At 37.4% G+C, this 57,671-nt stretch carries 45 protein-coding genes and 5 tRNA genes (2 of these 50 running past the window's edge); 44 read left to right on the forward strand and 6 right to left on the reverse strand.

What is annotated here, in order from left to right; all coding sequences use genetic code 11:
• The 7 genes from JN11_RS01420 to JN11_RS01450 form a co-directional block, all read left to right on the forward strand.
• Nucleotides 1-157 carry the 3' portion of a hypothetical protein gene (locus tag JN11_RS01420; protein ID WP_144908907.1) on the forward strand. 71 nt of this gene lie to the left of the window's left edge, so only the last 157 of its 228 coding nucleotides appear in the window; the start codon falls outside the window, past its left edge; the stop codon is at nucleotides 155-157.
• Between the two features lie 379 nt (nucleotides 158-536).
• A complete protein-coding gene (gene pheT / locus JN11_RS01425) occupies nucleotides 537-2,936 on the forward strand; it encodes a phenylalanine--tRNA ligase subunit beta (RefSeq protein ID WP_144908909.1) in 2,400 nt (799 codons plus the stop codon).
• 141 nt (nucleotides 2,937-3,077) lie between these two features.
• Nucleotides 3,078-3,365 (forward strand): hypothetical protein, encoded by a 288-nt coding sequence (locus tag JN11_RS01430; RefSeq protein ID WP_144908911.1) that lies wholly within the window; start codon nucleotides 3,078-3,080, stop codon nucleotides 3,363-3,365.
• A gap of 21 nt (nucleotides 3,366-3,386) precedes the next feature.
• Nucleotides 3,387-3,680 (forward strand): cell division protein ZapA, encoded by a 294-nt coding sequence (locus JN11_RS01435; RefSeq protein ID WP_144908913.1) that lies wholly within the window; start codon nucleotides 3,387-3,389, stop codon nucleotides 3,678-3,680.
• 220 nt (nucleotides 3,681-3,900) lie between these two features.
• Entirely contained in the window at nucleotides 3,901-5,466 is a 1,566-nt protein-coding gene (gene rny, locus JN11_RS01440; RefSeq protein ID WP_144908915.1) for a ribonuclease Y, read from the forward strand.
• A gap of 112 nt (nucleotides 5,467-5,578) precedes the next feature.
• The gene (locus JN11_RS01445; protein WP_144908917.1) at nucleotides 5,579-6,094 is read left to right on the forward strand and encodes an Mpo1 family 2-hydroxy fatty acid dioxygenase; all 516 of its coding nucleotides are present in this window, start codon (nucleotides 5,579-5,581) and stop codon (nucleotides 6,092-6,094) included.
• 107 nt (nucleotides 6,095-6,201) lie between these two features.
• Nucleotides 6,202-6,702, forward strand: coding sequence for a hypothetical protein (locus JN11_RS01450; RefSeq protein ID WP_144908919.1), 501 nt, complete (start codon nucleotides 6,202-6,204; stop codon nucleotides 6,700-6,702).
• On the opposite strand, the gene JN11_RS01455 is transcribed toward JN11_RS01450, so the two are convergent.
• A complete protein-coding gene (locus JN11_RS01455; RefSeq protein WP_144908920.1) occupies nucleotides 6,697-8,451 on the reverse strand; it encodes a lysophospholipid acyltransferase family protein in 1,755 nt (584 codons plus the stop codon). The two genes, JN11_RS01450 and JN11_RS01455, sit on opposite strands and share 6 nt — an antisense overlap.
• Nucleotides 8,452-8,534: 83 nt before the next feature.
• Between JN11_RS01455 and JN11_RS01460 the strand changes: the two genes are divergently transcribed.
• The 5 genes from JN11_RS01460 (at nucleotide 8,535) to JN11_RS01480 (ending at nucleotide 16,410) form a co-directional block, all read left to right on the forward strand.
• Entirely contained in the window at nucleotides 8,535-9,407 is an 873-nt protein-coding gene (locus JN11_RS01460) for a helix-hairpin-helix domain-containing protein (RefSeq protein WP_144908922.1), read from the forward strand.
• A complete protein-coding gene (locus tag JN11_RS01465) occupies nucleotides 9,404-9,931 on the forward strand; it encodes an adenine phosphoribosyltransferase (protein WP_144908924.1) in 528 nt (175 codons plus the stop codon). Before JN11_RS01460 ends, JN11_RS01465 begins: the two co-directional genes overlap by 4 nt.
• 58 nt (nucleotides 9,932-9,989) lie before the next feature.
• Entirely contained in the window at nucleotides 9,990-11,234 is a 1,245-nt protein-coding gene (locus JN11_RS01470) for a YdcF family protein (RefSeq protein WP_144908926.1), read from the forward strand.
• A 445-nt stretch (nucleotides 11,235-11,679) separates the two neighbouring features.
• Nucleotides 11,680-14,922, forward strand: coding sequence for a SusC/RagA family TonB-linked outer membrane protein (locus JN11_RS01475; RefSeq protein WP_144908929.1), 3,243 nt, complete (start codon nucleotides 11,680-11,682; stop codon nucleotides 14,920-14,922).
• A gap of 12 nt (nucleotides 14,923-14,934) precedes the next feature.
• Complete coding sequence (locus JN11_RS01480; RefSeq protein ID WP_144908931.1) at nucleotides 14,935-16,410, forward strand: SusD/RagB family nutrient-binding outer membrane lipoprotein; 1,476 nt, start codon at nucleotides 14,935-14,937, stop codon at nucleotides 16,408-16,410.
• Between the two features lie 84 nt (nucleotides 16,411-16,494).
• Here JN11_RS01480 and JN11_RS01485 read toward each other — a convergent pair whose 3' ends face one another.
• Nucleotides 16,495-16,959: a hypothetical protein gene (locus tag JN11_RS01485; RefSeq protein ID WP_144908933.1), complete on the reverse strand. Its 465-nt coding sequence runs from the start codon at nucleotides 16,957-16,959 to the stop codon at nucleotides 16,495-16,497.
• A gap of 143 nt (nucleotides 16,960-17,102) precedes the next feature.
• On the opposite strand from JN11_RS01485, the gene JN11_RS01490 reads away from it, so the two are divergent.
• Nucleotides 17,103-19,625, forward strand: a complete 2,523-nt coding sequence (locus tag JN11_RS01490; RefSeq protein ID WP_144908935.1) for a glucosidase family protein — start codon at nucleotides 17,103-17,105, stop codon at nucleotides 19,623-19,625.
• A gap of 134 nt (nucleotides 19,626-19,759) precedes the next feature.
• Here JN11_RS01490 and JN11_RS01495 read toward each other — a convergent pair whose 3' ends face one another.
• The 3 genes from JN11_RS01495 to JN11_RS01505 form a co-directional block, all read right to left on the reverse strand.
• A complete protein-coding gene (locus JN11_RS01495) occupies nucleotides 19,760-21,628 on the reverse strand; it encodes a sensor histidine kinase (protein WP_144908937.1) in 1,869 nt (622 codons plus the stop codon).
• Nucleotides 21,629-22,066: 438 nt separating this feature from the next.
• Nucleotides 22,067-22,606 carry a hypothetical protein gene (locus tag JN11_RS01500; RefSeq protein WP_144908939.1) on the reverse strand — a complete coding sequence of 180 codons (540 nt, stop codon included), beginning with the start codon at nucleotides 22,604-22,606 and terminating at the stop codon, nucleotides 22,067-22,069.
• Between the two features lie 288 nt (nucleotides 22,607-22,894).
• Nucleotides 22,895-24,145 carry a DUF2130 domain-containing protein gene (locus JN11_RS01505; RefSeq protein WP_170227671.1) on the reverse strand — a complete coding sequence of 417 codons (1,251 nt, stop codon included), beginning with the start codon at nucleotides 24,143-24,145 and terminating at the stop codon, nucleotides 22,895-22,897.
• A 295-nt stretch (nucleotides 24,146-24,440) separates the two neighbouring features.
• Here JN11_RS01505 and JN11_RS01510 point away from each other — a divergent pair, with 295 nt between their 5' ends.
• Nucleotides 24,441-25,613 carry an acyl-CoA dehydrogenase gene (locus JN11_RS01510; protein ID WP_144908941.1) on the forward strand — a complete coding sequence of 391 codons (1,173 nt, stop codon included), beginning with the start codon at nucleotides 24,441-24,443 and terminating at the stop codon, nucleotides 25,611-25,613.
• A 1-nt stretch (nucleotide 25,614) separates the two neighbouring features.
• Here the strand turns inward: JN11_RS01510 and JN11_RS01515 are convergent, their stop codons facing one another.
• Nucleotides 25,615-27,186, reverse strand: coding sequence for a PAS domain-containing sensor histidine kinase (locus JN11_RS01515; RefSeq protein WP_144908943.1), 1,572 nt, complete (start codon nucleotides 27,184-27,186; stop codon nucleotides 25,615-25,617).
• Nucleotides 27,187-27,398: 212 nt separating this feature from the next.
• Between JN11_RS01515 and rpsU the strand changes: the two genes are divergently transcribed.
• The 30 genes from rpsU to JN11_RS01665 all read left to right on the forward strand — a co-directional run.
• A complete protein-coding gene (gene rpsU / locus JN11_RS01520; protein WP_090642938.1) occupies nucleotides 27,399-27,593 on the forward strand; it encodes a 30S ribosomal protein S21 in 195 nt (64 codons plus the stop codon).
• A gap of 69 nt (nucleotides 27,594-27,662) precedes the next feature.
• On the forward strand, nucleotides 27,663-28,589 hold the full coding sequence (locus JN11_RS01525; protein WP_317131261.1) for a tyrosine-type recombinase/integrase: 927 nt from the start codon (nucleotides 27,663-27,665) through the stop codon (nucleotides 28,587-28,589).
• A 12-nt stretch (nucleotides 28,590-28,601) separates the two neighbouring features.
• The gene (gene hpf, locus JN11_RS01530) at nucleotides 28,602-28,949 is read left to right on the forward strand and encodes a ribosome hibernation-promoting factor, HPF/YfiA family (RefSeq protein WP_144908945.1); all 348 of its coding nucleotides are present in this window, start codon (nucleotides 28,602-28,604) and stop codon (nucleotides 28,947-28,949) included.
• Between the two features lie 236 nt (nucleotides 28,950-29,185).
• Nucleotides 29,186-29,258, forward strand: a tRNA-Thr gene (locus JN11_RS01535).
• Between the two features lie 66 nt (nucleotides 29,259-29,324).
• Nucleotides 29,325-29,408, forward strand: a tRNA-Tyr gene (locus tag JN11_RS01540).
• A 78-nt stretch (nucleotides 29,409-29,486) separates the two neighbouring features.
• Nucleotides 29,487-29,559: transfer RNA gene (locus JN11_RS01545), tRNA-Gly, on the forward strand.
• A gap of 84 nt (nucleotides 29,560-29,643) precedes the next feature.
• Nucleotides 29,644-29,715, forward strand: a tRNA-Thr gene (locus tag JN11_RS01550).
• A 59-nt stretch (nucleotides 29,716-29,774) separates the two neighbouring features.
• Complete coding sequence (gene tuf, locus JN11_RS01555; protein ID WP_144908947.1) at nucleotides 29,775-30,962, forward strand: elongation factor Tu; 1,188 nt, start codon at nucleotides 29,775-29,777, stop codon at nucleotides 30,960-30,962.
• A gap of 74 nt (nucleotides 30,963-31,036) precedes the next feature.
• Nucleotides 31,037-31,107, forward strand: a tRNA-Trp gene (locus JN11_RS01560).
• An 18-nt stretch (nucleotides 31,108-31,125) separates the two neighbouring features.
• Nucleotides 31,126-31,320: a preprotein translocase subunit SecE gene (secE, locus tag JN11_RS01565; protein WP_144908948.1), complete on the forward strand. Its 195-nt coding sequence runs from the start codon at nucleotides 31,126-31,128 to the stop codon at nucleotides 31,318-31,320.
• A 15-nt stretch (nucleotides 31,321-31,335) separates the two neighbouring features.
• Nucleotides 31,336-31,878, forward strand: coding sequence for a transcription termination/antitermination protein NusG (nusG, locus tag JN11_RS01570; RefSeq protein ID WP_144908950.1), 543 nt, complete (start codon nucleotides 31,336-31,338; stop codon nucleotides 31,876-31,878).
• 167 nt (nucleotides 31,879-32,045) lie between these two features.
• Entirely contained in the window at nucleotides 32,046-32,486 is a 441-nt protein-coding gene (gene rplK, locus JN11_RS01575) for a 50S ribosomal protein L11 (RefSeq protein ID WP_144908952.1), read from the forward strand.
• A gap of 27 nt (nucleotides 32,487-32,513) precedes the next feature.
• Nucleotides 32,514-33,212, forward strand: coding sequence for a 50S ribosomal protein L1 (gene rplA, locus JN11_RS01580; protein ID WP_144908954.1), 699 nt, complete (start codon nucleotides 32,514-32,516; stop codon nucleotides 33,210-33,212).
• Nucleotides 33,213-33,215: 3 nt separating this feature from the next.
• Nucleotides 33,216-33,734 carry a 50S ribosomal protein L10 gene (gene rplJ, locus JN11_RS01585; RefSeq protein ID WP_144908955.1) on the forward strand — a complete coding sequence of 173 codons (519 nt, stop codon included), beginning with the start codon at nucleotides 33,216-33,218 and terminating at the stop codon, nucleotides 33,732-33,734.
• Between the two features lie 59 nt (nucleotides 33,735-33,793).
• Complete coding sequence (gene rplL / locus JN11_RS01590; RefSeq protein WP_144908957.1) at nucleotides 33,794-34,177, forward strand: 50S ribosomal protein L7/L12; 384 nt, start codon at nucleotides 33,794-33,796, stop codon at nucleotides 34,175-34,177.
• Nucleotides 34,178-34,390: 213 nt separating this feature from the next.
• A complete protein-coding gene (rpoB, locus tag JN11_RS01595) occupies nucleotides 34,391-38,194 on the forward strand; it encodes a DNA-directed RNA polymerase subunit beta (RefSeq protein ID WP_144908959.1) in 3,804 nt (1,267 codons plus the stop codon).
• A 111-nt stretch (nucleotides 38,195-38,305) separates the two neighbouring features.
• A complete protein-coding gene (rpoC, locus tag JN11_RS01600) occupies nucleotides 38,306-42,592 on the forward strand; it encodes a DNA-directed RNA polymerase subunit beta' (protein WP_144908961.1) in 4,287 nt (1,428 codons plus the stop codon).
• 123 nt (nucleotides 42,593-42,715) lie between these two features.
• Nucleotides 42,716-44,029: a nucleotide sugar dehydrogenase gene (locus tag JN11_RS01605; RefSeq protein WP_144908963.1), complete on the forward strand. Its 1,314-nt coding sequence runs from the start codon at nucleotides 42,716-42,718 to the stop codon at nucleotides 44,027-44,029.
• 72 nt (nucleotides 44,030-44,101) lie between these two features.
• Nucleotides 44,102-44,413: a DUF3467 domain-containing protein gene (locus JN11_RS01610; protein WP_144908965.1), complete on the forward strand. Its 312-nt coding sequence runs from the start codon at nucleotides 44,102-44,104 to the stop codon at nucleotides 44,411-44,413.
• A 158-nt stretch (nucleotides 44,414-44,571) separates the two neighbouring features.
• The gene (locus JN11_RS01615; protein ID WP_144908966.1) at nucleotides 44,572-45,405 is read left to right on the forward strand and encodes a polysaccharide biosynthesis/export family protein; all 834 of its coding nucleotides are present in this window, start codon (nucleotides 44,572-44,574) and stop codon (nucleotides 45,403-45,405) included.
• 12 nt (nucleotides 45,406-45,417) lie between these two features.
• Complete coding sequence (locus JN11_RS01620; protein WP_144908968.1) at nucleotides 45,418-47,811, forward strand: GumC family protein; 2,394 nt, start codon at nucleotides 45,418-45,420, stop codon at nucleotides 47,809-47,811.
• A 52-nt stretch (nucleotides 47,812-47,863) separates the two neighbouring features.
• Nucleotides 47,864-49,372 (forward strand): lipopolysaccharide biosynthesis protein, encoded by a 1,509-nt coding sequence (locus JN11_RS01625; protein WP_144908970.1) that lies wholly within the window; start codon nucleotides 47,864-47,866, stop codon nucleotides 49,370-49,372.
• 183 nt (nucleotides 49,373-49,555) lie between these two features.
• Complete coding sequence (locus JN11_RS01630; RefSeq protein WP_144908972.1) at nucleotides 49,556-50,398, forward strand: hypothetical protein; 843 nt, start codon at nucleotides 49,556-49,558, stop codon at nucleotides 50,396-50,398.
• Between the two features lie 5 nt (nucleotides 50,399-50,403).
• Nucleotides 50,404-51,459, forward strand: coding sequence for a hypothetical protein (locus tag JN11_RS01635; protein ID WP_144908974.1), 1,056 nt, complete (start codon nucleotides 50,404-50,406; stop codon nucleotides 51,457-51,459).
• A gap of 22 nt (nucleotides 51,460-51,481) precedes the next feature.
• Nucleotides 51,482-52,744 carry a protoporphyrinogen/coproporphyrinogen oxidase gene (locus tag JN11_RS01640; protein WP_144908976.1) on the forward strand — a complete coding sequence of 421 codons (1,263 nt, stop codon included), beginning with the start codon at nucleotides 51,482-51,484 and terminating at the stop codon, nucleotides 52,742-52,744.
• A 7-nt stretch (nucleotides 52,745-52,751) separates the two neighbouring features.
• Nucleotides 52,752-53,831, forward strand: coding sequence for an acyltransferase family protein (locus JN11_RS01645; protein WP_144908978.1), 1,080 nt, complete (start codon nucleotides 52,752-52,754; stop codon nucleotides 53,829-53,831).
• Nucleotides 53,832-53,874: 43 nt separating this feature from the next.
• On the forward strand, nucleotides 53,875-54,843 hold the full coding sequence (locus JN11_RS01650; protein WP_144908980.1) for a GT-D fold domain-containing protein: 969 nt from the start codon (nucleotides 53,875-53,877) through the stop codon (nucleotides 54,841-54,843).
• Between the two features lie 20 nt (nucleotides 54,844-54,863).
• Nucleotides 54,864-55,538 carry an acyltransferase gene (locus JN11_RS01655; RefSeq protein ID WP_144908982.1) on the forward strand — a complete coding sequence of 225 codons (675 nt, stop codon included), beginning with the start codon at nucleotides 54,864-54,866 and terminating at the stop codon, nucleotides 55,536-55,538.
• A gap of 45 nt (nucleotides 55,539-55,583) precedes the next feature.
• Entirely contained in the window at nucleotides 55,584-56,702 is a 1,119-nt protein-coding gene (locus JN11_RS01660) for a glycosyltransferase (protein ID WP_144908984.1), read from the forward strand.
• Nucleotides 56,703-57,671, forward strand: partial view of a hypothetical protein gene (locus JN11_RS01665; protein ID WP_144908986.1) — the 5' portion only. The gene runs 261 nt beyond the window's last position; 969 of the gene's 1,230 nt are visible here — the first part of the coding sequence; it begins with the start codon at nucleotides 56,703-56,705; its stop codon lies beyond the right edge, outside the window. It begins immediately after the preceding gene.

Genomic DNA, 57,671 nt, shown 5'->3' on the forward strand with positions numbered 1-57,671 from the left:
GAAAGATATCCATGCCAGCGGATTGGAGGATGCTCCCGAAGCTGGGGACACGGTTGATTACGCTGATCCTGATAAATTGAAACAGGCCTATGATGCCTCAGAATCATCATATACCCTGAACTTAGATAATATCAGCAAGAAAAAAACTGACGAATAAAGATAAGCAGATGTCACCCTGAAAAGCCCCACCTAAATCCTCCCCGGTAGAGAGGACTTAAAAAATAAGCGCGGGTGAAGCTAAAGTCTCCCTTACCGGGGGAGATTTAGAGGGGGCTATTATGCGCTTTAAACTTAATGACATTGCATGCTTCGAGTGCCTCAGCATGACACCTCACTTTTATTGGTTACCAAAATATTGTCCGTTCGTCCGGATGGCAACGCATCAGGAAGCGGACGGACATTTAACAGGAGTGCTTTCTAATTCCGAAATCGAACTTCCGACTTCCGAAATCTTCGTAATAGCACCTGCTAAATCCGAAATCCAACTTACCACTTCCGAAATCTTTATATCTTTGCCGGATTATCGTACTGCAATAATGAAGATATCTTATAATTGGCTCAAAGAATTTATTGAAACTGATAAAACTCCCGAAGAAATTTCCAAAATATTAACCGGTACCGGTTTGGAAGTGGAAAGTCTGGAAAAAGTTCAAACCATACCCGGCGGATTAGAGGGCCTGGTAATTGGTTATGTTAAAGAATGCATTGATCACCCTAACTCTGATCATTTACATATCACCAAAGTTGATGTAGGTACCGGTACAGATTTGCAGGTAGTATGCGGTGCAACAAACGTAGCTGCCGGTCAAAAAGTAGTGGTGGCAACTGTGGGCACAACCGTGCATCCGCTAACCGGCGAACCTTTTAAAATCAACAAATCAAAAATTCGTGGTGAAGCATCTGAAGGGATGATTTGTGCCGAAGATGAAATTGGTTTAGGAAGCAGTCACGAAGGGATTATGGTGCTTGCTGAAGATGCCCTTGTAGGCACACCAGCCAAAGAATATTTTAAAGTAAACGACGATTATCTTTACGAAATAGGCCTAACCCCTAACCGTGCCGATGCGGCTTCGCACCTGGGTACTGCCAGAGATATTGCTGCTTTCCTGAAAATTGCAGTTAAAAGACCGGATGTATCTGCTTTTAAGGTTGATGATGCCAGCCGTACCATTAAGGTAGTGGTTGAGAACGAACAGGCAAGCCCAAGATACTCCGGGTTAACCATATCAGGTATTGAAGTTAAAGAGTCTCCTAAATGGCTTAAAGAGCGTTTGGCGGTAATAGGTATCCGCAGCATTAATAATATTGTGGATGTTACCAATTATGTGCTGCATGATTTGGGTCAGCCCCTGCATGCTTTTGATGCCGATGCTATAAAAGGTGGTACCGTAATAGTAAAAAACGTTGCAGAAGGCACTTTATTTAAAACTTTGGATGATGTAGAGCGCAAACTCTCTGCCGATGATCTGATGATTTGTGATGCCGAAGAACCGATGTGTATAGCAGGCGTTTTTGGCGGAGCAAAATCAGGCGTTAAAGAAAGTACTCAAGCTATCTTTTTGGAGAGTGCTTATTTCAACGCGGTTGCGGTGCGTAAAACATCCAAGCGTCATGGCTTAAAAACGGATGCCTCTTTCAGGTTTGAGCGTGGTACCGATCCGGATATGACTGTTTTTGCCTTAAAACGTGCAGCTTTACTAATTCAGGAGGTAGCAGGTGGTAAAATAACATCTGAAATTTTTGACCATTACCCTGCACCGGTAGCACCTTTCGAGATAGAGGTTACCTACAAAAACATCCACAGGTTAATAGGCAAAGAGATTCCTCACGGCGAAATGAAAGGCATTATTGAGGCCCTGGATATTGAGGTAGTTGGCGAAACAGGCGAAGGTTTATCGTTAAAAGTACCTCCATACCGTGTTGACATTACCCGCGAGGTAGATATTGTGGAAGAGATATTGCGTATTTACGGTTACAACAACATCGAGATCCCTACACAGGTAAGGGCATCGTTAAATAACTCCAACAGACCGGAGAAAGATAACGTGCAGAACCTGATCTCTGACTTGCTTACCGCGAATGGTTTTAACGAAATCATGTCGAACTCGCTAACCAAATCGGCTTACTCTTCCGATCTGGATAAGGCAGTGAAAATATTGAACCCGCTAAGCGGCGATCTGGATGTAATGCGTCAAACTTTATTGTATTCAGGCCTGGAAGCTGTTGCCTACAATCAAAACCGCAGAAATGCCGATTTGAAGATGTACGAGTTTGGCAAGGTGTATGAGCTAGACGAAGAGAAGTATAAGGAAACACAACGCTTTGCTATCTTTTTATCAGGAGCAGATAAAGCCGAGCAATGGAATCAAAAGGCTAAACAGGTTTCTTTTTATACCCTGAAAGCTATTGTCGACGGCTTGCTAAGCAAACTAAACATTACTGATGCAGTACTGGAAGATGCCACCTGTAAAAAGCTTGCTTACGGCTTACAATACAAAAAGAATAACAAGCAGCTGGTTAAATTTGGTGCGGTTGCCAAAGAGGCCCTGAAACTGGCAGATGTTGACAAAGAGGTTTTTTATGCCGATTTTAATTTCGACCTGATTTTAACTTTGGTGAGGAAGAATAAAATTGTTTACGAAGAGATTTCAAAATATCCGGCAGTGCGCAGAGATTTGTCAATGCTGATTGATCAGTCGGTTACTTTTGCACAGTTAAAGCAGATAGCACTTAGAACAGAAAGAAAGCTGTTACAGGATGTGAATGTGTTTGATGTTTACCAGGGTGATAAACTTCCGGCAGGTAAAAAATCATACGCCTTAAGCTTTATTTTGCAGGACAGTGAAAAAACGCTGACAGACAAAGCCATTGACAGCATTGTGCAAAAGCTGATTTATAATTTAAGTAAAGAAGCAGGAGCGGAGATAAGGAAGTAGTTGATTTAAGGCGATGATGAAGTGCTTGATTGAGTTTTAATATTAATTTAATATATTTCAGCTCAAAAAAGATTAAAAAAATAACACAAAAAGCAGTCGGGCTTAATACAAAAAATCCGGCAAAAATCAATTAAAATAAAAATGTCCTTAGCAGAGCAGTTAGATAAGATTGTAGACAGAACAGAGCGCCTAATAGAGCTCTGTGCGGCTTTGCAGGAGGAAAATGACCTTTTAAAATTAGAGAGCGAAGCACTGACGGTGGCTCTTGATGCGAGTAAAAACAAGACCAAAGAACTGGAAGAAAAGCTGCGCGCCTTGAAAATGGCGAAATCTTTTTCAGAAACAAGTGAAAAAAGTTTTGATATAAAGCAAAAAATTAACGAATTTGTGCAAGAAATTGATAAGTGCATTGTATTATTAAAAAAATAGTACAGAAAGTGAAAAGCTCAAATGGGAGAAATCTCTATAAAAATAAATATTGCTGACAGAGTTTACCCCTTAAAGGTGAACATGGAAGAGGAAGAAATAATACGCAGGGCAGCCAAACTAATTAATGACCGGATAAAAGAATATCAGGAAAATTATGCGGTAAGGGATAAGCAGGATTTGCTTTCGATGTGTGTGTTGCATTACGCAACGTCATCATTAAAGGCTGATATGAAAGTTACAACTGAGGATACGGAAGTAGCTGAAAAGGTTTACCAACTGGATTATTTATTGACAGATTTTTTTTCAAAGCAATAACGTTCTTTACATATAACAAGAGCAATTAAGATTTAACCGCAGTTAAATTTTAAGTTTCACTATTAAAAACTTAACGCTTCAATATTAGCGGATCAAAGCGGCGTGGCGTTATCCTGCAGGGTAATGGTAAACCGTGATTCCATATCCGAAATGAAGTTTTTAAATACATGAGACTTAGAAGTTTAGTTGCGGTTTTTTTATTTATACCAAATTATAAACGATGAATTCAATATTATATTTAATTATAGGCGTGCTTATAGGCGGCCTCCCGGGAGTGCTCGTAGGGCGCTTTTTACTCCGGAAACTATTTAAAGACCAGGAAGTATCTGCTCAAAATAAAGTGAAAAAGATTTTAAAGGATGCTGAGGTAAATGCCGAGATCCTTAAAAAGAATAAGCTGCTGGAAGCAAAAGAGAAGTTTTTGCAAATGAAGGCTGAGCATGAGCAGGAAATAAATACCAAAAACAATGCCATCAATCAGCGTGAAAACGGTGTTAAGCAAAAAGAGCAATCGCTTAACTCTCGTTTGGAAAACATGAACCGTAAGGAGAGTGAGATCGACAATGTTCGCAAGAACCTGGAACGCCAAACCGAGATTGTGGTTAAGAAACAAGAAGAAGTTGAGATACTGAAAAACTCACACGTACAGCAATTGGAAACCATTGCAGGCTTATCAGCCGAGGATGCAAAGAACCAATTGGTAGATACCTTACGTGAGGAAGCCCGCAGCAAGGCAATGATACAAATTAAGGATATTGTTGACGAAGCCAAGCTTACAGCAACCAAAGAGGCTAAGAAAATAGTTATCCAAACCATTCAGCGTACTGCTACTGAAAGCGCTATTGAAAACACGGTTTCTATTTTCAATATTGAAAATGATGAGATAAAGGGCCGTATCATTGGTCGTGAGGGAAGGAATATCCGTGCACTGGAAGCAGCAACAGGAATTGAGATTATTGTTGATGATACCCCAGAAGCTATTATCCTTTCAGGTTTTGATCCGGTTAGGCGTGAAATTGCCCGTTTGGCCATGCACCGCCTGGTAACGGACGGACGCATACACCCGGCACGTATTGAAGAGGTGGTTGCCAAAACCAAAAAGCAAATTGAAGAAGAAATTGTTGAAATAGGTGAGCGTACCGTAATTGATTTAGGTATCAATGGCCTGCATCCGGAACTGATCCGTATGGTTGGTCGTATGCGTTACCGTTCATCATACGGACAAAACCTTTTACAGCACTCGCGTGAGGTGGCTAACTTCTGCGCTACCATGGCTGCCGAATTAGGATTGAATGTGAAACTGGCTAAACGTGCAGGCTTACTGCATGATATTGGTAAGGTGCCTGATGATAACCCTGAATTGCCACACGCAATTTTAGGTATGCAATTGGCCGAGAAATATAAAGAGCATCCGGAAGTATGCAACGCCATCGGTGCTCACCACGATGAAATAGAAATGACTTCTATGTTATCACCGATTATACAGGTATGTGATGCTATTTCAGGCGCAAGGCCAGGTGCAAGGCGTGAGGTTGTAGAAAGTTATATCAAACGTTTAAAAGAGCTTGAGGAGCTTGCTTTATCATACCCTGGTGTTGAAAAAACATTCGCTATTCAGGCTGGTCGTGAGTTGCGTGTAGTGGTTGAGAGTGAGAAGATAAGCGATGCACAGTCAGAAGTATTGGCTGCAGATATATCAAACCGTATACAAACAGAAATGACCTATCCGGGACAGATTAAGGTAACCGTAATAAGGGAAACCAGGTCTGTTGCGTTTGCAAAATAAAAAAAGTTAAAGAAAGGGGTGTCACCCTGAGGTACTCGAAGGGTTTGTGCAGAGCATTTGCCAGCATACTTTGGATACTTCAGTATGACACCCTTATTTAATAAATACTAGTATGAAGTCCCAATCCCCAACGGCAGCCGAAAAACGCCCGGTTGATATTTACTTTGATAAATATGCCGAGAGCCATCAGAATCATACCAATAAAACCATCCATTGGATATGTGTTCCGTTAATTGTTTTTAGTTTGCTGGGCTTGGTATGGGCCATACCTTTTCCTTATCTTAAATTTTTAGGTAGTTATAACGGTTTCTTTAATTGGGCATCGTTTTTAATTGCATTCAGCATTTATTTCTACTACAAGCTTTCTCCTGTTTTATCTTATCTCATGCTGCTGATCATTTTTGCCTTCTGTTATGGAATAATGGAGCTGGATGCTATTCAAAAAGCAGGTGGCCCTGCGTTATGGTTGGTTTGCCTGGTTTTATTTGTAGTCTCATGGATCGGACAATTTATTGGCCATAAAATAGAAGGTAAGAAACCTTCGTTTCTGGATGATCTTAAGTTTTTACTTATCGGGCCAATCTGGCTGCTGCATTTTATACTGAAAAAAGTTAAGCTAAAGTATTAAGCAGATACGACGATAAAGCCTAAAAGAATAGGACTCTAAATAGTTAAACGGTAAAGTACTTTGCAAATTACTGTATCACTATAGGCCATATTTTCGTATAAGGGCATATGAAAATTAAAGCAGGAATCTTTTCTATTCTTATCGTGATATTATTTGGTTGCAGTAAAGACGGTTTAGTAATGAACGGTACAATAACCAATTGTCCTAATAATAGCACCTGCTCTTATCAATATTATGAAAATGCTGATTATACAAATGTATACAAGCTTACAAGTGGGCAAAACAGGGTTTTTGTTTACAAAAGTGTAGATAGTGCTATGTGTAATGCCCTTACCTCTATGTATTTTAAGGCAGATATGGGCAGCAGTAGTTTTGAAATTACCGCAAAGCAGATTATTTTGGCCCAGGTTGCCAGTGCTAGCCTTATATGTTCCTGCTGCAACAGTGTGGGCTATATAAACCCAATAGGCGGAGATATAAGGGGAACGAAAAAAAACAGCACGGCATGGCTCATAAATGCCGAAATAATAGAGGGTGATGCAAACGGCAAGCCAATTGATACCGTGGTAGTCAATCAATACTTTACCTTGTCATCAGCCCCTTTATAGGTTTTTTCCAAGCTTATCCAAAATATCCTGTGGTACTTTTTCCAGGTCAAGCACCAGGAATCCATCCAGGCAATCAGCAAACTTCGGATCGATGTTGAAGCAGATGATTTTGGCATTCAAAGCAATGTACTGACGTAACAGCACCGGTACTTTCATGCTCCGGGTTTCTACTTCTGATATCAGGTTATCCAATCCTTTAAAGCTATCTTCACCGGCCATCAGCAGGTCGGTATCAATGCTGGCAAAATCAACCTTAAATTTCTTACGTGGTTTTACATACTGCGCCATTTCATGGTCAAAATGGTTACGGTTGATATAGTCAACAATAAGTGATTTAGAGAAATTGGAGAACGAATTGCTGATGCTTACCGGGCCAATTAAATAGCGGTAGCGCGGGTTATCAATCAGGTATTTTAAAATGCCCTTCCAAAGTAAGAATAAAGGCAATGGTTTTTGCTGATATTCCTTACGGATCCATGAGCGGCCAAGCTCAATGCTCTTTTTCAGTACAGGTGTAAACTGCGTTTTGATTTTGAATAATTCGGATATGTAAAATCCTTTTTTACCAACGCTGTAAAATATCTCATCGCCCAGGCCTAAACGGTAGGCGCCCACAATCATTTTGGCATCAACATCCCATATAAACAGGTGATGATAGTAAATGTCGTACTCATCCAAATCAGATGCCTTATTGGTACCTTCACCAATTTCGCGGAAGGTTAATTCCCTTAAGCGGCCAATTTCACGAATTACATTGGGGATCAGTGAGGTTGGTGTTATAAACACCTCGTAATTCTTTTCAACCCAAATGCGGTAATCTTCGCGTAGCGGTTCAATATCTTTTTCCAGTAAGGCAGTACCGGTTTCAGGTGCAATTGCTTCCGGCAGTTTTTTTATTTTAAACAGGTTACGGGGGTTAAAGATTTTTTTCTCTTCTTCTAATCCGGTGCCTAAAGCATAGGTACGTGCCCTTAAGTAGTTGAGTAGTTTAGTATTGTTGTTATAATCTGGTATTTCCTGAACGTTAATAGGTTTGCCTATGCGAAGCTTAATAGTATGGCCCTGTTTGTTAAATAATTCTGATGGTAATTTGGCCGTACGCAGTGCAGGGTGTATTAAGCTAAGCAGGTTGAAAATTAAACCATTGTTGCCATGAAAATAAATAGGCACCACCGGAACCTTTGCTTTCGCGATGATTTTGCCTACTACCGGGTGCCACATCCGGTCGGTTACTTCTTTTTTATCAATTTTAAAGGTAGAAACCTCGCCTGCCGGGAAAATACCAATTGGTGTACCGTTTGCCAGCAGCTCCAGTGTGTTTTTTAAACCACTGATACTGGAAGAATGTTCCACATTTTCGAACGGGTTTACCGCAATGAAATAATCACTCAGATTAGGGATCTTTTTTAGCAGAAAGTTAGCCATTAGTTTGGCATCGGGCCTGGCCATGCAAAGTATTTTTAACAATACCATTCCCTCAATACCACCATAAGGGTGATTGGCTATGGCTATAAAGCTGCCGTTAGCCGGCAGGTTTTTTAACTCTCTTTCATCAAACTCAATGTCAATACCGCATCCCTCTAAAATAGCATCCACAAAATCAGGACCTTGTTTGGGTTGTGCCTGGGCAAACAGTTCGTTTACCTGGTTAATTTTCATCAGCTCCATCAATAAAGCTGCCAGACCTGGCATTTTTAATTTATCCAGTTTTGTAGCTTTGGCAAACTCTTCGGTGGTAATTACTTTCATCCTTATATAAAAAATAAACCCTTTGTAAAGGGTGTTAAATATCTTGAAAATTATTTAATTTAAACCCTTGATAAACCTTATAAATGAAAGCGCGGATAAAAAATTACCTGTCAATAACCAAAAAGGAATGGAACGGCATGGTAGTTCTTGTTGTTTTGATAACATTGGTATTGGCTGCGCCTTACGTTTATCAATTGTTGCGCAAAGATAATACAATAAATTTTAAAGATTTTGATAAAGCGATAGCGCAGCTAAGCAAGGTAGAGCAAACACAGGTATATCCTGATAATAAACCTATAGCAGATGATAAATTACAGCATCCGGTAATGTTTCCCTTTAATCCTAATAACTTAACAGTTGAACAATGGAAACTATTAGGGCTTAGTGAACACCAGGCAGATGTAATTGAACACTATAAAGCTAAAGGTGGCAGGTTTTACAGAAAAGAAGATGTGAAAAAGATTTATGCCATTACTGCAGCCGATTATATACGACTGGAACCTTATATTAATATCCCGGAAATGGAGTACACTACATCAAAAAAAGCCAAACTAGGTGAAGTTATCGAACTAAATAGTGCTGATTCGGCAAGAATGACCATGATAAGAGGAGTAGGGGCATCCTTTGCGGTGCGTATAATCAGGTACAGAAATCGTTTGGGCGGGTTTTATAGCAAAGAACAATTAAAAGAAATTTACGGAGTTGATTCGGCTAAATATGCAGAGATTAAAGATGTGGTTTCTGTAAATCCGTCAAAAGTGAAAAAGATCGATATCAATACCATTTCTTTTGATCAGTTAAGGATATTCCCTTACTTAGGATATAAACAAGTGAATGCCATTATACAATACCGCACCCAACATGGTAATTATGAATCTATAAATGACATGAGAAATATTGCCATACTGGATGAAGGAATTTTGCGTAAAATTGAACCATATTTAAATTTCAAATGATAGCAGAGCAAATTAAATCGGCCATACGTGATATTCCTGATTTCCCTAAGCCGGGAATTATTTTTAAAGACATTACTCCCATACTTAAGGCACCTCAATTATGCAGCAATATTGTTGATGCTTTTGTAGAGCAACTTAAAGGGATAAGGGTAGATGCAATTGCCGGTATTGAAAGCCGTGGCTTTTTATTTGGATTAACACTGGCTACCAAATTGGGTGTGCCTTTTATCCCGGTGCGCAAAGCTGGTAAGCTACCATTTACCATCAAACAAAAAGCGTACAAACTGGAATACGGTACTGCCGTTATTGAATTACATACTGACGCTTTTGAGCCAGGAAAGCATATACTGATTCATGATGATTTGCTGGCAACCGGTGGTACCGCGCTGGCAGCAAGCGAGCTAATTAAGGAAATGGGTGGTGAAATAGCCGGATTTTCGTTTGTAGTTGGATTGGGTTTCCTGAATGGAAAAGAAAGATTGCAACCGGTGTCAGAAAACTTGATTGTGCTTGCTGATTATTAAATATTTAGCGTTTGCGACTTTTTTAAATACTTCTCTTTAGGCATTAAATCCTAACCTTATGAAATGTTTGTTTGTGTTATTGTTAGCTGTTTTTTGTGCCATCAATGTTTATGCGCAGAAATCTCAATCCGGTTACCAGCCAATTGGAAATGGCAGTGTGCAGGCCAAGAACTTTTACTTGTTAACGCTATTGGAGCACAACGATAAAATAAGATTGGTGCTTGAACATGATAGCGTGCTTTCGATAATGGCTGTTAAGCAAAATGAAGCAATAGCCAGATGCCTTGCAGTCTGTACAACATATAAGTGTATTACCGATACCTTAAAATTAAGTAGTGAGGCCATTAATAAAGTTAGCACAAGGTTGGCTTACCTTTATCGCAATAGCGCTGATTTGCAAAAATTAGTAAAAAATGAGCTGATTCCATCCAATTGTTACCGGCAGGATAGTGCCTATGAAGCGGTAACCCAACTAACTAAAGCCTGGGAACAAGATGCTAAAGACATTAACCATACTATTGACGTTTATGCGAATGGTTTGCCTCCCAAGTATCCGGCAATTGATTCAATTAGTTTTAATGTAAATAGTCCCGGATATATTAATGTGGTGAAACAAACAACCGCAAAAATATTAGGAGAAGAGCATAAATCGCGTTTGTTTTTTATGCCAGGCATGACAGCCGCACTTGCTTTTTTAAATGTCAATGGCCGCAATAATGCCGGTGACTATGAGCCCATGGAGCTTACGGTAAACAAAGCTGCACTGCAGAAAGCCAAAAGTATTGTATGGGCCAATTATAACTATACAGTATTGCTGGTACCTGGTGAAGGGCCAGATAGCAGTAATACACCTATAAGCAATAGTAGTAAAAACAGGTGCAGAATTGCCGCGGCAGTGTACCATCAATCAAAATCAGCTCCTTTTATTATGGTATCCGGTGGGAAAGTTCATCCCTACAAAACTCCCTTTTGTGAAGCAGTAGAAATGAAAAGATTTTTGATAGATAGCCTGCAAATACCGGATAGCTCCATTATTTTGGAACCTCATGCTCGGCATACTACTACAAATATGCGCAATGGGGTAAGGCTGCTGATTCAATATAACTTTCCCTTATTAATGCCGGCTTTGGTGGTGAGTGACTCATCGCAAAGTGCCTACATTAGTGGTATGAAACAGCGTTGCATTAATGAGTTGGGCGATGTGCCTTACCAATTAGGTAAACGGATTTCGGTCAATAGTCAGGAGTTTTATGCTGTTCCTGTAGCCGGACAAATTAACCTAACAGAGCCTCTGGATCCTTAGGAGATTCCAACCCGTATTTTTTTCTTCTTTAATATTTTAACCATCCAAAATGCCTGTGGTTAAACGGGTATCTGTTTTTGATACGTTTTATTGGAATTCGTGATTGACAATTAGTTTTTTAATTGTTTGCGGCCTTTCTATGTCTTTATTTTTCTGCTGATTAAATAGAAGCCGGAAAATGCCTCGTGTATTTTCCGGCCACAATTAACTAATTAACTGACTTATTTTTAAACCCTCATGGTTAACTTATAATTTAATAAGTCGATTAATTATTAGATAAAACATGAAAAAAATATAAATGTTTTAACTATCTATTTTAAAACATTATATCATTAAAAGTGTTACCTGAAAATAAACCTATTTGAATTTATTTATTTCTTTATTGGAAACTTTTACTTCCATTTATTTTTTAATTAAATTTATTATTAACTAAATCACTTATTCAATGAAAAAATTTTTACTTCTGAATTTGTGCATCCTATTATTAGCTACAACCAGGCTATTTGCGCAAAGTCATGCCGTAACGGGAAAGGTTACGGGCAAAGACGATGGTTTACCAATTCCGGGTGTAACGGTAAGTATAAGAGGAACAACTACCGGAACTCAAACTAATATCGACGGTAAGTACACCTTAAACGTATCGGATGGTGCTGTACTAGTTTTTAGCTTTATTGGTTATTCATCACAAACTTTAACGGTAAGTGGTAATACATTAAATGTAATATTGTCGCCATCGAGCCAGCAGCTTGGTGAAGTGGTGGTAACCGGTGCATTGGGTATCACCCGTACGCGAAACCAACAAAGCTATGCTGCTCAACAGGTATCAGGCGAGGAAGTTAGCAAACAACGATCAGATAATTTTATTGATGGATTATCAGGTAAGGTTGCGGGCTTGCAGATCAGTCAGAACAATACCATGGGCGGATCAACTAATGTGGTATTGCGTGGTTATAAATCCATAACGGGTAATAATCAGGCCTTGTTTGTAATTGATGGTGTGCCTATTGGTAATGAAAATAACAATGGAAGCAACCAGATGCAAGGTGGTGGCGGTTATGATTATGGTAGCCCGGCTTCGGATATTAATCCTGACGATATTGAAAGTATTACAATTTTAAAGGGTGCAGCAGCTTCTGCCTTGTATGGTTCAAGGGGTAGTAATGGTGTTATTTTGATTACGACCAAAAAAGCCAGAAAAGGGCTGGGTATTGTTATTAACTCTACCGTGAGTGTTGGTTCGATTGATAAATCTACTTTTCCTCAATATCAAAAGCAATATGGTGCAGGGTATGCCCAGTATTTTAATTCTGGGAATATTTTTGGTAATCCAAATGCACAGGTTGCACCAACTTCAGATGATGCTTCCAATGGCTATGCGTTTAATCCAAACCTGATGATTTACCAGTGGGATGCATTTGATCCATCGTCACCAAATTATGGCAAGGCTACTCCATGGGTTGCTGCTAAAAATGATCCGACAACCTTTTTTATAAACCCAGTTTCATCTGATCAAAGTATACTAATAACTAATGGTGGTGATAATGGGACCTTTAAATTGGGTTATACCAACAGTATTAATAATGGTGTAATACCGAACAGTAACCTAACCAAGAATTTAGTGGATTTTGGAGCCACTTATAATATCACCCCCAAATTAATTGTTGGTGCAAATTTAAGTTATTACAATACTAATGGCAAAGGCCGTGGGGGAACTGGCTATGACGGCAACAATTCTGATAACAGGAACGTGATGACCAATTTCAGACAATGGTGGGAAGTAAACGTCGATGTTCAGGAGCTGAAAGCTGCTTATAACAGGACTCAATCCAATATCAGCTGGAATATGGCCGATCCTCAGGATGGAAATACCAGCCCTGCCTATTGGAATAATCCTTATTGGGTGGTTGATCATAACTATGAAACAGATTCACGTAACAGGTATCTGGGGAATATCAACCTGAATTATAAAGTGACGCCATGGTTAAATATTATGGGCCGTACATCATTGGATACCTATTCGGAATTGGATGAAGAACGTTATGATGTGGGGAGTATTGGTGTTCCGTATTATTCAAGGTATAACCATGATTATTCAGAAACCAATTTTGACCTGCTGGCTACGGTTAATAAAAATATTTCAAAAGACTTTAATTTAAAGGCGCTTTTAGGTGGTAATATTAGAAAGGATTATGATAATAGTATTTTGGCCCAAACAAATGGAGGTTTAATAATACCAGGATTATATTCTTTATCTAATTCTTTGAATACACCACTTGCACCAGGGGAATATGATGCAAAAAAGGAAGTCGACGGTGTTTTTGCAGGTGCAACATTAACCTGGAAAAATATGCTGACTTTGGATGGTACCTTAAGGAGAGATGTATCATCAACCTTACCTGCCAATAATAATAAATATTATTATCCTTCAATATCAGCCGGTTGGGTTTTTTCAGAGCTGCTTAAGCAGTATAACTGGTTATCATATGGAAAAATAAGAGCCAATTACGCGCAAGTAGGTAGTGATGCACCACTTTACAGCGTTAATGATACTTATGTAATATTCCCTCCGTTTGGCGCAAACCCGCAAACTTATAATAATCCAACTAAAAATAATTCTGATTTGAAACCAGAACAAACAAAAAGTAAGGAAATTGGATTGGAGCTTGCATTTTTTAAGAGCCGACTGGGTTTTGACGGAACTTACTATGAAACAAATACATTTGATGAAATATTGCCAGTAAATGTTTCGGGAGCAACAGGCTATAATTTTAAATATTTAAATGCAGGTAATGTTCAAAATAAAGGTATTGAACTTTCATTAAATGGCACTCCGGTTTTAACTCAAAACTTCAACTGGAAAATTACCTTAAACTTTACTGCTGCCAAAAATAAGGTTACTGCACTATATACTGATGCCACAGGACAGGAAGCAAGTAACCTGGAGTTAGCAAGTTTTCAAAATGGTGAAACGCTTAACGCGCCTTTGAACCAGTCATTCGGTACAATAAGAGGAACAGATTATGTATATAATTCAAAGGGCCAAAAGCTTATTTATGAAACCGGGCCAAATGCAGGGCAGTATGAAATAACACCAAACTCAAACAATAACATAGGTAATACAAACCCCAACTGGACAGGCGGTATAAACAACAGCTTTACTTATAAGAGTTTTACGCTTAGCTTTTTGATCGACATAAGAAAAGGCGGGTCTGTTTTCTCAAATGATCTTGCTTATGGTTTAGCTGATGGAATTTACCCTTTAACAGCATATACCAATGATTTAGGAAAACCGGTGCGCAATACGCTTGCTGACGGTGGTGGCATGATACGCCCGGGGGTATATCCTGATGGGCAACCAAACACTACCAGGGTAACTGCTTATAACTATGGCGATTTTGGTGATGGATCAGGCTTGTTACCGCTAAAAGCATTTGTATATGATGCAAGTTATGTAAAACTGCGTGAAGCTCTGATAGGTTATACGATGCCCCAAAGTGTAATTGACAAATGGGCGCCTGTTAAAGAACTTACCTTTCAGCTTATTGGTAAAAACTTATGGATAATCCATAAAAACCTACCATATGCTGATCCGGAAGACGGCCTGAGTGCAGGCAACCTGCAGGGTATACAAGAAGGATCATACCCTACTACACGCACTATTTCACTGAATGTTAAAGTACGTTTCTAATTATATACGGACATGAAAAAAACAGCATTAATTTTTGTACTGATGTCGGTATTAACGGCATGTACGAAAGACATAACTAAATTAAATATAAATCCAAAGCAACCATCAAAGGTGCCTTCTTATAGTTTGTTTACTGAATCTGAAAGAGTATTGGATAGTTCTTTGTGCTCGGCAAATGAAAATTTAAATATATTCCGTTTAATTGAGCAGCAGTGGACAGAGACCACTTATTTAAATGAAACTAATTACCAGATAACTTATCGCAAACAGCCAGATGCTATTTGGAGCGAATTTTACACAGGCATTTTGATTAACCTTGAAAAAGCAAAATCATTAATGGTTACTGATGTAACAGACGCCGGTACCAGGAAAAACGAAACTGCTATAGCCGATATTCTTGAAGTTTACTCTTATTTCTACCTGGTTACTACTTTTGGTAATATTCCTTATTCGCAGGCATTGAATATCAATAACCCTTTCCCTGCTTATGATGATCAGAAAACAGTTTACTATGCTTTATTAACGCGTTTGGATACTGATATTGCTGCTTTAGATGCATCAGCGGGCAGTTATGGTTCGGCAGACATTGTGTATGGAGGAAGCCCAGCCAGCTGGATAAAGTTTGCCAATACATTTAAACTTAAAATGGGAATTATCATAGCAGATTATGATAATGTAAAAGCAAAAGCAACAGTTGAAGCAGCCTATAATGCTGGAGTTTTTACATCAAATAGTGACAATGCCATATTTCAATTTCTAACCACTCCACCTAATACCAATCCGATTTGGGTTGATTTGGTACAGGGTGGTAGGCATGACTATGTAGGTACCAGTGGCTTTATTAACCTGATGAATCCAAATTCAGCTACGCAAGATCCACGCTTATCATATTATTTTGCCCCGAGTATTGCCAATGGAGTATATGTTGGTGCAGATAATGGATCAGGCAACGGAGGTATTGTTTATAGCCAATTTTCATTACCATCGGGGCCCTTACTCACCCCGGGATCTATAGGAACTTTAACTAATCCCGATTTTCCGGGTGATATGCTCGATTATTCAGAAACAGCGTTTTACCTGGCTGAAGCTGCTGCCAGGGGTTATAGTGTTGGAGGCACGGCAGAAACATATTATAATGCGGCTATCACAGCATCAATTATGTATTGGACAGGTTCAACCACTGGTGTGAGTGATTACCTGCTTTTACCTAACGTTGCTTTTGCCACTGCCACCGGCGGTACCGATTTGCAAAAAATTGCCCAACAGGCCTATATTGCATTTTATAACAGGGGCTGGGATGCCTGGATAGAAAGCAGAAGGCTTAATTACCCGGTGTTACTTCCTCCGCCAAATGCAGTTAGTGCTTTTCCGCTTCGTTTTACTTATCCAATTAATGAGCAAAATGTAAATGTGGTTAATTACAATAAAGCATCATCGGCAATAGGTGGTGATGCAGTGACTACTAAACTATTTTTTGATGTGCACTAATTAGTAGTTTTAACTAAATATTATGGAACCCCCAGATGTTTTAACAGCTGGGGGTTTTTGTTATAAGAGCTAAATTAGGTATTGTTAAAATGGCCTGAATAAAGGCCTGCTTATCAATGGCGAAAACGACCAGGGGATAGAGCTTAAAATAACTAACAGACCTATGGTAAACCAAATGGCTATTGTTTTAAATTTTTGATTATCTGTTGTTTGTTTTTTTGCTTTGGCTGATCCAATCGTGATCAGGATTATTGCGGTAATCATCATGGTAATGTGCTCTATGCCAAAAAATCTGATCTGCCGGTTGTGTACCGCATCCTTGAAATTATGTAGAAAATAATTAACGATTGGGCTGATGAAGTATAGCCAAAGCCCGATAACCAATTGCGTATGGGCAATAATTACTGTAATCATCCGGATAAGATTATCCCGTTTGCTATAAGTCTTATATTGAAACCAGCCCCTATAAGCAGTGATAATGGAAACAAGCAGGCTTGTTAGCACCAGCCAGCGTAATAAGGAGTGAAATGCAAGGATAAATTGATACATAAACGAAGCTATAACAGGCAGACGATTGGGGAGATATAATATTTTATAATGTGTTAGATCTTTTGAAAAAATTACAAAATAAATTAGTTTATCCTAACTGTTAGTTACCTTTTACAATACATTTGGGGTATAAATTAATACTAATGTTTGCCAAAAGAATTTACACGCTTTCTGTTTGCTTTTTAGTTGTTCTTTTACCTTTAATTGGTTCAGCAACAATTTTCAGTCAAAATATTCCCGGAGAATCAAGGCAGATTACAATCAGCAGTGCCAAAACTGCTCTGACTATTGATTATGATCATAAAGCTGCTGTTACATCTTTAATCATTAACGGACAAAAAGTAGTTAGTAGTACCGATGGTATGTTTACTTCGGTAAAGGTAGGTAGCATTACCTATTCTTCATTGCACACCAAAAGCAATCCTGTGATTGTTCAAAGGGCAGATAGCTTAAAGATCACCGGTATTAATTATGGAGATAAACAACTCACCATTTCAGAAACCTGGACCTTTATAAAGACCAGTAAATTCATCAAATGGAAAATTGAAAGAAGCTTCTCTAAAGCGGTTAACATTGATGAGGCAGCAATGCCGGTAATTAATTTTGATAACATTAATACCTGGGAGGGTGCTTACCAGGGCTATGGGGGCTTGGCCTGGTTTTATTTGTTCAATGAAAAGCTTTGTACCTATGGCGTTCATACAAGAGCATCTAACTTTTGGAACAGCAAAACAAATAATGGGTTAAATATAACTGTTGATGCACCTGGTGAACAGGTTGCCATGAAATATACCCGGACAAACGATGACAGACTTCAGTATTCCGTTACCGCCTCCAAACAGGAAATGCTGCCACGCGGAGATACTGGAACCAACAGGCGCCGGTTTATAAGAGGCAGAACTAATGTTTGGGCTCCTTTTTTTGAACCTGCAGATAAAACCACACAAACTTTAACATTTACTTATTTTGAGTATGATGAGAAATATGGCCGGGGAAAATTTACAGGCATCAACGGTGAGCAGGTGAGCGCTGTGTTGGGTACCATAGCTCATATCGGCGTAATTGATTCTCTGCACTATGGGGGTAATAGTTGGCATACTCCTTATGGTCCTATTTGTTTACATGAACAATATATTGCGCAGCTTGGTCTGGGCATTAATGACCCAGCGTATCTTAACGGATATAAAAGCTGTTTAGATTTTTATAGGGATTATGCTATAAAACCGGATGGGCGGGTTTACCCGCGTTGGGCCTATACCAATGAGGATGCTATGCCGGGCCAGTTTAATAAGGATGGCTTTTATGAGGCACAGTGGGGGATTTTGTTGGACTCAAACCCTGACTATGTTAGCAATGTATCTGAACTTTATGATTTAACAGGCGATAAGAAATGGGTAAAAGGTCAGCAACTGGCATGTGAAAAAGCACTTGACTGGATACTTAAAAGAGATAGCAACCACAATGGCCTGGTTGAAATGATGACTGACTCTAAAGACCAGAAAAGAAGCAGCGACTGGATTGATATTATTTGGGCATCATACGAAAATGCTTTTGTAAACGCGAAACTTTATCACGCATTGATAAAATGGGCCGCGATAGAACATCAACTGGGTAATACTGGTAAAGCATTATATTATGAAGAATTTGCAGCGAAACTAAAAACGAGTTTCAATAAACCAACAACGGATGGAGGCTTTTGGGATGACGAGAAAAAATGCTATGTGCATTGGAGGGATAAGGATAATACCATACATGGCCGTAACATGGTTACACCAGTAAATTTTATGGCTATTGCCTATGGCATTTGTGATGATTCTAGCCGGAAAAAACTTATTCTGGATAATATTGAAGCGCAAATGCAACAAGAAAATCTTTTCTTCTGGCCATTAGCAATGACATCGTATGCAGCTGGAGAGGGTAAGGAATGGCAGTTCCCTTTTCCGCAGTATGAAAATGGCGACTTGTTTTTATCCTGGGGGGCATTAGGAGTTAAAGCCTATGCAGACTATAATCCAGCTATTGCGGTTAAATATGTAAAGAAAGTGCTGGAACAGTATAGTAAGGATGGCCTTGCATTTCAAAGATATGGCCGCTTGAAACAGGATGGTTTGGGTGATGATATCTTATCGGGTAATAGTCTTTCTATAGTTGGTTTGTACCAGGCCATATACGGTATTAATCCATTATACAACCGCTTTTATCTGGAGCCGCACATTACCTCTGAGCTTTATGGCACCGAGTTAAGGTACAATTTTCATAACCAGCGTTTAACCATAAACCTGGATAGCAGCGGTTATGCTGTATCGAACCATTTTTTTAAAGTGATAAGCACTAAAAACTTTGGCTTTGCAGGTTCTAAAAATCATCTCTCTTATTTTGATGGTAGTAATGCTATTGCTTCATTACAAATTATAACTGATAAACCGCTTACTATAGTTGTAAAGAACTGGAACAATGAGCAAAGAGAATGGAGTCAAACGGCGTCTAAAGTTTCGATAAAGCCGTTAAGCTATAAAATAAGTCAATTAAAGCCGAATACGGTGTACATTGTATCAGTTAACGGCAAAACAGTTCAGAAAACTAAAAGCGATGATAAGGGTAATTTGCTGATCAATCATCGTATATCGGAACTTACTGAATCGTTAAGTGTCCATCTTGATAATTGAAATATCGGTATACTTTAAATAAAAGGAACTTTGTTGATTTGTAAAAGTACGCTGTGTCAATGTTGCGTACTTTTTAGTTTATAGGAAAAAACTGAAAGTACCTGGCCTGATAAGAGGAGTTTGAAAACAGTTTATTATTTAACTGGAATGCTGTAATAAAAAGTGGCGCCAAATTCTGGTTTGCTTTCTGCCCAGATGCGTCCATTTAATAAAGTGATAAATTCTTTACAAATAGTAAGGGCCATGCCGGCATCGCGACTGGTGGTTTCGCTCTGTTTAAATGAAAAAAGATGATTCAGTTCCGTTTCAGTCATTCCTTTTCCTTCGTTTTTTATTGATATGACTATTTCACTTTCGGTAGAAGTGACGTTGCAGGTTATTGCACCACACTGAGGAGAGAATTTGATGGCATTATTTATCAGGTTACGATTAATAAATTGCACTATTTCTCTGTCGGATTTTAAAGTAAACTCCGGAGCAATCGGGTTATTGATGACTAATTGCTTATCATCAATTTTGTGCTGAAAAAGACTGAAGGATTGCTCAATTAATTCTCTCAGGTTTAATTGTTCGGCTGTGAAAATGTATCCCGACAATTGTTTTTTAATCCATTGTAAAATATTATCAAATGTGAGCAGCACATTCTCAATGTCAGTTTGAATGTTATTGCATGATTGCAGGAGGATTGTTCTGTCCAGCTCTTCATCGCGCAGCAAATTAACCATGCCCAGAGCTTCACCCAATGGAGCCCTGAAATCATGGGCGAGCATGCTTAATAATCTGCCTTTAAATTCATCATTAATTTTAAGCGCTTTATTTTGCCGGGTTATTTGCTCGTTCAGTCCTTTTAATACTGTAGCGTGTTTGCGCGAACGATAATAAAATCCTATTAATAACAGAAGGGTTACCGATCCAACGCTGCTGGCAATAATAAACCACAGTTGTTTTTTATGATTCGCATTATCCAGTAACTGAAGTCTTTTAATATTCTCTTGTGCGTCATTATATTTGATATAGTCGCCCAAAAAACTACTATTGTTATCGTTTTGCTTTCCCAATGCGCTAACCAGTAATTTATTGGTTTCAGCCTGTTTAATTAAATTATGTTTTAATTCGTAGATGTGTAGCATATCTTTCAATACATCTATCTTCCAATAAACAAAATTATTAACCGCAGCCATATCATAAATCTGCTGGTAACAATAGAGTGCACTATCTGTTTGTTTTTCGGCTAGGTAATAGGTGGCATAAACGTTCAAGCCCTCCATTTGATGGTAATCCCATTGATTGCTGCGGGCTATTTGAATTGACTTAAGAATTAAAGGTAGGGCGGCTTTATTATCCTTTTTATCTAAAAATAAACCGGCCTTTTCCTGCATTACAAAAACCAAAGCCCTGTCATAATGGAAACGAATAGCAAGTTCCGTTGCTTTGTTCAGGTAATAGGCAGCAGAGTTGCCAGTCAGGTTATTCATCTCTACATAATTAGCATAAAGCATACAAAGTGTTGAATCAGCCTTTAAATGGCGGGCCGTAAACATTGCTTTTTGCGAAAATTCTTTGGTTTTAATACTATCATTAATGAAGCTGTAACTGATTGATGAATTCATCAGCATTTGTGCCATTTCAGCAGTGTCGGGTAGTTTGGCGTAGGTATGATAGGCTCTGCTATAATAATCAAGCGACTGGCTGTAAAGGCCCTTAAGTGCAAAGCTGATAGCAATATTGGTGAGGGCATCGGCTTGTCCACGGGTGTTATGCAGTTGTTGTGCGATAGCATTTGCTTTTGTGCCGTAAATATAGCTGCTATCGGCACTTTTCATATGAATAAGAAAGCCAATTTTATTCATCAGTCGCATCACCTTCAAGCTATCCTTAGTAACAGCTAATTGCTGCTCAAACTTTTTAAGCTCTAATTGTTGTGCACCGGCAACAGTGAGAACAAACAATGGTATCACCAACAAAGCAATTTGTATCCATAACCGAATTGAAGGAGCCCTCATTAAATGGTTTATCTTTTACCTGCTAAGTTAGTCTTCTTTTTTCAGAAGTTTTAAAAGTTAGGTTTCTTAATAGTTTATAAGGGGCTATTTGGGCTAAATATGTATTTGGTTATAAGTGGCTGATTACTCTGAACAGAAATCGCCCCGCCCATTGCCGCGGAGGCCTAGTTACTTTTGTGGCCACAAAAGTAACCAAAAAGGCTTTCAGCAGAAATGCTTCTTTGCTGCTCCGGCCTTTGCCCTGCAAATTCGTTAAAACCGGGGCTGCAATCTTTTCGCGGTTGCACCTTGTCATTTTCAGACCCTTATGCGGAGATTTGCTATGCCCTGCCACCGCTTTTCGGCCGAATCGTTTTTCCGCATTTCGGCCGAAGCTTATTTGCTGACGAGTATCTCATGTTATCAGAAGTTGACTTACTATAGCTCCGAAGCGTTTGTTTATATATGACTATTAATAATTTTAACTTTACAAGATAGAATCTTTTCAAACTCTTGCACGACTTCATCCTTTAATGGTGGCCAATTCCAAAAGGTGAACCCCAGGTTACTAAATCCCCAGGTTGGTTCGATTAAATAATCATTAAGATCACTTGCATTATTGCAAAGTGGACATAATAATAGTGAATTGCCTGTTTCATAATAATCATTCAAATCCCATTCATTTGATATTATATTCTCATTGCACTTTGGGCAAATAAAGCTATCTAAACCATTTTGTCCAGTGTGAAATACCTCTCGATCGGTTACAACCTCAAGGCCATTACATCTGAGCGAAAATGGCAGATATTCTGGTTCATCAACTAAATTAGAAGCTCCTTTGTCAATTGGATACCCCAATTCGGAAGATAATATACAGTCTGTTTTAACTGGCTTAACAGCTTTTATACTTACTAACCATTCAATAATTTGTTTAGCCTTTACTTCTCTGTCGAGGAAATGGGTAATATTAGGGACAATGCTTGTACTCGAGTCACTCATAGAGCTAAACTAATTGAATTTTCTATTCGAAACATTAAGGAAAGTTTAAATATTTTGGAAAGTGCTTTTATTAATACATTAAGTTAAAAAGGACTGGCCCGTCAGAAAAACGGGCCAGGAGTATGGCCTGCAGCGCTGAAGCTTTTTTCTGACTTGATTTTTGGTTACTTTTCATCTAAGGAAAAGTGACTAGGCCACCGCGGCCATGAGCGGGACGATGATTGTATGTACCATCAGCTAATAATAACCACAAATTATTTCAAAAGGGGGTAACTAATCAAACAAAACCTACTCCAGCAACAAAGTATCATCCTCATCCCCTAAACTTAAATGAATCATATCACTACCGGCAATGCCTTCGATAGAGCCTTTAATATGAGCGGCATTTAATAGTACTTTTTCCAGTTGCTTTTCGCGGGCCTTCCATAGTTTTTCCATGGCATCGCGCTCTTTTTGTATGGATATACGCATGCTCATATAGCCTTCACGAATTGCTTTCCATTGTTCAGAAAATTCATTGCTTATCAGATAGTCGTACAGAAGATGCATTTTATCGCCTTTGTTGTCCTGTGCCTTTGCCAGATTGGCTAGTTTGATGATACCATCACGTAATATATAAGATACGGCTTTCACTTCTTCAAACGAGCAGATCCATACACCGTCTTTTTCGCCAAAGCAATCCATGCCTTTTGGATAGCATTGAGTAACAATAACAGCCACATCCACCCCAATGGCGCGCATGTCTTTTTTCAGCTTATCAATCCAGTCCATGGAGAAATCTTTGGTGCGCTTACTTTCATAAATAATACGACCGCATTCTTGACCAAACTGGTTGCGTACAGTTTGTACACAGTCTGCCCCTCGCACGCCCTTGCCCACCTCGCTAATCATATCGAAAGGGAAATTATCGCGAAGCAATTCTTCTAAAATCAATTCCTGTACCTCGCCTTGTAACTGCATAGAGCCTTGTTCGGCTTTGCGTTTCATTTCTTCGGCCAGTTTTTTTTGGTCGTCCAGCTGTTTTTCAAGCTCTTTTACCTTTAGCTGGTAATCAGTGTCTTTCAAACTAAATTTCTCTGCTTCCTGCTTACGGATGGTTTCGGCCAGCTCATTGCGCTGTTCCTGCATGCGGCGCTGTATGGAAAGTTCCAGTTCTTCTTCCTTTTGTTTAAGCGCCTGCTCTTTTTGTAAAAATTCCAGCTCTTTCTGGCGGGCCGTTTTTAGTTTTTCGTCCGATTCCTGTTTGGCGCTTTGCAGTATCAGTAATTGGTTCTCAAAATCAGAAGCTATGGTTTTACGCAGCGATTGTTCAATATTTTGCTGTAGTTGTTTCTTTTCATCGTTTAGGCGTTGTTCAAAAAGCAATTGTTGTTGCCGTTCTTTATTGGCAAACTCCGTTTCTTTTTTGCGGTACTCCTCTTCCTTTTGCTGGGTATATTCCTGCATTTTGGTGCGAAGCTCTTTTTTATATTCTTCGGCCATCACTTCTTCAATCGGGAATCCAAAACCACAGCTGGGGCACTTAACTTCTGTTGCCATATTTATAAAGGGAATTAAAGCTGCAATTTACAGCTATTAGGTGAATAGCGGTGTGTAATGATGAAAAATGAAGTAGTGGCGCAGGTAAATAGTAAGTGTTCACGCGTTAATTATTGAACATCAGGATAAAATACCGGCAAAATATTTTTCAATCAAGATACCTTCACAAACAAGGGTTAAATCAACTAAACCTAGTATTCATACCGTATACTAAAAGTGTCGTTTTTCATGGGCTTTTATCTGAAACTTTTGCATTATTTATTACGTTACTTTGCTATAAACCAATTAAAAGCCAATGGATTCCATACTTACAGATATACCTGCCGGTTACGATTTTTCGAACAGTGATAACCAGCGCATGATAGAGCAGATGGTAGGTGATTTTGCCGAAAAGCATATCCGACCGCATGTGATGGAATGGGATGAAGCTCAGTATTTCCCTATTGAGCTTTTTAAGCAACTAGGCGAGCTCGGCTTGATGGGCGTGGTAGTACCGGAAGAGTACGGAGGATCAGGTTTCGGGTATTTTGAATATGTAACGGTTATTGTTGAAATAGCTAAGGTTTGCGGATCGATAGGTTTGTCTGTTGCTGCGCACAACTCGTTATGTACCGGGCATATTCTGGCATTTGGTAATGAAGAGCAGAAACAGCGTTGGTTGCCTAAGCTGGCTACTGCTGAATGGATTGGCGCATGGGGCTTAACTGAAGCCAATACCGGATCGGACGCGCTGGGCATGAATACTACCGCAGTGCCAGACGGCGATTACTATGTAGTTAATGGATCAAAGAATTGGATAACACACGGTAAATCGAGCAATGTAGCGGTTGTAATGGTGCGGACAGGGGAGAAGGGCGATTCACACGGGATATCGGCATTGGTAATAGAAAAGGGTACAGCAGGGTTTACCCATGGCAAAAAAGAAAACAAACTGGGCATGCGTGCATCAGAAACTACTGAGCTGATATTTGATAACTGCCGCGTACCTAAAGAAAACTTGTTAGGTAAATCCGGTGAAGGCTTTGCCCAGGCCATGAAAGTACTGGATGGAGGAAGGATCTCCATTGCTGCATTATCATTGGGTATCGCTAAAGGTGCTTTTGACGCAGCTGTAAAATATGCTAAAGAGCGGAAGCAATTTGGCCAGCCGATTAGTAATTTCCAAGGCATATCCTTTAAACTGGCCGATATGGCTACCGAAATTGAAGCTGCCGAGTTATTGATAATGCAGGCTGCCGATTTAAAGAATAAACATCTGCCGGTAACCAAACAATCAGCTATGGCAAAATATTTTGCCTCGGAAGTAGCTGTTCGCTGTGCTAATGAAGCGGTACAGATATTTGGTGGTTATGGCTATACTAAAGATTTCCCGGTTGAAAAATATTATCGCGATGCCAAACTTTGTACTATAGGAGAGGGGACTTCGGAAATTCAGAAAATAGTGATCAGCAGAGAAATACTAAAGTAAGCTATTCATTGATAGGGACGGTGAACCAGAAGTTACTGCCATTACCCAACGTACTATCCACACCAATGGTTCCATTATGTCTTTTGATTATTTCTGAGCTGATATAGAGTCCCAATCCAAGACCAGAGAATTGATGACCCAGGGTATCTACACGGTAATACCTGTCGAACAAATGAGGGAGTTTTTGAGGGTTTATGCCAATGCCAAAGTCTCTAACAGAAACTTTAACAAAATCAGCATTCGTAGCCACGGTTATCTCAATTTTTTTTGATTGAGGTGAATATTTTACTGCGTTATTAATCAAGTTAACCAGCACCTGATCAATACGGCGATAATCGGCAAATATCATTACCGTTTTATCGGTATTAATGGTGAAATTATGATCGCTTATCAGTTTTGTGTTCTCACAGCAGTCATGCACTAAATCGGCAAGGTTAAAAAGGGTTTTGTTCAGGCCCAATTGTCCTTGCTGAATTTTGGTTACATTGAGCAAATCATCAAGAAGGTGTACCAGCTTATTTAAATTATTACTGGCCTTATTAACAAACAAAGGGATTTTTTCTGGACTCGAGTTAGTTTTGATCAGCTTTTGCAGTATCTGCATAGAAGCACTCAGTGAAGTTATAGGTGTTTTTAACTCGTGACTAGCTACACTTATGAATTCATCTTTTCGTTGCTGTAATTTATATTCTTCGGTAACATCCAGCAAAATACCGCTAAAACGGTAGGCAATCCCTTCAGCATCGAACCGGGCTTTGCTGATGGCTTCAACAACCCTCCGGCTTTTGTTTACGGGATTTTCGATGGTGTAGATAACGCTATAATTACCATCAGATCCTTTTTCAATTGCTTTTTGTATGGTGGCAATAACACGTTCTTTATCTTCATCAACAATAACATCAATTGCGGTATCGAAGTCTATTTCATCTTCTAAAGGTAAGCCAAACCATAATTTTAAACGATCGTTACTAATAAAATGATTGGTTATCGGATTTAAATCCCAGGTACCCAAGTCAGCTGCTTCTATGGCAAACTCAAGCTCTCTTTTTGCTTCCTGTATTATATTATAGGTTTGTACCTTGTTAGTAGTTTCATTACAAATAACCAGTACACCGGCTATTTTTCCGGTTTCATCTTTAACAGGGCTGTAGCTGAATGTCCAGTAAACATCCTCTAATCTTTTATTTCGATAAATAGGGATAAGTTGATCCTCGCTCCATGTTGGCTCCCCGGTTAAAAGTACCTGGTCTATTAATGGTTTAATAATTGGCCATATTTCTTTCCAGCAGTCTTCACCGCGCTGACCAAGTGCCTTTGGATGTTTGCCATTATTGCCCAGGCTGGGGCGATAGGCATCGTTGTAAAATTGAATAAGATCCTCACCCCACCAGATAAACATCGGGAATCTTGAATTAAGCATGATGCTTATGGTGGTCAGTAGACTCTGCGACCACCCTTCAGGGCTTCCTAAAATAGTTTTTGACCAGTCGAATTCCCTTGTCAGCCTTCCCATTTCACCGCCGCCTTCTAAATATTGTTGATATGCTATTGATGGTGAATAATTTGATGTCATGTAAGGTAGAGAATATGTTTTTTATTAAAGGGTAAATATAATTATTGCAACAACGTTTTTTTAATAATAAAGTTTTGGCCAAAAAGAGCTTTAAGGAATAGAATTAGTGACTAAAGTAATAAATCAATCCGAGAAATCTATTTTTAAATTATCTTTCATATTAAAAACTAATTACTTACCTTTGCCTTCCCTGAAAGGAGGTATTTGGAATTATGATCATTATCAACGTAAAAGACGGCGAATCATTAGATAAAGCATTGAAACGCTTCAAAAAGAAATTTGAAAAAACAGGAGTTTTAAGAGAGCTTCGTAGTCGCCAGGCATTTGAAAAAAAATCTGTTACCCGCCGTCACGTGGTGAAACATGCCATCTACAAACAGAATATGAACTTAGAAACAACTGTTTAATTCTTGTTAAAAGAATTTTAAGTTTTTCTACCAATATATCAAAACTATTTGTACATTCATCTTTGGAGTGTGCAAGTAGTTTTTATGTTTTCAGAGCGATTTATCCGGTATATTAAATTCGAGAAAAGGTATTCCCCGCATACCGTATTGGCCTATCAATCAGACCTCGATCAGTTTTTTAACTTCCTAAATAATCCTGATAAAAAGGTACCTGCTCCTGAGGCGGTAATTACTCATCCTTCACAAATAACGCACCATCATATCCGTAACTGGATGGTTGAAATGATGGGAGATCAAATCCTGGCGCGTTCCATTAACCGTAAGATAGCTACGCTGCGTAAATATTTTAAATTTATGCTGCAGGAAGGCGTGATAGAAATTAATCCTGCGTCAAAAATTACTACGCCTAAAATCCCTAAAAACTTACCGGTTATAGTGGAAGACACCCGCTTAACAGCAATGCTGGATGAAAATATAGTTTTCAGCAAAGATTTTGCAGGCCTACGCGACAAGTTGGTTATGGAAATGCTTTTTGGTACAGGGATGCGCCTTTCAGAATTACTTGGTGTAAAAGAAACCGATATAAATGCCTATGAAGGTACCGTTAAGGTTTTAGGCAAGCGCAATAAAGAAAGAATCATCCCGGTTAATAATGAATTGAAGCTTTTACTGTCAGAATACCTGGAGTTAAAGAAAAATCAAAATTTTGGCAACAATTCCTTAATATTGATCGTTACAGATAAAGGAGCAGATGCATACAGCAAGCTTATCTATTTAATAGTGCAGAAATATCTTTCTTACATATCAACCCAAAATAAAAAAAGCCCGCACGTGCTGCGGCACACCTTTGCAACAAGCTTATTAAACCGCGGCGCCGACCTTAACGCCATTAAAGAACTTTTGGGCCATGCAAATCTTAGCGCAACCCAAATTTATACGCACAATTCAGTTGAGAGATTAAAGTCTATTTACAAACAAGCCCATCCAAAGGCATAAAAAGGAGGAATCATGAAAATTACAGTGCAATCTATTCGTTTTAATGCAGACAGAAAATTATTGGATTTTATCCAGAAAAAAGCTGATAAGCTTGATACCTTCTACGATCACATTATTAGTGGGGAGGTATATTTAAAGCTCGAAAATGTGGAAGACGAAGCCAATAAAATAACGGAGATTAAGCTGATGTTGCCGGGCAATCAGATTTTTGCTAAAGAAAAATGTAAATCTTTTGAAGAGGCTACAGACTTGGCAATTGAAAGCCTTCGCAAACAAATTGAAAAACACAAACAGAAGAAAACCATTGCTGCTGAGGCTGTTAAAAAGGCCGTTTTACTATCAACAGCCGATGAATTTTAAATAAAATTCTCATTAAATATTTTCAAAAATCGGTGGGTTTTAAGCCCACCGATTTTTTTTTAAAATAAATTTTGCTGAGGATTTAAAATGTGTAAATTTGCAATCCCTTTCGGAGAGGTACTATACGAAGCCTCGGTAACAAAAGGGATGGTTCTTTAAAATAAAATACAGCCTTATTAATTAGCCTGTAGTATTTGCTCAGATTTGTTGGGAAGGTACCATAGATAATAAAATAAGCCTCCTTAGCTCAGCTGGTAGAGCAACTGACTTGTAATCAGTAGGTCATTGGTTCGATCCCGATAGGAGGCTCTGTTAATTTCGGAATTGTAATGTTTAGCTTCAACTTTGGACATTGCGAAACCGAAATCAACAAATGGGGGGATACCAGAGCGGTCAAATGGGACGGACTGTAAATCCGTTGCTTCGGCTACGAAGGTTCGAATCCTTCTCCCCCCACCAATTAGTTGGCAGTTATCGGTTGTCGGTTTGTAGTAAATAGCTACAAACTGATTGCAGGTAACTGCTAACTTAATAAAAGCGGAAGTAGCTCAGTTGGTAGAGCGATAGCCTTCCAAGCTATAGGTCGCGAGTTCGAACCTCGTCTTCCGCTCAGTTACAGTTGGCGGTGTGCAGTGAGAGTTTGCAGATAAGGTTTTAACTGCAACTGGAACTAAGAACTGGAAACTAAAAATTAGCCGACGTAGCTCAGGGGTAGAGCACTTCCTTGGTAAGGAAGAGGTCATGGGTTCAAATCCCATTGTTGGCTCACATAGGAAATAGAAGAATTTAAAGTATAAATTAACCTACAATAATTAAATATAAATCATGGCAAAAGAAAAGTTTGACCGCAGCAAGCCGCACTTAAACATCGGTACAATCGGTCACGTTGACCACGGTAAAACAACCCTTACCGCAGCTATTACTAAAGTATTGGCTGATAAAGGTTTCTCAGAAGCTCGTTCTTTCGATTCAATCGATTCGGCTCCTGAAGAAAAAGAGCGTGGTATTACTATTAATACAGCACACGTTGAGTATTCAACTGCTACACGTCATTACGCACACGTTGACTGTCCGGGTCACGCTGACTATGTGAAAAACATGGTTACTGGTGCTGCACAAATGGACGGTGCAATTATAGTTGTTGCTGCTACTGACGGTCCTATGCCTCAAACACGTGAACACATCTTGTTAGCCCGCCAGGTTGGAGTGCCTTCATTGGTTGTGTTTATGAATAAAGTTGATATGGTTGATGATCCGGAATTGTTGGAATTAGTTGAAATGGAAATTCGTGAATTATTATCATTCTACGAATACCCAGGTGATGATATTCCTGTAATTCAAGGTTCAGCTCTTGGTGGCTTAAATGCTGATCCAAAATGGGTTGAAAAAATCATGGAATTAATGGATGCAGTTGATGCACACATTCCAATTCCTCCACGTTTAACTGATTTACCTTTCTTGATGCCTGTTGAAGACGTATTTTCGATCACTGGTCGTGGTACTGTAGCAACTGGTCGTATTGAGCGTGGTGTAATTAACTCAGGTGAGCAAGTTGACATCCTTGGTATGGGTGCTGAAAACTTAAAATCAACTGTAACTGGTGTTGAGATGTTCCGTAAGATCCTTGATAGAGGTGAAGCTGGTGACAACGTAGGTTTATTGTTACGTGGTATTGAAAAAACTGATATCCGTCGTGGTATGGTTATTTGCAAACCAGGTTCAGTAACTCCTCACACAGATTTTAAAGCAGAAGTTTACGTATTGTCAAAAGCAGAAGGTGGTCGTCACACTCCATTCTTCAATAAATACCGTCCGCAATTCTATTTCCGTACAACAGACGTTACAGGTGAAATCACCTTAGCTGAAGGCGTAGAAATGGTTATGCCTGGTGATAACGTTACCATCACTGTAAAGCTGATCAACGCTATCGCAATGGAAAGAGGCTTACGTTTCGCTATCCGTGAAGGTGGTAGAACAGTAGGTGCTGGTCAGGTAACTGAAATTTTGAAATAAAAATTTCAAAAAGGTTAATTAGAAACATAAGTCTGCCGGTTAAAAGCGGGCTTATGTTTTCTTAGTTATAGTAAACGGGAATAGTTCAACGGTAGAATAGAGGTCTCCAAAACCTTTGATCAGGGTTCGAATCCTTGTTCCCGTGCAAATAGTAAATATCAAAATGGCTAAAGTATCGGAGTATATTAAAGAGTCTTATATAGAGTTAACCCAAAAAGTTACCTGGCCAACCTGGACTGAACTAGTAAATAGTGCTGTTTTGGTGCTGGTAGCCGCGTTTATTATTGCATTGGTAATACTGGTAATGGATCAAAGCATAAATTTCGTGCTTAAGCAATTTTATACTTCGCTAACCTAATTGGATAACAGAACGATGAGTGATCAATTAAAATGGTATGTGGTTAGAGCTATTAGCGGCAAAGAAAAAAAGGTAAAACAATATATTGACGCTGAAATTAATCGTTTAGGTATTACGCATTTGGTACCTCAGGTATTAATACCTACAGAAAAGTACTATCAGATGCGTGATGGGAAGAAAATTGCTAAAGAACGCAATTTTTTTCCTGGTTACGTATTAATGGAAGCTTCACTTGATGCCGAAATTGAGCATATTATCAAAAATATAAATAGCGTTATAGGCTTTTTAGGTGATAAAACAGGTAATGCTATTCCTTTGCGCCAGGCGGAAGTTAACCGTATTTTAGGTAAGGTTGATGAAATGAGCGCGCAGGGTGAAACTATGAATGTTCCTTATTATGTAGGTGAGGGTGTAAAAGTGATGGATGGACCTTTCAACGGATTTAGCGGGGTAATTGAAGAGGTTAATGAGGAAAAGAAAAAATTAAAAGTAATGGTAAAGATATTCGGTCGTCGTACACCGCTCGAATTAAATTACATGCAGGTAGAGAAAGAATAATCGAAATTTCGGAATCGGATTTTCGATTTTGAAGTTTAAAAAATATTAGGTTTTGTTTATAGAATGTTAAATCCGAAATGGAACATTCGAAATCCGAAATCAACACGAGCTTAAATGTTACTTAGCTTCCACTTACTAACATTGAGTTATAATTTAAATAAATAAAAATGGCAAAAGAAGTCGGTGCGATGGTGAAACTGCAGGTAAAGGGCGGCGCTGCAAATCCATCTCCTCCAATTGGCCCAGCATTGGGTGCAAAAGGGGTGAACATTATGGAATTTTGCAAGCAGTTCAATGCACGTACCCAGGATAAACCTGGTAAAGTGCTTCCGGTAGTTATTACTGTTTATGTCGACAAGTCATTCGATTTTATCATCAAAACTCCACCGGTTGCAATCCAATTATTGGAAGCAACAGGTTTAAAGAGTGGTTCGGCTGAACCTAACCGTAAAAAGGTAGCCAGTGTAAACTGGGGCCAGGTTGAGACTATAGCCAAAGATAAAATGACTGATTTGAATGCATTCACAGTAGAATCAGCCATGAAAATGGTGGCAGGAACTGCCCGCAGTATGGGGATAACCGTATCAGGTACGGCACCCTGGAATTAATTAATTTATACAAATCAGTTTAAGACAGTGGCTAGATTAACAAAAAATCAAAAAGTGGCACTCTCCAAAATTGAGGTAAATAAAGCGTATTCTTTACAGGATGCGTCATCTTTGGTAAAAGATATCACTATCTCCAAATTTGATTCATCAGTTGATATTGATGTTCGTTTAGGTGTTGACCCACGTAAAGCCAATCAAATGGTGCGTGGTATCGCTACTTTACCTCATGGTACCGGTAAAACTGTACGTGTATTAGTTCTTTGTACTCCTGATAAGGAACAAGAAGCTAAAGATGCAGGTGCAGATTTTGTAGGTTTGGATGATTATATTGCCAAAATTGAAGGTGGATGGACTGATGTTGATATTATCATTACCATGCCTAGTGTTATGGCTAAAGTAGGTCGTTTGGGTCGTATTCTCGGTCCGCGTAACCTTATGCCTAATCCTAAATCAGGAACAGTAACTACCGAAGTTGGTAAAGCTGTAACTGAGGTAAAAGGTGGTAAAATCGACTTCAAGGTTGATAAAACCGGTATTATCCATACTTCAATAGGAAAAGTATCTTTCCCTGCTGAAAAAATTTATGAAAATGCTTTGGAAGTATTGCAAATCATTTCAAAATTGAAACCTTCAGCAGCAAAAGGAACATATTTCAAGAGTATTCATATCTCTTCAACTATGTCACCTGGAATTGAAATTGAAACTAAAACAGTAGCGGGGATCTAAATCATGAATAAAGAAGAAAAACACGAATTAGTAATCGCCCTTACTGAACAAATGAAAGAGTATGGTAATTTTTATATTACCGATACTTCTGATTTGACAGTAGCAAAAATCAATAACATCCGTCGTAAATGTTTCGAAAGCGACATTACGATGCAGGTAGCAAAAAACAGCTTGATTAAAAAAGCTATGGAAGCTGCCGGTGGCGATTATACGCCTATTTATGATGTACTTAAAGGTTCATCATCAATCCTTTTCTCAAAATCAAGCACTGCTCCGGCAAAATTGATCAAACAGTTAAGGAAACAAGGCGAGAAACCGATTTTAAAGGCTGCTTACATTGATTCAGCTATTTTCATCGGCGATAATCAGTTAGATACTTTGATCAACTTAAAATCAAAAGAGCAACTGATTGGCGAGATCATCGGATTATTACAATCACCAGCGAAAAACGTTATTTCTGCATTACAATCAGGCGGAAACATCATTGCAGGTGTTGTAAAAACATTACAGGAAAGAGGTTAATCGAACACCTGAAAGTTTCGGAATTTAAAACAAAGCATTAAAAGAAAATTTAAAATAAAATGGCGGATTTAAAAGCGTTTGCTGAACAGTTGGTAAACTTAACAGTAAAAGAAGTAAACGAATTAGCTCAAATCTTAAAAGATGAGTATGGTATTGAGCCTGCTGCTGCAGCTGTTGCTGTTGCTGCTGCTCCTGCAGGTGGCGATGACGCTCCTGCTGCTGAAGCAGCACAAACTGCATTTGACGTTATCCTGAAAGAAGCAGGTGGCGCTAAATTAGCAGTTGTTAAATTAGTAAAAGACTTAACCGGCCTTGGCTTGAAAGAAGCTAAAGACTTAGTTGATGGTGCACCTAAAGAAGTTAAAACTGGTGTAACTAAAGAAGAAGCTGAATCTTTAAAGAAACAATTAGAAGAAGCCGGAGCAGTAGTTGAGGTTAAATAAGTTAACCAACACGAATATAGCATCAGACTCCGACCTTTTTGGTCGGGGTCTATTGCTGTTTATATAGTTTAGATTGGAGATTTAGATTTTAGATATGGGATTTTAAGCCGTTTATACCATTAGGCATTAAGTTTCAATCTCTTTACTCTCAGAATCTTACATCTCAGTACGCACATCTATCACAGTTTATTAATAAACTAAAATTATAATCCCTTGGCAAACAAAAATAATCAAAGAGTAAATTTTGCAACCAGCAGGAAAGTATTGGATTATCCAGATTTTCTTGATGTTCAGTTGCAATCTTTCCAGGAATTTTTTCAATTGGAAACTACCTCAGACAATCGCTACAAAGAAGGTTTGTTTAAAGTGTTTGCCGAAAATTTTCCTATCTCAGATTCAAGAAACATCTTCGTTTTGGAGTTTCTTGATTACTTTATTGATCCGCCACGTTACGATATACAAGAGTGTATTGAGCGCGGATTAACTTACAGTGTGCCTTTAAAAGCCAAGCTTCGCTTATCATGTAATGATGAAGAGCACGAAGATTTTGAAACAATTGTACAGGATGTGTATTTGGGAACTATCCCTTACATGACGCCTAAAGGTACTTTTGTTATCAATGGTGCCGAGCGTGTAATTGTATCTCAGTTACACCGTTCACCAGGTGTGTTTTTTGGACAAAGCCGCCATACAAACGGTACTAAATTATACTCTGCCCGTGTTATTCCTTTTAAAGGATCATGGATCGAGTTTGCTACAGACGTTAATAACGTGATGTATGCTTATATCGACCGTAAGAAAAAGTTCCCGGTAACTACCTTATTACGTGCCATTGGTTATGACTCTGATAAAGACATCTTAGAGTTATTTGAATTGGCTGATGAGGTTAAAGTGAGCAAATCAGGCCTTAAGAAATTTATTGGCCGTAAATTAGCTGCAAGGGTACTTAAAAAATGGGTTGAAGACTTTGTGGATGAAGATACCGGCGAAGTTGTTTCTATTGACCGTAACGAGATCATCCTGGAGCGTGAAACAGTGCTTGAAGACGATCATATTGATATGATCATTGATGCAGGTGTTAAAACCATCATCCTTAATAAGGAAGATGCTGCTACCAGCGGTGACTATACCATTATATATAATACCTTACAAAAAGATACTTCAAACTCTGAGAAAGAAGCGGTGGAGCATATCTACCGTCAATTACGTAACGCTGAACCACCTGATGAGGAAACTGCCCGTGGTATCATCGACCGTTTATTCTTCTCTGATAAGAGATATGACCTGGGTGATGTGGGCCGCTACCGCATCAACCGTAAGTTAAAACTGACTACCTCTGAAGAGACTAAAGTTTTAACTAAACAGGATATCATAGCGATTGTTAAATATCTGATCAAATTAATCAACTCAAAAGCTGAGGTGGATGATATTGACCACTTATCAAACCGTCGTGTGCGTACCGTGGGCGAGCAGTTATATGCTCAGTTTGGTGTAGGTTTAGCACGTATGGCCCGTACCATCCGTGAGCGTATGAACATTCGTGATAACGAGGTGTTCACACCAACCGATTTGATCAATGCACGTACGCTATCATCAGTGATCAACTCTTTCTTCGGAACAAACCAGTTATCACAGTTCATGGATCAAACCAACCCACTGGCAGAGATCACGCACAAGCGTCGTCTGTCAGCCTTAGGGCCCGGTGGTTTGTCACGTGAGCGTGCAGGTTTCGAGGTTCGTGACGTACACTATACGCACTACGGTCGTTTGTGTACTATTGAAACTCCGGAAGGACCGAACATTGGTTTGATATCTTCTCTTTGCGTACACGCAAAGATTAACAACTTAGGCTTTATTGAAACACCGTATAAACGTGTTGTTGAAGGTAAAGTACAGGTTCAGGAAGAAGTTATTTACCTGTCTGCAGAAGACGAAGACGGTAAAACAATAGGGCAGGCAAATGCTCATTATGATGATAATGGCGTTTTTGCAACACCTAAAGTTAAAGCCCGTTTTGAAGGTGACTTCCCGATCATTGAGCCTGAAAGATTGGACTTAATGGATATTGCTCCAAACCAGATTACCTCTATCGCGGCTTCATTAATTCCATTCCTGGAACATGATGATGCTAACCGTGCATTGATGGGATCGAACATGCAACGTCAGGCAGTGCCTTTGTTGCGCCCTGAAGCGCCTATTGTAGGTACAGGTTTGGAAGGTCGTGTTGCAAAAGACTCCCGTACTTTAATCAATGCCGAAGGCGATGGTGAAGTTGAGTATGTTGATGCTAACGAAATCCGTATCCGTTATGACCGTAATGAGTTAGATCGTTTAATATCTTTTGATGGTGATTCAAAAAGCTATCGTTTAACTAAATTCAAGAAAACTAACCAGAGTACTACCATCAACCTGAAGCCAATTGTTAAAAAAGGCGAACGTGTTGAAAAAGGACAAGTACTTTGCGAAGGATATGCTACTCAAAATGGTGAACTGGCTTTAGGCCGTAACCTTAAAGTGGCGTTCATGCCTTGGCAGGGTTATAACTTTGAGGATGCGATTGTAATTTCTGAGCGTGTTGTTTCTCAGGATATATTTACTTCGCTTCACGTTGAAGAATTTGAACTTGAAGTACGTGATACCAAACGTGGGGAAGAAGAATTAACACCAGATATCCCTAACGTATCAGAGGAAGCTACTAAAGATTTGGACGAAGACGGTATTATCCGTGTTGGTGCCGAAGTAAAAGAAGGCGATATCCTGATAGGTAAAATCACTCCAAAAGGTGAATCAGATCCTTCACCGGAAGAAAAACTGTTACGTGCTATATTTGGTGATAAAGCTGGTGACGTGAAAGATGCGTCATTAAAAACTCCACCATCTATTGCAGGTGTGGTTATTGATACCAAATTATTCTCACGTGCTAAAAAGACTTCAAAAGCTGAAGAAAAAGCACAGTTAGAAAAATTAGATAACAAACACGAAAAAGCAATAAAAGATCTTAAAAATACTTTAATCGAAAAGTTATTTGAGATTGTTAACGGTAAAACCTCACAAGGTGTTTATAACGTTTATAAAGAATTGCATGTGCCAAAAGGTGTTAAATTCACTCAAAAAATATTAGTTGAGCTTAGTTATGAAAATATTAACCCAACTAAATGGACAACTGATGATGATAAAAACGATCAGATAAAAATCCTTCTTCACAACTATAACATTAAAGTTAATGAAGAATTGGGTGCTTACCGTCGTGATAAATTTGCTATCAGCGTGGGTGATGAGCTACCATCGGGTATTGTACAAATGGCTAAAGTTTACATCGCTAAAAAGCGTAAGCTTAAAGTGGGTGATAAAATGGCGGGCCGTCACGGTAACAAAGGTATTGTGGCACGTATTGTACGTGACGAAGACATGCCTTTCCTTGAAGACGGAACACCGGTTGATATTGTGTTGAACCCGCTGGGTGTACCTTCACGTATGAACCTGGGCCAGATTTACGAAACTGTATTAGGATGGGCCGGTAAAGAGCTGGGTATTAAATTTGCTACTCCAATTTTTGATGGTGCAAGCCACGAAGAAGTAGAGGAGTGGGTTAAAAAGGCAAACTTACCAGAATCAGGCCGTACATACTTATACAATGGTTTAACAGGCGACCGCTTTGACCAGCAAACAACTGTAGGTATTATCTACATGCTGAAACTGGGACACATGGTTGATGATAAAATGCACGCACGTTCAATTGGGCCATACTCATTAATTACACAACAACCATTGGGTGGTAAAGCTCAATTCGGTGGTCAGCGTTTTGGTGAGATGGAGGTTTGGGCACTGGAAGCATTTGGTGCATCAAACATTCTGCAGGAAATATTAACCGTTAAGTCGGATGATGTTATCGGCCGTGCCAAAACATACGAAGCTATTGTTAAAGGCGAAAACTTGCCTACACCATCAGTTCCTGAATCATTCAACGTATTGGTTCATGAGTTAAGAGGTTTAGGTTTGGATATCACGCTTGAATAATTATTGAATTACTGAGGGATAGAAGTATAACATACTTTAATTCCTCAGCAATTTTAAAATTCAATAATTCATTAAATCAGTCCTTCAATAATTAAAAAACAAAAGGAGACTATGTCTTACAAAAAGGATAATAAAATCAAAAGTAATTTCACCACAATTACTATCAGCTTAGCTTCACCTGAATCTATTCTGGAGCGTTCAAGTGGTGAGGTTTTAAAACCGGAAACCATCAACTACAGGACCTACAAGCCTGAGCGTGATGGTTTATTCTGCGAGCGTATTTTTGGTCCGGTAAAAGATTATGAGTGCCATTGCGGTAAATACAAACGTATCCGTTATAAAGGTATAGTTTGTGATCGTTGCGGTGTTGAAGTAACCGAGAAAAAAGTACGTCGTGAGCGTATGGGCCACATTAACCTGGTTGTTCCGGTTGCACATATCTGGTATTTCCGTTCATTACCAAACAAAATTGGTTATTTATTGGGCTTACCAACCAAAAGACTGGATCTGATCATTTATTATGAAAGATATGTAGTAATTCAGCCTGGTATTAAAGAAACTGACGGAATCAATAAAATGGATTTCCTTACAGAAGAAGAATACCTGGATGTATTAGATACTTTACCAAAGGAAAATCAATACCTGGACGATAAGGACCCACAGAAATTTGTAGCTAAAATGGGTGCCGAGGCTTTAGAGGAGTTGCTAAAACGCCTTGACCTTGATGACCTGTCTTATAACTTACGTCACCAGGCTGCAAACGAAACTTCACAACAACGTAAAAACGAAGCTTTAAAACGTTTACAAGTTGTTGAGGCTTTCCGTGATGCTAAAAACAGGATTGAAAATAACCCTGAGTGGATGATCGTTAAGATTGTTCCGGTTATTCCACCTGAATTACGTCCGTTAGTGCCTTTGGAAGGTGGTCGTTTTGCAACTTCAGATTTGAACGATTTATATCGTCGTGTAATTATCCGTAACAACCGTTTAAAACGTTTGATCGAGATCAAAGCACCGGAAGTTATTTTACGTAACGAAAAACGTATGTTACAGGAAGCTGTGGATTCGTTGTTCGATAACTCACGTAAAGTAAACGCTGTAAAAACTGAGGGTAACCGTGCATTGAAATCACTTTCAGATATTCTGAAAGGTAAACAAGGCCGTTTCCGTCAAAACTTATTAGGTAAACGTGTGGATTATTCAGCACGTTCGGTAATTGTTGTAGGTCCGAACCTTAAATTACACGAATGCGGTTTACCAAAAGATATGGCTGCCGAGTTGTTTAAACCATTTATCATTCGCAAAATGATAGAGCGCGGTGTGGTTAAAACAGTGAAATCTGCTAAAAAGATTGTTGACCGTAAAGACCCATTAGTTTGGGACATTTTGGAAAACGTATTAAAGGGACACCCTGTATTATTAAACCGTGCGCCTACGTTGCACCGTTTAGGTATCCAGGCATTCCAGCCTAAATTAGTTGAAGGTAAAGCTATCCAGTTACACCCGTTAACCTGTACAGCATTCAACGCGGATTTTGACGGTGACCAGATGGCCGTTCACGTACCTCTAGGTAACGCGGCAATTTTGGAAGCCCAGGTGTTAATGCTTGCTTCACACAATATCTTAAACCCTGCTAACGGAACACCTATTACCGTTCCATCTCAGGACATGGTGCTTGGGTTATACTATATAACGAAAGGCCGTAAAACTGATGCAGGTCGTGTGGTAAAAGGTGAAGGTTTAACCTTCTATTCTGCCGAAGAAGTTATCATCGCTTATAATGAAAGAAAACTTGATTTGCATGCCTTTATTAAGGTAAAAGCCTTTATTAAAGAAAGAGACGGAATTATTGTTAATAAAATTATTGATACTACTGTAGGGCGCGTATTGTTTAACCAACACGTTCCGGCAGAAGTAGGTTATATTAATGAACTGCTAACCAAAAAATCACTGCGTGATATTATTGGTGAAGTTGTTAAAATTACAGGTATGGCACGAGCAGCCCAGTTCCTTGATGATATTAAGGAGTTAGGTTTCAAAATGGCGTTCCAGGGTGGTTTATCATTTAACCTGAAAGATATCAATATCCCAGCTGAAAAAGTAACCCTTATTGAACAAGCTTCTAAACAGGTTGAGGATGTAATGAGTAACTATAACATGGGTTTCATTACAAACAACGAGCGTTACAATCAGATCATCGATATCTGGACTCGTATCAACAATCGCTTAACTGCGAATGTGATGGAGATCCTTTCTACCGATAACCAAGGTTTCAACTCAGTTTACATGATGTTGGATTCAGGAGCACGTGGTTCTAAAGAGCAAATCCGTCAGCTTGCAGGTATGCGTGGTTTGATGGCTAAACCTCAAAAATCAGGTTCAGGTGGTGAGATTATTGAAAACCCGATCCTTTCAAACTTCAAGGAAGGTTTGTCGGTATTGGAATATTTTATCTCTACTCACGGTGCTCGTAAAGGTTTGGCGGATACAGCGTTAAAAACTGCGGATGCTGGTTACTTAACCCGTCGTTTACATGACGTAGCCCAGGATATGATTGTTGGTGAGGTGGATTGTGGTACTTTAAGAGGTATATTTACTACCGCTCTTAAAGATAACGAGGATATTGTTGAACCATTATATGATCGTATTTTAGGCCGTACTTCTTTACATGATGTACTTGATCCTATTACTAATCAATTATTAGTATCTGCAGGTCAGGATATCACTGAAGAAATTGGTAAAACTATTGAAAACTCACCATTAGAAGGTATCGAAATTCGTTCGGTATTAACTTGCGAAAGCAAACGTGGTGTATGTGCATTATGCTACGGACGTAACCTTGCAAGCGGTAAACGCGTGCAAAAAGGCGAGGCTGTTGGTGTAATTGCTGCACAGTCAATCGGTGAGCCGGGTACACAGTTAACATTACGTACATTCCATGTGGGTGGTACCGCATCAAACATCGCTGCTGAGTCACAGATCAACGCAAGGTTTGAAGGTGTTATTGAATTTGAGAACGTTCGTACAGTTGAATATAAAACTGAAGATGGAGTAGTTGATGTGGTTTTGGGCCGTTCTGGTGAATTCCGCATCCTTGAACCGGGAACCAATAAAGTGATTGTTACCAACAATATTCCATACGGTGCTTACCTGTATGTAAAAGATGGCAGCAAGATCAGCAAAGGCGACCGTATCTGTTCATGGGATCCATATAACGCGGTAATTATTTCTGAATTTGCTGGTGTTGCCAAATTTGAGGCTGTATTGGAAGGTATCACTTTCCGCGAAGAGTCAGATGAGCAAACCGGTCACCGTGAAAAAGTTATTATCGATACCAGAGATAAAACAAAGAACCCGGTTATCCAGGTTGCTGATAAAGGTGGAAACGTAATAAAAGGTTATAACATTCCGGTAGGCGCCCACATCGCTGTTGATGAAGGTGAGAAACTACAAACAGGGCAGGTTATTGCTAAAATTCCTCGTTCAACCGGTAAAACCCGGGATATTACAGGTGGTTTACCACGTGTAACCGAGTTGTTTGAAGCACGTAACCCTTCAAACCCTGCTGTAGTAACAGAAATTGATGGTGTGGTAACTTTAGGTGGTGTTAAACGCGGTAACCGCGAAATCACTATCGAATCAAAAGACGGTCAGGTTAAAAAATATCTGGTTCCATTGTCAAAACACATCCTTGTACAGGATAATGACTTTGTGAAAGCTGGTATGCCATTGTCTGATGGTTCAATATCGCCTGCTGATATCCTGGCTATTAAAGGCCCGGCTGCAGTTCAGGAATACCTGGTAAATGGTATACAGGAAGTTTACCGTTTGCAAGGTGTGAAAATCAACGACAAGCACTTTGAAGTGATAGTTCACCAGATGATGCAGAAAGTATCTATTGAAGATGCAGGAGATACCCGTTTCCTTGAAAGAGAAGCTGTTGACAGCTGGGATTTCATGTTGGAAAATGACGAGATCTTTGACAAAAAAGTAGTTACTGATCCTGGGGATTCAAACAACCTGAAATCAGGCCAGATAGTTTCAGTGAGAAGGTTAAGAGACGAAAACTCAGTTTTAAAACGTAAAGATTTGAAACTGGTTGAAGTTCGTGACGCTATTGCTGCAACATCAAGTCCGATATTACAAGGTATCACCAGGGCTTCATTAGGCACTAAGTCGTTTATCTCAGCAGCATCGTTCCAGGAAACTACTAAAGTACTGAACGAAGCAGCAATTGCAGGTAAGAAAGACAACATGCTTGGCTTGAAAGAAAACGTTATTGTTGGTCACTTAATTCCATCAGGAACTGGTTTACGCGAATACGAAAATATCCGTGTAGGTTCTCAGGAAGAATTTGATCGCTTGATGGCTTCAAAAGCTGAAGAAGTAGAAGCTTAAGTCTATGAATTAATAATGGCAAAGCCTTCCCCATAAAGGAAGGCTTTGCCATTTTATATAAAAATCAAAATTGTGATCTATATTTAAAAAATATAAATCGCTAATAAAGTAACATCTATTACCATGAAGCAATTTGATTTAAAGGATACCAAGATTGCAATTATTGGATTGGGCTATGTAGGCCTACCGCTAGCAATTGAGTTCGCGAAAAAATATAAAGTTTTAGGGTTTGATATTAATTTGGACAGGATAAATGGCTTGTTGCGTGGTGAAGATTATACCAATGAAGCTAATATAGACGAGCTAAAGACAGTTCTCGATTCTTCTGATAGTAGTAATCGGGGTTTATATTTATCGGCAGATAGATCTCATTTAAAGGGGAATAATGTTTTTATTATAACAGTACCAACCCCGGTTGATCATTTTAAATCGCCAGACCTGAAGGCTTTATTACATGCATCACAGTTGGTAGGAGAAGCCCTCAGAGTTAATGATATAGTAATTTATGAATCAACTGTTTATCCTGGCTGTACAGAAGAAGACTGTGTACCTGTATTAGAAAAATATTCGGGCTTAAAATTTAATACTGATTTTTTCTGTGGATACTCACCCGAAAGAATAAACCCGGGAGATAAGGTGAATACACTTACCAAAATTGTTAAAGTAACATCAGGTTCAATACCAATAATTGCTGAGTTTGTTGACCAGTTGTATCAGTCAATAATTGAAGCAGGTACTTACCTGGCGCCTAGTATAAAAGTAGCAGAAGCTTCAAAGGCTATTGAAAATGCCCAACGCGATGTTAATATTTCATTTGTAAACGAGCTCGCGCTGATTTTTGACCTGATTGGGATTGATACGAACGATGTTTTGGCCGCTGCAGCAACCAAATGGAATTTTTTAAAATATAAACCTGGCTTGGTAGGGGGGCATTGTATAGGAGTTGATCCTTATTACTTAGCTCACAAAGCTGAATCATTAGGCTATCATCCGCAAGTTATTTTATCAGGCAGGAGGGTAAATGATAATATGGGCGTTTTTGTTGCAAATAAGGTTATCAAATTGATGATAAAAAAAGGACACCACATTGATGGCTGTAAAGCACTTATATTAGGAATTACTTTTAAGGAAAATTGCCCTGATATACGAAATTCACAAGTAATAGATATCTATAACGAATTGCAACAATTTGGGTTAAGTGTTGATGTTTATGACCCTCATGCCAATGTTAAGGAAGTAAAAAAGCAATTTAACATAAATTTAATGTCTGATTTCAACACATTATCGCCTAACGATTGTATATATGATGCTATAGTTTTAGCAGTTTCACATATTGAGTTTATTAGTATGGATTTAAGCAGCTTTTGTAATCAAAAAACAGTAATTTTTGACACAAAGGCTATACTTAAAAGAGAAATTGTTGACGGGCGTTTATAACTATAATGATAAACAGGGTCTATTTATTTTTCAAAGCTTCCTTAAATGGGTTGGCTTTACTATTTTAGCAAAATGGAAGAACAAAATGAAACTCAATTAAATATTGAACTTTCTGAAGAAGTTGCAGAGGGGATTTATTCAAACCTTGCAATTATAACACACTCTAGCTCAGAGTTTGTGCTTGATTTTATACGCGTTATGCCCGGGGTTCCAAAGGCCAAGGTGAAATCAAGAATTATTTTAACACCAGAACACGCCAAAAGGTTACTAACCGCATTGGAAGACAATCTGGAGAAATTTGAAACTATAAATGGCCGGATAAAAATTCAACAAGAACCTTCAGGTTTTCCAATGAATTTTGGGGGTACAATGGGGCAAGCGTAAATTGATTTTACATTTTTCTTAATATTAAGAGAGTTTTATTAACATTTATGTATCTTTATGGCATTTAATTAATTAAATGCCTGCCCTAGGCTTAATTTAAATGCAATTTCCTATATTCATAATTATTAGCAGCCATTAAAAATATTAAACTCTTATACATGAATAAATCTTTTAATTGGAGATTTTTTTTATTTACTCCCGTAATATATCTTTCGTTGATGTTCGCATCGTGTTCATCAACTAAGAATATCAAGTATTTTGCAGATATACCAGATTCTGGAAAAACAATAACTATCCCAATTGCTAATTACACTGAACCTAAGATTCAAGTGGACGATATTATGACAATTGTGGTTACTACTGTTGATCCAAGTGCTACACTATCTATTAATCAGGGTAATATACCAATTAATAATGTTGCCACTATGGCTGGGTCTGGGGGGAGTGCTAGTATGGCTTTGGGTGCTACTACAGTAAGTGGCTATTTGGTTGATAAACAAGGGAATGTGCAGATTCCAATATTAGGGGAATTTCATCTGGTCGGATTAACAACTGAAGAAGCTGGTCAAGTAATTAAGACTGCGGCCGGCAAGTTCTATAAAGATGCCTCAGTTATTGTGCGATATGCCAATTTTAAAATTACGGTAACAGGAGAAGTCACAAGACCATCCGTTTATGTAATGCCTAATGAAAAGGTTTCCATTTTAGATGCATTATCGGTTGCAGGTGATTTAACAATATACGGTAAAAGGGAGAACATACTTTTACTGAGAGATAATGGTGAGGGTACAAAAATCGCTTATAGAATTAACTTAAATAAGAGTAATATAATGAACCAGCCTTACTACTACTTAAGGCAAAATGACTTTATATATGTAGAACCTACACAAGGTAAAGCGGCTGCAAATGATTTAGGTCAAACGCGGACGATTGCAATAATAAGTTCAATTTTAACTGTAGTAATTGTAATAATTAGCAGGATTAATTTCTAGTTTGAAAAATACATGAGTAATCAATTACAAAACACCAATAACAACTATAAAGACTTTACAGAAGAAGAGAGTTTTGATTATAAAGAATTATTGGGGAAAATTATATCTAGCTGGTACATATTTGTTTTTAGTATAGCGATTTGTGTATCTCTTTCCATTTTGTATTTAAGGTATGCTACCCCAGATTATAAAATCACCAGTAAACTTTTAGTGCAGGATGAAAAAAGTAGCCCTTCAGGAGGACCCAGCAATGCAATGATGACTGATTTTTCCAGTCTTTTTGACTTACCAAGTAATGCCCAAAACGAAATTGACATTATAAAATCCCGATCCCTGATGGAGAAGGTTGTGGAACAGCTGAAATTAAATTTAACTATTTTCAGAAAAGGACGATTCAAATCAGATGAATTGTTTTATGATTCCCCATTTGAAGTTAGTTTGTCAAGTAAAACAGATTCAATTAGCTCAGCACTTTATGAGATAAAAATTGCTGAGAATGGAGTGATTAATGTTTTGAGCAGCCAGAATGATATCAACATCAATACAAAGTTTGATGATTCTGTTAAATTGAAAGAGTATAGCTTGATATTTAAGAAGATTTTACCAAAAGTTGCTGGTACTTATTTACTATCTATAATACCTAAAGATAATGAGGTTGAAGCATTGTCAAAAAGTTTAGATGTGCAATTATCAGATAAACAAAGTACTACTATTGATATAGCATTTATTTACCCTGTTGCAAAAAAAGGAGAGGTTATCTTACAATCTTTAATGAATAATTATATCCAAAGTAATTTGGAGAATAAAGTTCAGACTGCAGATAGCACCGTTGCGTTTATTGATAGAAGGTTAATAATTGTTCAAAAAGAATTGTCTGGTGTTGAAAAGGATTTTGAAGGGTTTAAGAAAGAAAATAATCTGGCAAATATTGAGGAACAATCCAAAGCTTTAGTTACTGGTGCAAACGATTATTTTAATCAGTTAAATGTGATTGAAATACAGCTTTCAGTAATCAATGATTTAGAAAAGTATGTAACAAATCCTGCTAATAAAAACATAATACCAAGCTCATTAACAGATCAGGACCCGGTATTTGCTGACGCTATTGGTAAATACAATGATCTTTTAATTGAGCGTAGCAAAATGGAGTTGTCTTACAAAGAAGATAATCCGCTTGTGAAAAGTTTGGACAATCAGATAAGCGAGGTCAAATCTAACTTAATTAAAAGCTTTGAAGCTTATAAAAAAGGTTTATCAATTAGTAAAAAAGAACTTGTAACACGTAATAGTTTATTTACAAATCAAATAAAAAGTGCTCCCGGGAAAGAGCGGGTATTTCTCGATTATTCAAGGCAGCAAACTTTAAAGCAGGAGCTTTATCTCTATCTATTGCAAAAAAGAGAAGAAACTATGCTAACTAAAACCTCTACTATTTCAAGCACAAGAATTATTGACAATGCCAAAAGTGACCGTTTACCAATTAAACCAAACAGGAGTTTAATTCATCTTATTGGTTTAGCCCTAGGTATATTACTGCCTTTTATTTTTCTATATTTTAAAAGTGCATTGACTATAAGGATATTTTCAAAACAAGATATAGAAAAACATACCCAAATACCGATAGTAGCCGAAATTGGTAATAATATTGAAAACAAAAACTTAGTTGTAGTTGAAAATTCCAGGTCTGTTATTTCGGAGCAATTCAGGAGTTTAAGAACCAATTTGCAGTACTTGATAAAGCAAAATGACCCTCAGATAATTATGTTAACATCAAGCATGAGCGGTGAAGGAAAAACATTTATTTCGCTTAATTTGGGAAGCACTTTAGCAATTACAGGCAAAAAAGTACTTTTTATGGAGTTGGATCTTCGTAAACCTAAACTTACATCAAGTTTGGGCCTGGAAAATTTAAATGGGTTTACCAATTGTGTAGTTTCTGAAAATAATGATTTAGATTCTTACATTCGCCCATTAACTTTCAGCGAGAATTGTTTTTTAATGAGTTCTGGTCCTATTCCACCCAATCCTGCCGAAATATTATTGAATGAAAAGGTACCTCTGATATTTGCTGAGCTTAAGAAAAAGTTTGATTTTATCATAATTGACAGTCCCCCTGTTGGCCTTGTTGCTGATTCGCTGCTTTTGGAAGATTATGTAAACTTATCGCTTTATGTTGTTCGTCAGGCTTATACCTTTAAATCGCAGTTGGATATTTTGAACAAGCTGGTGGCAGAAAAGAAACTGAAGCATGCTTATCTTGTAGTAAATGATATTGCAACCCAAAAAGTGGGATATTACGGCTATGGCTATGGATATGGCCATGGCTATGGTTATGGCGATTACATAGAAGGTGCAAAACCAACATTTTTTGAAAGAATCAATAGCTGGTTTAAAAAGAAAAAATAAGTGTATTTCTTTTAATTGTTCAATGATTTCTTATAACTAAATTGGGTTTAAAATGAATAGCAAAAGAAAAGTATCAACCATCTGGAACTTTTTCTTTTTAAATCTGAGAACTATTATTGCCATAGTTAATGGTATTTTAATTGTCCCTCTCTATCTGCATTATATAAATATCAATTTATATGGTGCATGGTTGGCTACAGGTAATATTATGATGTGGCTTAGCATAGCCGACCCTGGTGTGGGAGACGTATTACTACAAAAAGTGGGGAATGCATTAGGGAAAAATGATAGAAATGAAATCGGTTTGGCCATTACTTCAGGATTGTTGATTTCCTTATTATTGTTTGTCACCGTTTTAGGTATTGGCCTGGTCTGTTCTTATTATGTCGGTACTATTATCAGATATACTGGAAAGGATGTGGGAATCCTCATAACTTGTTTTCGTTTAGCAATAATTGGAACATGCTTTAGTTTACTGGCAAATACCTTTAACAATATTTTATTAGGTTTTCAAAGAACTAAAGAGTTTGGATTCTATTCAACCTTGATAAGTGTATTTTCAATTGTTTTTAATATTGTGTTGCTAATAAGCGGCGCTGGTATTTATTCTATTGCATATACATTTTTGATAAGAGGGCTACTCACAGTTCTTTACTCCATGGTTCATTCTTATATTGTTTTAAAAAGAGAGAACATAAGCTATAAACTTGATATGAGTTACACTAAATCACTCATAAACATATTCATTTATACCTTTTTTGGTAAAACCTTTAATTCTTTATCGGGGAATATTGACCTGATAATTGTCTCCAGGTATTTGGGACCTGAGGCCGTAACATTGCTTGAACTTTCCAGACGTCCAATAAGAATTTTGACAGGTTTTGTTAATAATATAACGATTTCGGCTTTGCCTGCGTTTTCACATCTTTCAGGCTCATACGATAAAGACAAATTCAAGCATTTAATAACCACATCTATAACTTATATCATATGGGTTACAGGATTTATTGTAGGCGGCTTACTTTTGTTTGATAGCGATATTGTAGCTATATGGGTTGGGAAAATTCATTATTTTGGCAATACGAACAATATAATCTCCTGTTTTGCTTATTATTTATTGTCTATAACATATAGTATATCTAACATTCTTTATTCTTTTGGTGATATAAAAAAGAATAATCTTGTAATTATAGCGCGTAATTTGATCTATTTATTGGTCGTAGCAGTTTTTGTTAGTTTATGGGGAATTACCGGTGAGTTGCTTGCTTTTTTAATATCAATTGTTCTTTTAAATTGCACTTATTTCCCGATCCGGATTTTAAAGCTGGCAGAATTAAATAAGGCTGAATTTTGGGGTTTAATAAAAGAGATACTTGTCGGATTGTTGTTTTTTGGCTTATGTGCAATTATAACTCCACCCGGCGTTTCGGGAAATAAGATCGTTTTTTTATTTAGCTGTGGATTGGCTTATACCATAATTTATTTAATTTATTATTACACTATTTCATTACAATTTAGAGCGATAGTAAATGGAAAATGGAATAGCTTTAGAAGCAAATAAGCTGGATATTTACTATTCGAATTTATACACAGGGTTTTATGTGAAATTAATATAAAAAGTAATAAAATGGTTTGCTAGGTGTATGCCTGCATTCGAACAATTATTAAATGAATTGGTCTTGAAGAAGGTTGATAGATATAAACATTATATAAAGTATATAGTTAAAAAAGGAAGGGTATATAAATGAACAATTCATATTCCATTTTTGTCAATACGACTGATCGATTTGAGGATTGCTGGTATCCATTCTTTAAGTTATTTGGCACCTATTGGCCTGATTATAAAGGTAAAATATATTTAAATACAGAGTATAAAGAGTTTAGTTATCCTGGACTTAATATCATATCAGTAAAGAACAGCTCAATAACCAAAGACGCTGATAAAGTAACCTGGAGTGAATGTTTGATACGGGCTTTGAATGTAATTGATGAGGATATAATCTTATATATGCAGGAAGATTATTTTCTTAAAGCACCCGTAAAAACTGAAACTGTAAGTGATTTCGTAGGTAGAATGAAGGAAAATGATATTGATTGTTTACATCTTACAGATCAAAACACAAAAGGGCCTTTTTCGCTATCTGAGTATACAGATTTATGGATTATAGGGCAAAGTGCACTTGATAGGGTATGTTGCCAGGCCGCTTTATGGAAAAAAGAAATTTTACTTCAATATATAAAGACTTGGGAAAGTCCTTGGCAGTTTGAAACCAATGGTACCAAAAGGGCTAATTTACTGCCGCATAAGTTTTACACTGTAAACAGAAATATATATAAGTTAAACATAAATGAAATTGTACCCTATATATTTACCGGGGTAGTGCAGGGTAGATGGTATGAAGGAGTGATAGAACTATTTAAGGAAAATAATATCTATGTTGATTTTAGGAAAAGAGGATTCTTAAAAGATGCGAAGCCTAAAACACTTGCGGATAGATTAAAGAAGAGATGGAGAAATCTTCCTACAGAGTTATTATCTTCTTTATACTTGTTGAAATTGAAATGCAAATTGAAAATTTTTAATTAGAAATTATGCGTGCAGATAACCATAAGGCTTCCTTAGCTTTAAGCCCCAATTATGGAAAAGAGGCAATCGTTGGAAAGATAAAGAGACGGCTAAATTCTATTTTTGTAAATAAAATAGCCAATACATCTTTTCAGTTTAAAATTTATAAATCTTATTGGCATTACCGTTTGATGGCTAAATCCAAAAATGAAAAGGATGAAACAGTAAAAAAAACTCAATATATAACGTTGCGACCCAATTATGGGGCAGGTATTGGGCATCAGTTGGCGAATTGGAACTCTGGCTTATATTTTTCTAAGTATTTCGGTCTTAATTACGCCCATTCACCTTTTTCTACAGAAAAATGGGAATATTTTTTAGGGTTTGGAGAAAATGAGGTACATGCACATGAACTGAAAAAGAAGCATTATAGAATAGTACAATTACCTAGATTTGATTCTGAAAATCAGGATGAAATAGATTTAATTGACCGCATAATTAATTCATACGATAAAGAAAATGTTTTGTTTTGCCTGGAAATTGATCAGGGGTATATGCGCCAATTTGATACTTATAAAAGTTTGTCTGACAAATTTTTCGGGGCGGAGGCAAGGAAAAATGATAAATTGATTTATGATTCTGATTGCTTAAATATCGCTGTTCACATCCGTCGGCGCATGAAAATTGAAACTGAGGATGCATGGAAATCCAGGGGATTGGATAATCAATATTTTGCCAATGTTTTAAGTACGGTAGTTGAAAATATAGGACAAAACAAAAAAGTAGCCTTGTACCTGTTCTCGCAAGGTGAGGTTGAGGATTTTCCTGAGTTTGATAAATTCAAAGACATAAATTACTGTATGCAAATGGGGCCGGTTGACAGTTTCCTACATATGGTATTTGCTGATGTGCTTATCTCAAGCAAGAGTTCATTTTCTTATAAACCAGTGTTAATTTCAAAAGGAATAAAAATTTGTCCTGGGTCTTTCTGGCATCAATATCCATCCGCAGATGATTTCATTATTAGTGATGATAATGGTGATTTTGACATTAATCAGTTAAGATCGAGCTTGCAAGTTTAAATAATAGAAGTGCAATACATTTATGAAAGATATTACAATAATCGGGGCAGGCATTTCAGGATTAAGCATTTCAAGAATGCTTGCCAACAAATACAATGTTAGAATATTGGAAAAATCTGAAAAACCAGGCGGGTTAATAAAGTGTGATAGGATAGAGGGTAATTTATTTCACAAAGTTGGAGGACATGTTTTCAACAGTCGGAATAAAGACGTTTTAAATTGGTTTTGGCAGCATTTTAACCGAGATAATGAATTTTTGCAGGCTAAAAGAAATGCAAAAATATTTATGGACGGCAAGCTTATTGGGTATCCTTTGGAAAATTATTTATACCAGCTTTCTTCAGAGAAGATGCTACCTGTTATAGAGGAACTACTTGAGCTACTTCAAAAAGAAAAGAAGAATATTCAGGATTATGAAAACTTTAAGGATTTTTTAATCGGTAATTTTGGCGAACGTCTTTATAATCTATATTTTGGTCCATACAATTCCAAAATATGGAATACTGATATTAGCAAAGTTCCACTCGAATGGCTTGATGGTAAACTCCCCATGCCTCAAATAAAAGATATTCTGATTAGTAATATTTTAAGAAATGAAGAATCACAAATGGTGCATGCTTTTTTTTATTATCCTAAAGCTGGTGGCTCACAATTTATTATAAACAAACTTGCTGAACAGCAAGAAATTACCTTGTCCTATTGCTTATCAACTATTTCATTAAATAAAAATCAAAAATTGATAATAAATAATGAATTAGCAAGTGATGCTGTTATTTATACAGGTGACATACGGCATTTACACTCAATTATTAATATCGATGATGGTGAATTAAATATCGCCCTTGAATCGGTAAAAGATCTTCTTTCTAACGGAACATCAAACGTCTTGTGTGAAACAGATGATAATGATATTTCGTGGTTATATCTACCTGAAGATAAGTTTAATGCGCATCGCATTATTTATACAGGTAATTTTAGCAGCACCAATAACGGTGAAGGCAGCAGAAAAACTTGTGTTGTTGAGTTTTCTGGAAAACAGGATACTGATGTTATGATTAATGAATTGAATATTTTACCAGGGAATTTAAAAGCCCTTGCTTTTAATTATGAGCCCAACTCATATATTATTCAGCAAAAAGATACTCGTGATAAGGTAAATCACTTAAAAAGTTTATTAAAAAATTACAATATATATCTTCTGGGCAGATTTGCAGAATGGGAATATTATAACATGGATAAGTGCATTGAAAGCGCGATGCAGTTAAATGCATTGCTAACTTACTAATGGAGGCATGAAAAATAACGACATAAAAGAAGTTCGCCCTGATAGATTTAAGGAATTGGATGCATTAAGGGGAATAGCTGTGCTTGGCGTATTGCTATATCATTATACGGTAGCGTATGATTATCATTATAACTTGGATAGCACAGGGAAATTTCATTTTATATACGGATTTTTAGCTGTTGAACTTTTTTTTATGATTAGTGGCTTTGTAATTTTGCTTACCCTTGAAAAAAGTAAAAAAAAGGCTGATTTTTTAGTCTCTCGCTTTTCACGCTTGTACCCCGCCTACTGGGCCTCAATATTTTTGACAACATTATTAATTACACTATTCCCAATTCCAACGCTGGGGCATTATACGGCAAAAGAAATTGTTATTAATTTAACCATGCTTCAGGGGTTTGGAAAAATCAGGCTGATAGACCAAGTGTACTGGACTTTGAAACTTGAACTTATTTTTTACGGGATAATGTATATTATTTATGCCGCAAAGCAATTAAAGAATATTGTTTATATATGTTTTCCCTGGTTGACTATTTCTGTGTTGTCTTGTCTGTTTAAAATACCGTTAAAAAAGTATCTTGATGTACTTCTTATTTTGCAATATGCCCCACTTTTTATTGCGGGTATTAATTTTTACAAGTTAAAGAGTAATAGTGGTGGGCCGATGTCCCATTTATTAATTGTATTAAGTTTATTAGTCGAATTTTTGTGGGTTTATCATACGGATGTTGACAATAGTTATTTGTCAGTGATGATTTTTTTGACTGCTTTTTATTTAATCTTCTATACTTTTGCCTATAAGGGGCTTCCAATCTTAAAAAATAAGCTTCTTCTGTTTTTTGGGACAATTTCCTACTCACTTTATTTATTACATAATGTAATTGGATATGTAATTATTTATAGGTTGAGAACAATTTCCGACAAACAGTTGTTTTATATTCCGATTACATTCGTGGTTGTTGTATCACTTGCTGTCCTAGTAACTTTTGGCGTGGAAAAACCGGCATTGAAATTAATAAGGACGTATTATAAAAAAAACAAAGTCCCCACTGGAATGAAAGCTACCGATGTAGCTCAGTTACCATAATCATGAAGTATTTGATTGTTAGTTTATTTAATTAAAGAACACTTTGAAAAATATTTTAAAACTACCGTTAGGAGTATTAAAAAAAGCATATTCTGTAACTGATCCAGACGCTTCTAATTTTGGTCGCAATTGGAAAATGTTTCCTAACAAGGAATATGCTTCAGAACTTATATATGAAAAATTAATAGCTGATGAACCATTTATGATTGCGCGAATTGGTTCAACCGAAGCATTATGTTTAACAAATTATTTGGCCGTCAAATACCCCAATAAATTCAAAAACGTAAAAACTTATATAAAGGGCCAAACGCCGCCATGGTGGTGGGAGAAAGCAACAATAGATCAAATGCAAAGGTGGTCTGGGTTCTTTCCGGGAAATATAGAAAAGATCGAACAGTTTTGTGAGCTAATGTTATCAGATTTATTGAATGTTGATTTACTTGGTTCTTGGCTTAAAGAGGAAAAGTTTTTTAGTGAGCATCTAATCAATGCCAAACGAGTAATGCTTGAAGATTTGGAACCTTTTTTTGTAAATAAACCGTGGACCGCTGCTTTAGCAAATAAAAAGGTTTTGGTGGTACATCCTTTTGAGGAGACCATACAACAACAATTTCTGATAAAAGATAAACTTTTCGATAATAAATTATTGCCTGATTTTGAATTAATAACTATTAAAGCTGTGCAAACTATTGCTGGCGAAATATCAAATTTCAATGATTGGTTTGAGGCTTTGGATAGTATGAAAGAAAAAATTGCAGCCATCAATTTCGATATATGTATTTTAGGTTGTGGCGCCTACGGATTGCCGTTAGCATCTTATGTTAAAGGACTTGGAAAAAAGGCAATTCATTTAGGAGGAGTAACACAATTATTATTTGGAATAAAAGGAAAACGGTGGGAGAATTTTATTGTTTATCCTTACGAAAACTTATATAACGATTTTTGGGTTAGGCCTGGAGAGAAAGAGCGTCCCCGGAACGCACAAATTGTTGAAGGTGCTTGTTATTGGTAAATGATACTATTGTTATCTATATGAAGAATTTAATGAAAATGCTATTGTGTTTTTTTAATAAAATGTTAATAGCCTTCAGTTTTAGTAAAATACCATTAAAAACAAATTCGTTTTTCAGATTTTCAATAAAAATATCACCTAAAAACAAGCTTGATTTCCAGAAGGTCTTTTTTGAAAAAAGTGGTTTGATAATCAATGGTTCAGGTAACATACTCCGAATTAGAGATGCTATCGTATCACACTCAGCTATTAGAATAGATGGGGAGAATAATCAAATAGATATAGCAGAAGGAGTAAAGCTGAGAAGCGCTAATATCACTATCAGAGGAAATAACTGCAATATTAGTATTGGTAAAAACACAACGTTTGGAGGCATAAGAATAATAAATGCCGGTCTGGATAATGCGATATTTATTGGTGAAAACTGCTTATTTGCAGATCATATAGAATTATGGGCCAGTGATACGCATAATATCTATAATAGTGAAGATCAAATAATTAATAAAGAAAAGCCTGTTTTTATAGGTAACAATGTATGGGTTGGAAGTAGGGTTATTATCCTTAAAGGTACAACAATCAATGATGGCAGTATTATAGGTATGGGAAGTCTTGTAGTGAATGATGTACCAGCAAAAAGTATCTCAGTAGGCAATCCCAACAAGCCTGTTAAAAATGATGTCAAATGGAGTTTATAATTGTTAGAATAATAGCAGCATTATCAGTATAGAGCAACATAATTTATGAAAGTATTACATATTTTTAATGAAATTAAGTTTTCTGGTGCTGAAATTATGTATTCGAACGCAGCACCATTATTCAGGGATAAAGGATATGAGTTAGTTGCGATAAGCACTGGAGAAAGTGTGGGCGATTTTGCCAAACAATTTGAAGCTACAGGTATTCCCGTTTTTCACCGACCATTTAAAAGAGACAGTAAGAATCCATTTTATATTTTCAATTATCTGAAACGCATTATCCAGTTTATAAAAGATAATGATATTAATATCATCCACATTCATCGGTCAAACGTCTTTTGGTATTTTTCACTGTGCGGGTATTTAACCGGAAAGAAAACCATTATGACTTTTCACAATGTTTTTAAATCAAGAAGCATCTCGTGGATTAAGCATTACCTACTGCGTTTAACAGCTAAAAAATGGTTTCATTTAACTTTTCAAACTATTGGTGAAAGCGTTTACCTAAATGAGCTGAACTATTATAAAAACACTACTGTTCAGGTAAATAATTGGTTTGATTCAAACAGGTTTTATCCATTAACGAATTCCAACGAAAAGCTTTTAATAAAAGAGAAGCTGAATATCGATAATGATGCATTTATAATAATATCTACAGGTAGCTGCAGTACTATTAAGAATCATTCGGATATTATCTGGGCATTATCCATACTGGTAAAAAAAATGCACATTGTATATATTCATTTAGGTACAGGTAATTTGGAAGGCCAAGAGAAAGCATTAGCTACTGAACTGGGGGTAGCTAAAGAAGTACTTTTTTTTAATAACAAAACAAATGTACGCGACTATTTAGTTGCATCAGATGTTTTTGTGATGACCTCTAAATTTGAAGGCCTTAGTATTGCGTCTATTGAAGCAATGGCTTGCCAATTGCCTTCTGTTTTATATAACAGCCCAGGTTTAAGAGACCTGATCAAAAATAATGACTATGGGTTATTAATTGCCCCCCGTTATAACATTTTGGCAGAAAGTATTTTTAATATTTGGCAAAATCCTGAGCTGGCAAAACAACGAGCTTTAAATGCATTAAACAATGTGAATTTAAATTATTCGATGGAGGCTTCTGTGAATAAAATATCTATGATTTATAACGGCAATTTATAAATGAAGTATAAGAAACTAATATTTTATTTGCTGATTTTTATTGCAATAGGAGATACTTTGTCAAATATTGGCAACGCCGGTTTTAATGATGAGTCCTTTACTCCATTATCGTTTATTGTAAAATATTTAGCATTATCAATAATAATATATTTTAGTAGTAAAAGTAATTGGAATGAGGATATACCTACTATTATATCGCTATTGTTAAAATTATTTTTAGTTTGGAATATATTTACAATTATTCGCGGTGCATTTTTTGCAATTGATTACTGGGATTGGAAGTTTTTGTTGCTTTCTTCTCTGCTCTTTTTTCTTATTCCAATGGCCTTTTTCTTGGGGAATAATTTTTATTTGGTCAGGTTAATATTAAAATACATTTTAAAGTATTTTTTCACTTTTGGTTTTTTGATAATTCCGCTGGCTATAGTAACTAATCGTGAGCTTTATTCGCGTTTAATGATTCCTATCAGTGTTTTTATTCTTTTAATTCCTTATTTAAAACCCAAGTGGCGTAAACTGATTTTGTTTATAGCTGTTGTTTCAATATTAATTGTTATTGATTTTAGATCAAATATTATAAAAACTTCAATTTCTTTACTCATTTTATCGCTCTATTATTTTCGAAGGTATGTGCTACAATCATGGATAAAGGTTATTCACATACTTATATTTGCCTTGCCTCTTTTAATTCTTTATCTAGGTGTTAGTGGGCAATACAACATATTTGTAGAAACGTCTCAAAATAATAGCTATACTATAAAGGCCCAAAAGGGTGATTTAGGAAATGAAGATTTAGCAGCAGATACACGGACTTTTTTATATGTAGAAGTGTTGACGTCGCTTGCTAAAAATGGCACCTTATTAATGGGTGAGGGAGCATCAGGAAAATATAAAACAGATTATTTCGACACATTTGCCGATCATAGAGGGCGTTACGGTTCGGAGGTAGGCTTTCTAAATGTACTTCTT

This window comes from Mucilaginibacter frigoritolerans, assembly GCF_007830615.1.
Lineage (GTDB): Bacteria > Bacteroidota > Bacteroidia > Sphingobacteriales > Sphingobacteriaceae > Mucilaginibacter > Mucilaginibacter frigoritolerans.

What these genes read in the sequence shown, in the direction of transcription:
- pheT (WP_144908909.1), top strand. Translation starts at nt 537, where the DNA reads ATGAAGATATCTTATAATTGGCTCAAAGAATTTATTGAAACTGATAAA.
- JN11_RS01430 (WP_144908911.1), top strand. Translation starts at nt 3,078, where the DNA reads ATGTCCTTAGCAGAGCAGTTAGATAAGATTGTAGACAGAACAGAGCGC.
- JN11_RS01435 (WP_144908913.1), top strand. Translation starts at nt 3,387, where the DNA reads ATGGGAGAAATCTCTATAAAAATAAATATTGCTGACAGAGTTTACCCC.
- rny (WP_144908915.1), top strand. Translation starts at nt 3,901, where the DNA reads ATGAATTCAATATTATATTTAATTATAGGCGTGCTTATAGGCGGCCTC.
- JN11_RS01445 (WP_144908917.1), top strand. Translation starts at nt 5,579, where the DNA reads ATGAAGTCCCAATCCCCAACGGCAGCCGAAAAACGCCCGGTTGATATT.
- JN11_RS01450 (WP_144908919.1), top strand. Translation starts at nt 6,202, where the DNA reads ATGAAAATTAAAGCAGGAATCTTTTCTATTCTTATCGTGATATTATTT.
- JN11_RS01455 (WP_144908920.1), bottom strand. Translation starts at nt 8,451, where the DNA reads ATGAAAGTAATTACCACCGAAGAGTTTGCCAAAGCTACAAAACTGGAT.
- JN11_RS01460 (WP_144908922.1), top strand. Translation starts at nt 8,535, where the DNA reads ATGAAAGCGCGGATAAAAAATTACCTGTCAATAACCAAAAAGGAATGG.
- JN11_RS01465 (WP_144908924.1), top strand. Translation starts at nt 9,404, where the DNA reads ATGATAGCAGAGCAAATTAAATCGGCCATACGTGATATTCCTGATTTC.
- JN11_RS01470 (WP_144908926.1), top strand. Translation starts at nt 9,990, where the DNA reads ATGAAATGTTTGTTTGTGTTATTGTTAGCTGTTTTTTGTGCCATCAAT.
- JN11_RS01475 (WP_144908929.1), top strand. Translation starts at nt 11,680, where the DNA reads ATGAAAAAATTTTTACTTCTGAATTTGTGCATCCTATTATTAGCTACA.
- JN11_RS01480 (WP_144908931.1), top strand. Translation starts at nt 14,935, where the DNA reads ATGAAAAAAACAGCATTAATTTTTGTACTGATGTCGGTATTAACGGCA.
- JN11_RS01485 (WP_144908933.1), bottom strand. Translation starts at nt 16,959, where the DNA reads ATGTATCAATTTATCCTTGCATTTCACTCCTTATTACGCTGGCTGGTG.
- JN11_RS01490 (WP_144908935.1), top strand. Translation starts at nt 17,103, where the DNA reads ATGTTTGCCAAAAGAATTTACACGCTTTCTGTTTGCTTTTTAGTTGTT.
- JN11_RS01495 (WP_144908937.1), bottom strand. Translation starts at nt 21,628, where the DNA reads ATGAGGGCTCCTTCAATTCGGTTATGGATACAAATTGCTTTGTTGGTG.
- JN11_RS01500 (WP_144908939.1), bottom strand. Translation starts at nt 22,606, where the DNA reads ATGAGTGACTCGAGTACAAGCATTGTCCCTAATATTACCCATTTCCTC.
- JN11_RS01505 (WP_170227671.1), bottom strand. Translation starts at nt 24,145, where the DNA reads ATGGCAACAGAAGTTAAGTGCCCCAGCTGTGGTTTTGGATTCCCGATT.
- JN11_RS01510 (WP_144908941.1), top strand. Translation starts at nt 24,441, where the DNA reads ATGGATTCCATACTTACAGATATACCTGCCGGTTACGATTTTTCGAAC.
- JN11_RS01515 (WP_144908943.1), bottom strand. Translation starts at nt 27,186, where the DNA reads ATGACATCAAATTATTCACCATCAATAGCATATCAACAATATTTAGAA.
- rpsU (WP_090642938.1), top strand. Translation starts at nt 27,399, where the DNA reads ATGATCATTATCAACGTAAAAGACGGCGAATCATTAGATAAAGCATTG.
- hpf (WP_144908945.1), top strand. Translation starts at nt 28,602, where the DNA reads ATGAAAATTACAGTGCAATCTATTCGTTTTAATGCAGACAGAAAATTA.
- tuf (WP_144908947.1), top strand. Translation starts at nt 29,775, where the DNA reads ATGGCAAAAGAAAAGTTTGACCGCAGCAAGCCGCACTTAAACATCGGT.
- secE (WP_144908948.1), top strand. Translation starts at nt 31,126, where the DNA reads ATGGCTAAAGTATCGGAGTATATTAAAGAGTCTTATATAGAGTTAACC.
- nusG (WP_144908950.1), top strand. Translation starts at nt 31,336, where the DNA reads ATGAGTGATCAATTAAAATGGTATGTGGTTAGAGCTATTAGCGGCAAA.
- rplK (WP_144908952.1), top strand. Translation starts at nt 32,046, where the DNA reads ATGGCAAAAGAAGTCGGTGCGATGGTGAAACTGCAGGTAAAGGGCGGC.
- rplJ (WP_144908955.1), top strand. Translation starts at nt 33,216, where the DNA reads ATGAATAAAGAAGAAAAACACGAATTAGTAATCGCCCTTACTGAACAA.
- rplL (WP_144908957.1), top strand. Translation starts at nt 33,794, where the DNA reads ATGGCGGATTTAAAAGCGTTTGCTGAACAGTTGGTAAACTTAACAGTA.
- rpoC (WP_144908961.1), top strand. Translation starts at nt 38,306, where the DNA reads ATGTCTTACAAAAAGGATAATAAAATCAAAAGTAATTTCACCACAATT.
- JN11_RS01605 (WP_144908963.1), top strand. Translation starts at nt 42,716, where the DNA reads ATGAAGCAATTTGATTTAAAGGATACCAAGATTGCAATTATTGGATTG.
- JN11_RS01610 (WP_144908965.1), top strand. Translation starts at nt 44,102, where the DNA reads ATGGAAGAACAAAATGAAACTCAATTAAATATTGAACTTTCTGAAGAA.
- JN11_RS01615 (WP_144908966.1), top strand. Translation starts at nt 44,572, where the DNA reads ATGAATAAATCTTTTAATTGGAGATTTTTTTTATTTACTCCCGTAATA.
- JN11_RS01620 (WP_144908968.1), top strand. Translation starts at nt 45,418, where the DNA reads ATGAGTAATCAATTACAAAACACCAATAACAACTATAAAGACTTTACA.
- JN11_RS01625 (WP_144908970.1), top strand. Translation starts at nt 47,864, where the DNA reads ATGAATAGCAAAAGAAAAGTATCAACCATCTGGAACTTTTTCTTTTTA.
- JN11_RS01630 (WP_144908972.1), top strand. Translation starts at nt 49,556, where the DNA reads ATGAACAATTCATATTCCATTTTTGTCAATACGACTGATCGATTTGAG.
- JN11_RS01635 (WP_144908974.1), top strand. Translation starts at nt 50,404, where the DNA reads ATGCGTGCAGATAACCATAAGGCTTCCTTAGCTTTAAGCCCCAATTAT.
- JN11_RS01640 (WP_144908976.1), top strand. Translation starts at nt 51,482, where the DNA reads ATGAAAGATATTACAATAATCGGGGCAGGCATTTCAGGATTAAGCATT.
- JN11_RS01645 (WP_144908978.1), top strand. Translation starts at nt 52,752, where the DNA reads ATGAAAAATAACGACATAAAAGAAGTTCGCCCTGATAGATTTAAGGAA.
- JN11_RS01655 (WP_144908982.1), top strand. Translation starts at nt 54,864, where the DNA reads ATGAAGAATTTAATGAAAATGCTATTGTGTTTTTTTAATAAAATGTTA.
- JN11_RS01660 (WP_144908984.1), top strand. Translation starts at nt 55,584, where the DNA reads ATGAAAGTATTACATATTTTTAATGAAATTAAGTTTTCTGGTGCTGAA.